This window comes from Bradyrhizobium sp. Unk1 (assembly GCF_059512345.1).
Genome location: NZ_JCAMOP010000004.1, coordinates 284,390 through 340,303, shown reverse-complemented (window position 1 = coordinate 340,303; position 55,914 = coordinate 284,390). Strand labels below are relative to the sequence as shown.

Genomic DNA, 55,914 nt, shown 5'->3' with positions numbered 1-55,914 from the left:
GGATCGCTGGTTGGCGGCGCGGGCGCCGTCGTTCGTCCTGGCAGCACCGAGGAAGTCTCGAGAGTGGTCCGGCTTTGCCATGAGCACGGCGTCGCGATCGTGCCGCAGGGTGGCAACACCGGCCTGATGGGCGGGGCCACGCCCTGGCCGGCGCACACCGGTATCGTGCTGTCGCTCGGCCGCATGAACCGCGTGCTGGACGTCGATGCCGTCGGCTACGCGATGACGGTCGAGGCCGGTTGCGTTCTCCAGACGCTTCAGGAGACGGCAAGCCGTCACGACAGGTTCCTGCCGCTCAGCCTTGGCGCCCAGGGCTCGTGCATGATCGGCGGCAATCTGTCGACGAACGCCGGCGGCGTGCAGGTGCTCCGCTATGGCAATGCCCGCAATCTCGTCTTGGGGCTCGAAGTCGTGCTGGCCAACGGAGACGTCTGGGACGGACTGCGTGCGCTCAAGAAGGACAACACGGGCTACGACCTCAAGCACCTCTTCATGGGCGCCGAGGGAACGCTGGGCATCATCACCAAGGCTGTCCTCAAACTATGGCCGGCACCGAAGGACATCTGCACAGCGTGGCTGGCGATCCGCGATCCGCGCGCGGCGCTGGAGATCCTGTCCGAAGCCCATGCTGCATCAGGGGACAATGTCGGCTCCTGCGAGCTGATGAGCCGCAGCGCCATCGACATGGTGCTGCGCCATATCCCCGGCACCCAGGATCCTCTCAAGGCGGACACGCCATGGTACCTCCTGCTCGAATGGTCGTCCTCGCGGGCCCGACAGGACGGGACCGAGGGCATGACCGAGAAGCTGGAGCAGTTTCTCGCCGATCAGCTCGAGGCCGGCCGCGTGCTCGACGCGGTGATCGCGCACACCGGAAATCAATCGCGCAACATGTGGCGCATCCGGGAAAGCGTCGCCGAGGCCTCCCGTGCCGAGGGGCCGGGACTGAGCTACGACGTGTCGGTGGCCATCTCCAGGATTCCCGGGTTCATCGACCAGGGGCTCAAGGCCGTGCTCGACATTCTTCCGACCATCCGCCCCTATCCTTTGGGGCACATCGGCGACGGCAATCTGCATTTCTCGTTCATGGGCCCCAAAGGCATGGATCAGCAGACGCTGACCCAATATTCGTCCGCCATCACGCGGGCCGTGAACGATCTCATCACGTCCATGGGCGGCTCGATCTCGGCGGAGCACGGCATCGGCATCGACAAGCTCGACGAGCTCAGTCACTACCGCTCGAAGACCGAGCTCGACATCATGCGCACCATCAAGCGCGCGCTCGATCCGCAAAACATCATGAATCCCGGCAAGGTGCTACGGCTGTGATGAGGTGACGCTTCGCCGCGTCGTCTTCGGCTGCGTCGATGTCAGAGCGGTAGCAGAACACGAACACTCGCCTTGGACACACGACCAAGTCCGTTTCGGCTTCCGCATCGCACTAACCCACGGCTTCATTCGCCGTTGTCATTCGACACGCCAGCGCTATTGTGCGCGGGCGGCGCAGCCGCGGCATTCATCCAATAATTCAGATTATGGGAGAATCGCATGAAATTCATTACAACCTGGAGTGTACCGCAAGGCACCTTCAATGCGGCCGTCAGCCGCTTTCTGGAAACCGGCGGAGCGCCACCCGAAGGCGTCAAGATGCTGGGCCGGTGGCATGGCATGAACGGACAGGGATTTGCGATCTCTGAATCGAGCGATCCAAAGGCGATGTATCGCTGGCACGCACAGTGGGCTGATCTGCTCCCATTGACCGTCACACCCTGTCTGGAGGATGGCGACGCGGGCGAAGTGATGGCCTCGCTGCCCAAGCGCTAATCGTCAAAAGCGCTAACCGTCAATCCTCATGCCATTGCCGCCGAAGACCGGCGGCAGTGGCATGCCCGGCAGGTTTAGAATGTCGATCTGTCCGGCGGAAGGCGTGGTCGCTCCCGTCTGGCGGCTTACAGCTACTGTGCTTGTGGGTATTTCGATAGGGTCGTCAGTGACGGCCGCGATTCCTTTAGCGCTCAGGTGGCGAGCGTGGAATCACCCATTGCTCGAGGCGATCGATCGATGCCTCCCGTTCATGCTGGCCCAACCAAATCGTAAAGAGAACCAGCGCGGCGGCGAGAGCCCCGATGCCGAAATACAGGTTCCTCATGCGCGTTTGAATGCGCTGAGCCGCGAATGGTTCCATCCATCACGACTTTCATCGCGTCGCTCCACGAGGAGCGAGGCGACGAAGGCAATCCAGACGGCCTCCGCGGGTAAAGTCTGGATTGCTTCGCGGAGCCTGTCATCGGGGGCCTCGCTTCGCGCGCACCCGGTTGCTGGCAGTGACCGCAGCCTACGGCCTGATCGAAAATTTCTCCGGCGGCCCGGCCTTTCGCAGCGGCTCGGCGAGCCTTGCGAACTCGCACAGCAGCGACCTTGTCTTCCTGGGATCGATGATCTCCTCGACCCAGAATTTTTCGGCGGAGCGGAACGGCGAGCGCAGCTTGTTGAGGCGATCCTCGATCTCCCTCAGCTTGCCCGCCTTGTCCTCGGCCGCATCGATGTCGGCGCGGTAGGCGGCTTCGATGCCGCCTTCGAGCGGCAGCGAGCCCCAATAGGCCGACGGCCAGGCGTAGCGGATCGAGAAGCGGTCGGCCGGCTGATGCACCACGCCGGCGACACCGAAGGCGTTGCGCAGGATCACGGTGCACCAGGGCACGGTGGTCTGGTTGACCGCGGCCATGGCACGGACGCCGTGGCGGATGGTGGCCGCCTTCTCGGCATCGAGGCCGATCATGAAGCCCGGGCAGTCCATGAGATAGACGATCGGCAGGTGGAAGGTTTCGGCGAAGTCGACCCAACGCACCACCTTCTGGCAGGCATCCGCGGTCCACGAGCCGCCATAGTGGAAACTGTCGCTGGCAAGCACCATCACCGCCCTGCCCTCGAGCCGGGCGAGACCGACAATGATCGGCTTGCCGAAATTCTTGGCGACCTCGAAGAACGAGCCCTTGTCGACGACCTGCTCGACGATCGGCCGCATCTTGTAGACCTGCTTGCGGTTGCGCGGCACCGCATTCATCAGGGCTTCTTCGGTACGCTCCGGATTGTCGGTGCACGGCAAGGTCGGCGGCAGCTCGTAGACCGATGACGGCAGATAAGAGAGGAAGCGCCGCGCGCAGGCGAACGCCTCTTCTTCCGTGTCGACGGCGTGATCGACCGCGCCGGCGCGGGTCTGGATGTCGGCGCCGCCGAGCTCCTCCTTCGAGAGGTCCTGCCCGAGCGCCTTCACCACCGGCGGCCCCGCGACGAACATCGCGGACTTCCTGGTCATGATGGAATAGTGGCTGGCGGCAAGGCGCGCCGCGCCAAGGCCAGCGACCGAGCCGAGACCGAGCGCGACGACCGGCACGCGCGACAAATTTTCCGTCGTGAAGCGATACCAGCGCGTGCCGCCGATGCCGCCCGGCAGATTGGCCGCGCCCTTGGTCTCGATGGTCTTGACCGAGCCGCCGCCGCCGGAGCCCTCGATGATTCGGACGATGGGCAGACGGAAATCATGCGCCATCTCCTCCGCCATCAACGGCTTGGCCGAGATCGACGCATCGGCCGAGCCGCCGCGGACGGTGAAGTCGTCGCCGACCACGACGACCGTGCGGCCTTCGACGCGCGCGCGGCCGAACACGCAGTTCGCCGGCGTCAATTTCTGCAACTCGCCGCGGGAATCGTACTCACCGATGCCGGAGACGGCACCGATCTCGTGAAAGCTGCCGCTGTCGATCAGTCTGTCGATACGCTCCCGAACAGTCAGTCGGCCCTGGTCATGCTGACGCTTGACCTTGTCAACGCCGCCCATCTCCCGCGCGAAGGCTTCGCGCCGGGCGAGCTCGTCGAGTTCCGGCTTCCAGTTCATTCACTCCCTCCGAATTGATCGGCTTGTTATTGTTATGTACGGCCATTGCGACCGGTTTGCGTGAGATACGGGCGTTGAAGACGTCGCCTTCCGCGCCCTCCATCAGGCTGCCGAGCGAACGGCCGAGCGCGAGCATCAGCGGCGCGACTTCGGCATGCAGACGCTGCTCGTCATACATCGACGACAGAAGGCCGATCGTGATGACGACGAAGGTCTGGTACTGCGGCGACCAGATCGGCACCGCGAGGCCGTTGATGTGCGGGCTCCACAGGCCGCAGGCCACGACGTATCCGCGCTCGAGCAACGACTGCCTGTTGGCCTCGATGCGGGGCCTCAGGATCTTTGCAGCTTCGGGCGCTTCCCGTTCCATGTCCGTGATGAAGGCATCGCCGACTTCAGGCGCCAGCGCCGCCGTGAAGGCCGCGCCCGCGGCCGTCGAGGCCATCGAGATGCGGCTGCCGGTGCCCTCGTGCAGGCCGAGCGCAGCCGCCGAGCGCGCGAACTGGAGATAGACCAGATGGAAGCGATCGGGGACAACGAAGCCGACCGTGCCCGGAAGCTGCTCGGCGACTTCCTGCAGCCGCTGCCGGATCATGCTGCGCAGCTGCGCGCCCTTCATCATCGAGGCGCTCATCGCCACCGCGCTCGGACCGATGCGATACTTCTGGTCTCGCGGCAGGTACACGAGCTGCCCCATCCGCGTCAGCGTGTGCGTGAGCCGCGACACCGTCGAGCGCGGCAGGCCGCAGCGATTTGAAATCTCGAGATTGCCGAGTCGGGCCTCGTGGCCCTCGAAGCATCGCAACACGTCGAACGCGCGCGACACCACCTGGATGACATCACCCTCGCCGGCATCGCCAGCGAGCGCACCTTGCCTGCTTAACCGCTCCGATCGTCGTCCCATGTTCCCTACCGTTCGTTCCGCTCTGCGGAATTAAATTCCACTTGCAGACGACGCTACCTCAGGCATTTTGCGACGACAACAAAAAGGCGATGGCATGCCAGAAATTAAGATCGTCACGGAGGTCGCGGGTCGCATCTGCTCAACTCCCGTGCAAGTTGGCGGAACCGTTGCGGATGGTGATGACGTTGTGATCGTCGAAGCCATGAAGATGGAGATACCTGTGCCCTCGCCTGCGAGCGGCACGATCAAATCGCTGCTCGTCAAGCTCGACGATGTCGTCGCGGAAGGACAGGCGATCGCGATCGTCGCAAACTGACTGCATTATCCGTTGCTTCCGCGACAATCTGTCTGCCTCATCGCCGCGTTCGCGGTACGGCGTTGCCATCGCCTGATCGCGATGACATGATCGTTTCAAACAAAAATCTGTTTCAAACAAAGAATGAAACTCTTCGCGGCAAACGCGGGGATCATTGGAGGGAAACATGCTTCGTGGGCTGACCATGCTCGCGCCCGCCTTGGTTGCGGGCATTTCTTTTGCGTCTACACGCTATGCAAGCGCCGAAGACAGCAAGCTGCCGGCGACATTGACGTTCACCGCCTATGACACCGGCACCGCCGGCTTCAACATCGCGGTCGGCGTCGGCAAGATGATGAAGGACAAATACGGCACCGATGTGCGCGTGCTGCCCGCAGGCAACGACGTCGCGCGGCTTGCACCATTGCGCGCCAAGCGCGCGGCGTCATCCGCGATGGGATCGGGCACCTATTTCGCGCAGGAAGGCGTGTTCGAATTCGGCTCGAAGGAGTGGGGCCCGCAGCCGCTCCAGATCATGCTGTCGAGCGTCGATTGCAATTGCGGTTCGCTTGGGGTCGCAGCCGATAGCGGCGTGAAAGATCTGAAAGACCTGAAAGGCAAGCGCGTCGGCTTCGTGGTCGGCTCGCCCGCGCTGAACCAGAACTCGCTCGCGGTGCTCGCCTTCGCGGGCCTGACGCAGAAGGACGTCAAGGTCGTCGAGTTCGCGAGCTACGGCGCGATGTGGAAAGGCCTGATCAACAACGACACCGACGCCGCCTTCGGCACCACCATCACCGGCCCCGCCAAGGAAGCCGAGACCTCGCCGCGTGGCCTGGTCTGGCCGCCACTGCCCGCCAAGGACAAGGAAGGCTGGGCGCGGATGCAGAAGGTCGGCTCGTTCTTCTTCCCGCAGACCGCAACCTGCGGCGCCGGCATCACGCCGGACAAGCCGATCGAGCTCGGCAACTACCCCTATCCGATCTTCGTCGCCTATGCCTCGCAACCGGCCGACCAGGTCTATGCGATGACCAAGGCGATGATCGCGAACTACGACGCCTACAAGGACTCTGCACCGGGCGCCGGCGGGCTCGCCTCCGACCGGCAGACCAAGAACTGGGTGGTGCCCGTGCATCCCGGCGCGGTGAAGGCCTTGAAAGAAGCCGGGCAATGGTCTGACGCGCAGGACGCCCACAACAACAAGCTGTTCAAGCGACAGGACGTGCTTGGTGCGGCGTGGGCGGATTACAGCAGGTCCAATCCGCCGTCGGACGAAAAGGCCTTCCTCGAAGGCTGGATGAAGGCGCGCGCCACGGCGCTGGCCAAGGCCGACATGCCGAACGGGTTTGACTGACCGTCAAGCTGCCTGCCGCAGAACTGTTTGAGGAGAGCGCCGATGTCAGAGACTGCGGCAGCGCCGGCGACGAAGGTTGAATTCGAGGACCCGCATCCCGGCGCCGCCGCCGACCTGCAGGAAGCCGAGGTCACGCGCGTCCGCACATTGAAGGGCGCGTGGCGCTGGGTGCTGATGGCGGCCACCGCGGCCACCATTCTGTTGTGTGTGAACCAGCAATTCTCGCTGCGGTTCTTCATCGACTACACACAGCTCAACACCGAATATTTCTACCTGCTGATCGCGCTGATGCTCCCGTTCACCTTCCTGATCTTTCCGGGATCGGAGAAGGCGCCGCTCGACCGCATCCCCTGGTATGACCTGCTGCTGTTCGCGGCGACCTTCGGCTCGGCGATCTGGCTGATGCTCAACATCCGCAAGGCCGCGCAATTCGGCTGGGAGTTCGATGGCGCGCCTGGCAGCGTCATCGCCGCCGGGCTCGTGATGTGGTTCGTGCTGATGGAGGCGCTGCGGCGCACCGGCGGCTGGAGCCTGCTGCTCAGCGTGCTGCCCTTCACGCTCTATCCGCTGTTTGCGGACTCTTCCTGGCTCGGACCGTTCCGCGGCACGCAATCGACGCTGCAGCAGACCACGTCTTATCACATGCTCTCCGGTGAGAGCCTGCTCGGCATTCCCATCCAGGCCTTTGCCGACACCGTGATCGGCTTCCTCGTCTTCGGCACCGCGCTGATGATGACGGGCGCGGGCAAATTCTTCATCAACATCGCCTTCGCGATGTGCGGCACCTTCCGCGGCGGCGCGGCAAAGGTCTGCGTGTTCGCCTCCGGCCTGCTCGGCACCGTCGGCGGCAGCATCGTTTCCAACGTGCTGACGGCGGGAACGATGACGATCCCCGCGATGAAGAAGACCGGCTTCACGCCGTCCTATTCCGGCGCGATCGAGGCCTGCGCCTCGACCGGCGCCGTGCTGGCGCCGCCGGTGCTGGGCGCCACCGCCTTCGTCATGGCGCAGTTCATGAACACCGGCTATGCCGACGTCGCGCTCGCCGCGACCATCCCCTCGATCCTCTATTATGTCGGCCTGTTCGCGCAGGTCGACGCCTATGCCGCCCGCCACAAGCTGAAAGGTCTGCCGCGCGCCGAGCTGCCGCGCTTCTGGGACGCTTTCAAAGAGGGCTGGTACTATCTCTTCGTGATCGTCGTGCTCGTGGTGATGCTGCTCTACTTCAAGCGCGAGAGCCACGCGCCGTTCTATGCCTCCGTGCTGCTCGTGATCCTGCATCAATGGTCCGGGCCGGCGCGCTGGAAGACCGGCAATACGCTCGTGCTCGCCGGTTCGATCGCGGCAACGGCTGCGATGTTCTGGTTCGGCGTGCTCAACGCGGCGCTGTGGGGCATGTGCCTGCTGGCGGCACTGAACGAGTTCTTCCCCGGCAAGAACTGGGGCGGCGCGCGCTGGCTGCATTTCCTCGAGCTCAACGGCAAGACCTTCGTCGAGCTGATCGCGATCCTCGCCGGCTGTGGCCTCTTGATCGGCGCCTTCTCGCTCACCGGCGTGATCTCGAGCCTCGCCAACGATCTGCTCAGCATTGCCGGGGGCGATGCCTTCCTGCTGCTGATCATGTGCGCCATCACCAGCCTGATCCTCGGGCTCGGGCTGACCACGACCTCCTGCTACATCTTCCTGGCCATCCTGGTGGCGCCGGCGCTGGAGAAGCTCGGGCTGAACAAGATGGCCGTGCACATGTTCATCTTCTACTGGGGCATGCTGTCCTCGATCACGCCGCCGGTGGCGATCGCCTCCTTCGCGGCGGCCGGCATCGCAGGCGCGCCCGCGATGAAGACGGGCTGGGAGAGCATGTGGGTCGGCAGCATCATCTATTTCATCCCGTTCTTCTTCGTGCTCAATCCGGCGCTACTGCTTCAGGGCAGCAATCCGTATCTGGAGGCATTCGGGCTGACCGGACTTGCCTGCTTCGGCATCGTCTTCATCTGCGGCGGCATCCAGGGCTACCAGGCTTATGTCGGCGACCTTCGCGGCGCCGGCCTGATGGAGTGGCCTTTGCGGGTGCTGCTGGTGATCGGCGGTTTTGTCGTGGCCACGCCTGGCGGCGGGATCATGCCGCTGTCGCAGATGCAGGTCACGCTGCTCGGCCTCGCGATCCTGGTGCCCACGGTCTTGATCGCCCTGCTGCTGGTTCGGCGGCAGGCCGTGGTGCCGGACGGGTTGCGCGTGCCCTGATTGCGTTGCAAAACAGGGGCGATGACACCGCTCTCGCTTGCCGCCTCCGCCTGGACCCGCTCGAAGCCGCCCTTGCTGCGGTTTCTGGGCAATTGTCTCAACGAATTCTCGGCCGAGACCGCAGGCGCCGTCGCCGACTACATCCCCGAGCTGAGCAAGGCCGACCCTGCCCATTTTGGCATCAGCCTCGCGACGCTGGACGGCCATGTCTACGAGGTCGGCGACTCCAGGGTGCCCTTCACCATCCAGTCGATGTCAAAGCCGTTCGTGTTCGCGCTGGCGCTGGACCTCCTGGGCGCCGGCCGCGTCGAGAGCGCGATCGGCGTCGAGCCCTCGGGCGATCCCTTCAACTCGATCCGGCTCAATTCCGACAACCATCCGTTCAACCCGATGGTCAATGCCGGCGCGATCGCCTGCACCGGGCTGATCTATGACAGCAAGGGCCCTGAAGCCTTCGAGCAGATTCGGCTCGCGCTCAGCCGCTTCGCGGGCCGCGATCTCGCGGTGGACGAGGCCGTTTACAGCTCGGAGAGCCAGACCGGCGACCGCAACCGCGCCATCGGCTACCTCCTCAAGACCAATGCGGTGATCTCGGACAATGTCGCGGGTGTGCTCGACGTCTATTTTAGGCAATGCGCGGTGCTGGTCACGGCGCGCGACATTGCGGTGATGGCGGCAACGCTCGCCAACCGCGGCGTCAATCCGGTGACGGGCGAGCAGGTGCTGAGCGCTTACGCGATCTCGCGCACGCTGTCGGTGATGACGTCGTCGGGCATGTACGACTACGCCGGCGAATGGATCTACCGGATCGGCATTCCCGCCAAGAGCGGCGTCGGCGGCGGCATTCTGGCGGCACTCCCCGCCCGCCTCGGCCTCGGCAGCTATTCGCCCAAGCTCGACAAGCACGGCAACAGCGTGCGCGGCATCAAGGTCTGCGAGGCGCTGTCCTCGCATTACGACCTGCACATGCTCAACCGCAGCGACGACGCCCGCAACGCCGTCATCGCCGACTACGACATCGGCAAGAGCCCGTCGCGGCGCGTGCGCCGGCCGCAAGAGCGCGAGATTCTGGCCGCGCACGAGCAGGAGGTGCGGGTCATCGAGCTGGTCGGCACGCTGTCGCTGTCGGCGGTCGATTATGTCTCACGCAGGCTCGCCGGACAGCCGCGGCCGCAAATCGTGATCTTCGATCTCCACCGCGTCACCTCCACCACCCGCGCCGGGGCGCGGCTCGTGGCCGAGGCGTTCGAGGAGCTGGCGGCGCTGAACGTGACCGTCGTGATTTCAGGCGTCCGACGCGCTTCCAAGGAGTGGGACAGCCTGCGGGAATGGACGGCGGAGCTGAAGAACGTCCGCGACTTCTATCTGCTCGACACCGCAATCGAATGGGCGGAAGACCAGATCGTCTACCGCTATGGCGGCTCGATCGATTTCCACGAGACCACCGAGCTTGCTGAACAGCCGCTGCTATCAGGCATGAGCGAGGAAGAGCTGACCGACCTCGCCTCGATCTGCGCGATCCGGACCTTTCCATCCGGGGCAAAGATCATCACGACGGGCGCCCCCGCCGAGTCCCTGTTCTTCCTGCGCAGCGGCGCCGTGCATGTCACCCTGCCCGACGGCGTGCGGCTGGCGACGCTGACCGCCGGCATGGCCTTCGGCGAGATGGGGCTGCTGGAGCCGACGCGCACGGCCGATGTGTTCGCGGATATGTCGGCAACCGCGTTCGAGGTGCCGCTGAAGGATTTCGAGCGCTTCCGCAAGCAGCACCCGCGCGCCAGCGAACGCGTCATGCGCAATCTGGCGCAGCTGCTCGCCGACCGCCTGATCGTCGCCAACGCCAAGGTGGATATCCTGACGTCGACGTAAAGGCTGGCCGAGGTTCATTCACAAGAGGCCGTCATGCCCGGGCTTGTCCCGCCTGCGCGGCCGAAGCCGCTTCGGCGCGGCGAAGGCCCGGGCATCCACGTTCTTTTGCTGCGTGGCAAGGCGTGGATAGCCGGGACAAGCCCGGCCATGACGCTGCGGAGACTGTCGGTGCCCCAGCGTACGCCTCTTGCTCAGCGGCTCGCGGCCTCGCTGATCCGCCGCTTGATCTTGGCGGCGCTGGCCTTGAGCAATTCGGATGGCTGCTGGCCGGTCGCCGCGCACAGGCAGGCCCAGTAATAGATGACATCGCCGAGCTCTTCGACGAGACCCGCCTTGTCGAGCCAGTCATCGCGGAGCAGCTTCTTGATGTGCTCGGCGACCTCGCCGGATTCGCCGGCGAGGCCGAGCCCGAGATAGGACAGCCGCTCGTTGGACGGATGCTCATCGACTTTCGCAATGCTCGCGGCCCAGACCGCGTATTCATCGATCGTCATTGGCAAACCTCGCCACAGTTTTTGGATCAGCCCACCACTTCCGTGACGGGCTGGAGGTCGATTTCAAAGGTCTCCAGAAATTTCGAGGTCATGATGTAGAAGCCGACCGAAAGCTGGAGCTCGACCAGCGCGGCCGGTGTCAGCTTCGATGCGATCGCCTTGAACGTCGCATCCGTCGGCTTCTTCAGCTTCACGATCTCGTCGGTGAAGGCGAGTGCGGCGCGCTGCACCTCATTGAAGCAGGCCGCGGCCTGCCAGTTCTCCAGCGCTTCGTTCTGCTCGTCGGTGACGCCGACATTCTTGCCGATGCGCTTGTGCGCGACGATCTCATACGGCGCCTCGCACAAAATCCCGGTGCGGGTGATCGCGAGCTCGCGCACGATGGGATCGAGCTCGCCCTTGTGGCGGATGGCGCCGCCGAGCCGGCAATATTGCTCAAAGTAGCTCGGCGAGTGCGCCATCATGCGGAAGATGTTGGCGTTGCGGTTCTTGTCGAGAATTTCGCGGGTGCGGTCGGACGCCTTGATCGGGTCGCTGTAGTTGATACGGGCCATGATTTACCTGAAGATTTCCCTGACGATTTCCTTGAAGATTACCTTGGGCCTTTGATGCTTTTTTGTCGTTAGCGGCGAGAGTTCCACGAAACTGTATTCTGGCGTGACCGCAACAGCAACATCATCGAGTCAAAATGCCGCCGCATTGCTGATCGACCTTGGCACAGTCGATATTCGCCGCGTGGGGACAAATCACGGTGAATACTCGCAAGGGGTGTTCCGAGTAAAAACAATTGACCGTCGGGTGCGCTAGCCGCGCAACGATGAGTCACGCCCAAGTCTAGGGAGAATAAGGCATGAAGGAAGCCACCAAGGGGGCGGCCTCGGAAGCGCTCGCGCATATGCTGGCGGTGACGGCGATGCTCGTCATCGCCAGCATCTTGTTCTACGGGCGTTAGCAAGAGTTGCGTAGAGTGTTTTCGTCATTCCGGGGTGGCTCTCGCACAGGCCAAGCCCAGAATCCCGTTCCAGGCTCGGTCCCTTGGACCGCCCCCGAATGACGGATCCTACTCTATTTCCTTTTGCTGAAAAACGGCACGAGCTTGCCGGCGAATGTCGGGAAGCTCGCGGTGACCTCATCACCGATAGCTAGATTCGGCTCGCCATGCGCCATCATGCGAAAGCCCTCGGCGCAATCGACCAGCAGGATGTTGTAGGGCACGTGCGCGCGGGTCTCGGGCGTGGCGGCGCGGCAGACCAGCGAGGTCGCATAGACCCTGCCCTTGCCGCTGGCGCGCGCATCGCGCGGATCGGGCGCGCCGCAGGCCGCGCAGAAGGCGCGATGGAAATACTGCACATGGCCGCATGCGCCGCAGGTCTGAAAGGTGATGGCCTGCTCACCCTTGGTCCAGTCCGCGATTCGTTCGCTCATCGCACGCGCTCCAGAAACATGCTCACGTGGGACGACAGCACGCCGCCGTCGCCGTGCAGCAGCGCGATCGAGGCATCGCGCACCTGGCGGCTAGCCGCCCGCCCCGTCATCTGCAAATGCGCCTCGACCAGATGCGCCATCGCACCGCCGACGCCGCAATGGCCATAGCTGAGAAGGCCGCCATGGGTGTTGAGCGGCATCGCGCCGTCGCGGCTGAAATGGCCGGCGCGCACGCGCGCAGCCGCCTCGCCGCGGCCGGCAAGGCCGAGGTCTTCCAGCAGCATGGCGAGCGTGATGGTAAAGCTGTCGTAGATCGCGGCGTAGCGCACGTCGGAGATCGCAAGGCCGGTGGCCTCCTTGGCGCGGGCGATGGAGATTTCAGCACCGAGCTCGCTGAGCGCGGGCGCGGCCGTCACATGCTGATGGGTATGCGCCTGGGCGCAGCCGCGGATGCGCACGGCGGTCTCGCCGGTCCGCTCACGGCTGATGACGAATGCCGCGCCGCCGTCTGACACCGGGCAGCAGTCCAGCAGCTTGAGCGGCATTGCCACCGGCTTCGAGGCCATGACATCGGCGACCGTGATGGGATCGTGGAATTGCGCGTCGGGGTGAGTGCAGGCATGCGCGCGCATCAGCACCGCGAATTCGGCGAGGTCTTCTTCCGTCACGCCGTATTCGTGCATGCAGCGCGTGGCGACCAGGCCGTAATAGGCGGGAATGGTCGGGCCGAGCGGCACCTCGTAATCGGGATGGCCGACCTGCGCCAAAGCCTGGATCGAGGCGTCGCGGCTCTGCCCGGTGAGCCGGTTCTCGCCGGCGACGACGAGGACGTTGCGCGCGACGCCCGCCTCGACGAGGTGATGGGCCAGCATCGTCATTGCGAGACCGGTGGCGCCGCCGACCTGCACGGCATGCGCGTAAGACGGGCGGATGCCGAAATGCTCGGCGAAGACGGTCGCCAACATGATGTGCGGCGAGACGGTGGAGTAGCCGCAGAGGATGCCGTCGATCTCGGCGCGCTTCAGCCCGGCATCGTCGAGCGCGGCTTGTGCGGCCCGGCTCATCAGGTCGAGCGAGGATGAGCCTTCGTGCTTGCCGAAAGGCGTGAGGCCGACGCCGGTGACGAAGCTCACGATGCCCCTCCCTGCTGCTGCGGCGAGCGCGTGACGCCATCGCGGACCAGCGCGGCGATCTCGTCCGGGGAGTAGCCGACCTCACGCAGAATCTCCGCGCCGTGCTCGTTGAGCCGCGGCGCAAGTCGCACCGGCTCCGCCTCGGTCTCTGACCAGGTCGCCGTCACCTTCATACTGCGGATCGGGCCTTCGGTCGGATGGTTCACGACCGGGAAGAAGCCGGTGGCTTCCAGATGCTCATCATGCAGGATCGACGCGAGGTCGTGCATCGGCATCACGGGCACGTCGGCCTTGGTCAGCAAATCGATCCACTCGGCCGTGGTGCGCGTCTCGAAGATGCGCGCGAGCTCGGCATAGACGACGTCGATATTGGCGGCACGGCCGGCGAATGTCGCGAATTTGGGGTCGGCGCGCAGATCGTCGCGGCTCGTTGCCTTGAAGAAGTTCTCCCACTGCTTGTCGTTGTAGACGATGACGCTGAGATAGCCGTCCGAGGTCTTGTAGGGCCGGCGGTCGCGCGAGAGATGGCGGGCATAGCCGCCCTTGTCGAGCGGCGGCTCGTAGGTGAGACCGCCCATGTGGTCGCCCATGACGAAGCCGGCCATGGTCTCGAACATCGGGATGTCGACGCGCTGGCCGCGGCCGGTGCGATCCCGATGCACCAGGCTGGCGCAGATCGCGCCGACCGCAGTGAGACCGACGATGCGGTCGACCAGCGCGTTGGGCACATAACGCGGCACGCCGTCGCCGGTCTGCGCCATCAAGGCGGGCAGCGCGGTCGCGCCCTGGATCAAATCGTCATAGGCGGGTTTTGCCGCATAAGGCCCGTCCTGGCCGAAGCCGAACACGCCGGCATAGACGAGGCGCGGGTTGATTTTCGAGACGACGTCGTAGCCGAGCTGAAGCCGCGCCATCGCCTGCGGGCGGACGTTGTAGACGAGAACGTCGGCGTCCTTCAGCAGCCGCAGCACGGCCTCGCGGCCGGCGGGCTTCTTCAGATCGAGACAGATCGAGCGTTTGCTGCGGTTGGTGTTGAGGAACACCGGGCCCATGCCGGCATGGCGCGTCGGGCCGATCAGGCGGGTGACGTCGCCGTCGAGCGATTCCACCTTGATCACGTCGGCACCGTAGTCGCCGAGCATCTGGGTCGCATAGGGACCCATCAGCACGGTGGTCATGTCCACGACCTTGATGCCCTTCAGCGGCCCCATCCGTTCGCTCCCGATTGCGCGAGCTCAACCTGGCCCTGCGATTTCGGTCCAGCTAAGGGCAGCGACGCCGCGCGCGCAAGGGCGGCCGGGGTATGGCCGCATGCGCAGGCCGATGCGGCGCTATTTCTTCTGGCGGGCTTCGCGGATCTTGATGAGACGGTCGAGCTCATCGTTCTGCTGGTTGATCCGGTCGGCGATCCGCGACTCGTTCTGCTCGCCGGAGGCGGCAGCGGCCTGCTCGATGAGCTGCCGGATATTGTCCTCGAGGATCGCGATGCGATCGTTGAGTGCGTCTATCGACAGCGAGTCTTCGTAGTCATTGCCCATGATGCGTTCCCTGCCAATCACTCAACAGCCGCAGGATGGGCAAAGCGTAGTGTGCCCACCTTGATCTAGCGCAACAAAAAGGTGGGCACGGCGCAAACGCGCCTTTGCCCACCCTACGAGACCTTACTTCAGCGGCTCCAGCACGGAGACGTAGTTGGCAACCGCCGCGCCGCCCATGTTGAAGATGCCGCCGAGCTTGGCGTTCTTGAGCTGCATGCCCTCGGGCGCCTGGCCGGCGAGCTGCATCGCGGTCATCACGTGCATCGAGACGCCGGTGGCGCCGATCGGATGGCCCTTGGCCTTCAACCCGCCGGACGGATTGACCGGCAGCTTGCCGTCCTTGAGGGTCCAGCCTTCCTTGATGGCGCGGGCGCCCTGCCCCTTCGGCGTCAGGCCCATCGCTTCGTATTCGATCAGCTCGGCGACCGTGAAGCAGTCATGGGTCTCGACGAAGGAGAGATCGGTGAGCGCAACGCCCGCCTTCTCCAGCGCGCGCTGCCAGGCGACCGTGCAGCCCTCGAACTGGAGGATGTCGCGCTTGGACATCGGCAGGAAGTCCTGGGCGTGCGCGGTGGCGCGGAAGCCGATCGACTTGCTCATGCCCTTGGCGGTCTCGGCATCGGCCAGCACCAGCGCCGCGGCGCCGTCGGAGACCAGCGAGCAGTCGGTACGCTTCAGGGGACCCGCGACGTAGGGGTTCTTCTCGCTCTCGGCCCGGCAGAACTCGAAGCCAAAGTCCTTGCGCATCTGGGCGAAGGGATTGGCGACGCCGTTCTTGTGGTTCTTGGCCGCGATCAGCGCCAGCGCATCGGACTGGTCGCCGTATTTCTGGAAATAGGAGCTGGCGATCTTGCCGAACACGCCGGCGAAGCCGCCGACGGTGTCGCCGTCTTCCGGCAGATAGGACGCCTTGAGCAGGTTCTTGCCGATCTCAGGCCCCGGGGTGCGGGTCATCTGCTCGACGCCGACGACGAGCACGATCCTGGCCGCGCCTGCGTCGATCGCTCGCAGGCCCTGATGGACCGCGGCGGAGCCGGTGGCGCAGGCGTTCTCGACGCGGGTCGTCGGCTTGAAGCGCAGCTTCGGGTCGGCCTGGAGCACCAGCGAGGCGGTAAAATCCTGCGGCGAGAAGCCGGCGTTGAAATGGCCGAGCACGATCTCGTCGACGTCGGAGGCGGAGATGCCGGCATCCGCAATCGCCTCATTGGCCACGCGGGTGACGAGGCTTTCGACGGTCTCGGTGTCGAACTTGCCGAACGGCGTATGCGCCCATCCGACGATGCTGGCGGTCATGGTCATCTCCCTGGGGACTCTTACTGAGCTAAATCTTAGCCCACCGACCGCAAGACTTCACGCTGCTTTCAGGGCCTTGAGGGTGCGCTGGCAGATGGCAGTTATGCCGGCCCAGTTTCCGGCCTTGATCTCCGCCGCCGGGCACAGCCAGGAACCGCCGACCGCGACCACATTGGGCTCGGCAAGCCAGGTCGCCGCATTGGCCTCGCCCACACCGCCGGTCGGGCAGAACCGCACGTTCGGGAACGGCCCGCCCAGCGCGCGCAGGCCCTTGATGCCGCCGGCCTGCTCGGCCGGGAAGAATTTTGCGACGTCGAGCCCGTAGGATAGCGCCAGCATCAGTTCTGACGCCGTGGCAATGCCCGGCGCGAACGGCAGGGAGCTGTCCGCGGCGACCTTCAGGAGATCGGGGGTCAGGCCCGGGCTGATGCCGAACGCGACGCCGAGCTTCTCGACACGGACGAAATCGGCCGGATTGAGAATCGTGCCGATGCCGACGACCGCCTCGGGGACTTCGGCCATCATCGCCCGCGCCGCCTCGATCGCAACCGGGGTGCGCATGGTCACCTCCAGCGTACGGACGCCGCCGGCCACCAGCGCTTTCGCCAGCGGCACGGCATCCTGGATGCGCTCGATGGTGAGGACGGGAATGACGGTCGCAGCCTTGAACAGCGCGACGAGGTGGTTCTGTTGGGCAGTCGTGGTCATCTTGGCTTTCGTTTCACTAGGTCGCTTTACTTGGTCGCTTGACGCGTGGTCCCCGGCCGGTGCCGCTTCTTCGGCGGCATGGCATAGCCCGGAATGATGGCGCCGGGATAGCAGATCACGAGGCTTGCGAGGCGATGCCCGGCCTGGGCCGCCTCGACCGGCTCGGAACCGGCAAGCCGGGCGGCGATATAGGCCGCGGCGAAGCTGTCGCCGGCCGCCGTGGTGTCGACGACGGGATTTGTCATCGGTTCGGCGCGGACCTCGCTGGTACCGCCGGGGAAGCGCAGCAGGCTGACCGGCTCGGCCAGCCGGAACACCAGCTCGGGGCTCGGGATGCGTGCCATCAGCTGGTCCTGGCTCTCGCCGGGATAGAGCGCGAGCAGATCCTCCGTCGAGGTCAGCACGATGTCGGCGGTTGCAAACGCCGCGGCGAAGACCTCGCGGGCGACGTCGCGGTCCGGCCATCCCCGCGCGCGGAAATTGGTGTCGAACACGAAGCGGGTGCCGAGCAGGCGCGCCCGCTTGATCGCCGCGAACAGGCGCTCGCGCCCGGGCGCATCGTAGATCGAGAGCGTGATCGCGGAGAGATAGACGATGTCGTAGCTCATCAGCGAGTTGAGCAGCTCGTCCGTCTCCGGCAGGCTCATCAATTGGCGCGCCGCCGCACTGTCGCGCCAGTGGAAGAACTGGCGCTCGCCCTTCGCATCCGTCTGGATCATGTAGAGGCCGGGCAGCTTGCCCGGCAGCCGCACGACGCGGCGGGTGCCGATGCTCTCCGCATTCCAGGCCGCGATCATCTCGTCGCTCAGGGCATCGTCGCCGAGCGCGGTGAGATAGTCGACCTTGACCTCGAGCCGCGCCAGATACACCGCCGTGTTGAGGGTGTCGCCGCCGAAGCCGCGCGAGTACAGGCCACCGCCCTGGCCATGCCCGCTGGACTGTCCACCCTGGGCCTGCCGGAGCTCGACCATGCATTCACCGATGCAAGCAACGCTCGCCATCGTCATATCCACGCTGTTCATCGGTTGGGTCAGGCGACGAAGTTGCCGCCGAGCTCGTCTTCGATGTGAATGCGGATGATGTCGTCGAAGCTCTTTTCTTCGGTGGTGAAGCCGAGCTCGCGCGCCCGCTTCGCCTCGAAATTACGCGGCCAGCCACCGACGATGCCGACGATGAACGGATCCGGCTCGTGCTTGATGCGCGCGGCGACCTTGTCGCCGGCCACCCGCTTGAGCGCAGCGATCTGTTCGCCGACCGTCGCCGAAAAGCCGGGCATGGTCAGATTGCGGCGCGGACCGACCTTGGCGAGGTCCATGGTGCCGGCATGGAGCAGGAAGCCGACGGCGGAACGCGGCGTGGCGTGCCAGTGGCGGACGTCCTCGGAGACCGGGAGGACCGCCTCCTTGCCGGCCAGCGGCTCGCGCAGGATGTTGGAGAAGAAGCCCGATGCCGCCTTGTTGGGCAGGCCGGGCCGGATGCAGATGGTCGGCAGACGAATGCCGATGCCGTCGAGGAAGCCGCGGCGCGAATAGTCGGCGAGCAGCAATTCGCCGATCGCCTTCTGAGTGCCGTAGCTGAGCAGCGGGGTGTGGAAGAACTCGTCGCCGATCGCATCCGGGAACGGGGCGCCGAATACCGCGATTGACGAGGTGAAGACCACGCGCGGCTTGTAGCCGCCGCCGACGAGCCTGACGGCATCGAGCAGCATGCGCGTGCCGTCGAGATTGATGCAGTAGCCCTTGTCGAAATCGAGCTCGGCTTCGCCGGAGACGATCGCGGCGAGATGGAAGATCACGTCGGGGCGGCCGGCGATCAGCTTTTCGGCTGCGCCCGGCACGGCGAAATCGCCTGACACGGTCTCGACGGGGAAACCGGCCTTTTCCGGCTTCTTGGGCTCGACCACGTCGTGCATGGTCAGCTTGGTGATGTCGCTCTTGCCGAGCCGGCCGTCGCGCAACAGCCGTTCACACAATTTACGGCCCACCATGCCGGCGGCGCCCAGAACCAGAATGTGCAAGAGCCTACTCCTTTTTATTGGCCGGAGCGCACCGCTCCTGAAAAGTCTTGGCGCGCTCTCAGGCAGGCCCCGCGATCATTCCTTCACGGCGCCGGTCATCGCCGACACATAGTACTCCACGAAGAAGGAATAAAGGATAACTACGGGGACCGAGCCGATCAGGGCCGCCGCCATCAGCGCGCCCCAATGGTAGACGTCGCCGCTGACGAGCTCGGTGATGGCGCCGACGGGAATCGTCTTGTTCTCCGACGAGGAGATGAAGGTCAGCGCGTAGATGAACTCATTCCAGGACAACGTGAAGGCGAAGATGCCGGCCGAGATCACCCCCGGGAGCGACAGCGGCAGTGTGATCTTGACCAGGATCTGGAGCCGCGTCGCCCCGTCGATCAGGGCGCATTCCTCCAGCTCGTAGGGAATGGTGCGGAAATAGCCCATCAGGAGCCACGTGCAGAACGGGATCAGGAAGGTCGGATAGGTCAGGATCAGCGCCAGATTGCCGTCGAACAGGCCGAGCTGGAACACGATCGCCGCCAGCGGAATGAACAGGATCGAGGGCGGCACGAGATAGCCGAGGAAGATCGCAAGGCCGACATAGCGCGAGCCCTTGTAGCGGAGGCGTTCGATCGCGTAGGCGGCGCAGACGCTGGCGAACAGCGAGATGAAGGTGGAGGACACCGAGACGATCACGGTGTTCCACATCCAGAGCGGATAGTCGGTTTCGACCAACAGCTTCTTGATGTGCTCGATGGTCGGATTCACGATCCAGAACGGATTGTACTTCTCGTAATCGTACATCTCCGCGTCCGGCTTGAACGTCGCGACCGCCATCCAATAGAACGGGAACAGCAGGAAGAAGATGATCAGGCCGAGCGGAAAGTAGACCCGCAAGAACTTCCGCGGGAAGCTCTCGAGATAATCCATTCCGACGCTTTGGTCGTCTGCGGTGCTCATGGTCAGTCCCTCCCGCCCTGCTGCCAGCGGGAGCGCTGAAGCCCGAAGAAGCTGAGCAGGATCGCCGCGACCAGGAACGGGATCATCGCGTTCGAGATCGCCGCGCCCTCCCCGAGATTGCCGCCGGTGATGGCGCGCTGGAACGACAGCGTCGCCATCAGATGCGTGGCATTGATCGGCCCGCCCCGCGTGATGGTGTAGATCAGCTGGAAGTCGGTGAACGTCATCAGCACCGAGAATGTCATCACGACCGCGATGATCGGCGACAGCATCGGCAGCGTGATGTGGCGGAAGCGCTGCATGTTGGTGGCGCCATCGAGATTGGCCGCCTCGTAGAGCGAGGGCGAAATCGTCTGCAATCCCGCCAGCAGCGTGATCGCCACAAAGGGCACGCCACGCCAGATATTGGCGGCGACGACCGACAAGCGCGCATTCCAGGGATCGCCGAGGAAATCGATGTAGCGCGTGATCAGGCCGGCCTTGATCAGCACCCAGGAGATGATCGAGAACTGGCTGTCATAGATCCACCAGAACGCGATCGCGGACAGCACCGTCGGCACCACGAAGGGCAGCAGCACGATGGCGCGGATCATCGACTTGAACGGCAGCCGCTCGTTGAGCAGCAGCGCGAGGTAAAGGCCGATGGCGAATTTCACGATGCTCGCGGTGAACGTATAGAAGATGGTGTTGAAGACCGAGAGCCAGAACACCGAATCCTTGGAGAGCGAGACGAAGTTCGCAAAGCCGATATAGCGCCCGGCCCCGCCGATCTTGGTGTCGGTCATGCCGAGCCAGAAGCCCAGCGCCAGCGGATAAGCCAGAAACAGGATGAGGATCGCGATCGCCGGCACCATGAACATCGCGCCGAGCCAATTCCGGCTCTCGAATGCTCTGGTCCACAGGCTGCTGCGCTTGACCTGCGCGACAGCGGACTCGGCCATGACTGCCATGTCGGATTCCCCTCGGAGGAAGAGTCACGGCGTCCGGCGAACCGGACGCCGCGCAGATTGGCGTTGATCAGACCTGGTAGTAGCGCTTGGCGCGCTCGGCGGCGCGCGCCGCAGCCTGCTTCGGCGTCGCCGAGCCGGAGGCTGCTTCCGCGAACATGTCGACGACGACGAAGTCGCCCATCACCGCGGCGGAGGCATAGCCGAGATCGCCGGCAAAGCCGTTGTCGCGGCAGCGCTTCAGGCAGTCGCGATACGGGGTGATCTTCGGATCCGACGTCCACACCGGGTTGTCGTTGTAGGCCGGCAGCGGCGGCGACACGTAGCCGTTGGAAGCGACCTCCCAGGCGTCGTAATTCTCCTTGTCCATCATGAACTTGATGAATTCCTTGACCGCCTTGGGATACTTCGAGTGCTTGTAGCCGTAGTAGACCAGCACGTTCTGCTGCTCGGTCGATACGCCCACGGGGCCGATCGGCATCGGCGCGTGGTTCATGTCCTTGGCGATCTCCTGCTGCTTCGGATCGGTGGAGTTCTTGCCGACGGTCCAGATCGAGATGCCGTTCAGCGTCAGGCTGAGTTCACCGTTCAGGAACGCCTTGTTGTTGTTCGAGTCATTCCACGACAGCACGCCCGGAATGAAGGTCTCGTAGAGCTGCTTGACGTATTCGAGCGCGGCGATCGTCTCCGGGGAGTCGATCACGACCTCGTTCTTGTCGTTGACGACCTTGCCGCCGAACGCCCAGAGCGCCCACTGGCACCAACCATTGGCATCGCCCGTGGCATGGCCGAGCGCGAAGCCGGCGGGCGTGTTGTTCTTCTTCAACGCCTGGCAGAGCTTGAGGAAGCCGGCGGTGTCCTTGGGGAATTCCTCGAAGCCCGCAGCCTTCACGTGGCTGATGCGGTAGTTCAGGCAGCCGCCGGTCGCGCCCTGCGGAATGGCGATCCAGCCGTTGCCCTTCTTGCCGTAACGTTCGGCAACCGGATACCAGCCGCCATACTGCGCGCCGAGATAGTCGGCGACATCAGTCATATCGATCAGCTTTTCCGGGAATTTGTGGGGATCGTCGAGCGTGCCGATGATGAGGTCGGGGCCGGCGCCGACATTGGCGGCCACCGCGGCCTTCGGGCGGATGTCTTCCCAGCTCTCGGCCTCGAGCTTGATCTTGACGCCGGTCTTCTCGGAGAACTTCTTGGTCTGCTCGGCGAACTTGTCGAACTCGGCCTGGATGAACTGCTTCCAGCGCAAGACGCGGATGGACGCGTTCGGCTCGGGCGTGTTGGTCCACTCCGCGGCGCGGACCGGCACGATGCCCGGGCCGGCCAGCAACGCTGCGCCGCCCAGGCCGGCCTTAAGCACACTTCGCCTGTCGAAATTGCTCATCGTTCTCTCCCTGAATTTTATATTTGTATTGGGTCGTTCTTGAACAGTCGTTGGGCAATCCTTTCGGCGCGGCTACATGCGTTTGCCCGTCGCCTCGTCGAACAGATGAACCAGGGACGGGTCAGGCTTCAGCTTGACCTTGTCGCCCGGATTGAACTGGTGACGCTCGCGGAAGACCGCGACGACCTGCTCGCCACCCACCTTCGCGAACACCTGCGTCTCCGAGCCGGTCGGCTCGACCACGATGATCTCGGCATCGGCGCCGTCGTCCGCGATGGTGAAATGCTCGGGTCGCACGCCATAGACGACAGGGCGACCGTCGGACGCCGCCGGCGCGCTCTTGAGCGGCAGCTTGACGCCGTTCGGCCCCTCGAAGGTCGCAACGCCGTTGACGCGCACATGGCCTTTCAGGAAGTTCATGGCCGGCGAGCCGATGAAGCCGGCGACGAACTGGTTGTCGGGCTTGTCGTAGAGCTCGAGCGGGGTCCCCATCTGCTCGACGATGCCGTCATGCATGACGACGATCTTGTCGGCCATGGTCATGGCCTCGATCTGATCGTGGGTGACGTAGACGGTCGTCGTCTTCAGCCGCTGGTGCAGCTCCTTGATCTCGGTGCGCATGGCGACGCGCAGCTTGGCGTCGAGGTTCGACAAGGGCTCGTCGAACAGGAACACCTGCGGATCGCGCACGATGGCGCGGCCCATCGCGACGCGCTGGCGCTGGCCGCCGGAGAGCTGGCGCGGATAGCGCTCGAGCAGCGGCGACAGTGCGAGAATTTCGGCGGCGCGCTTGACGCGCTTGTTGATCTCGTCGGAGCCCGCGTTCCGCAGCTTCAGCGAGAAGCCCATGTTCTCGCCGACAGTCATGTGCGGATAGAGCGCGTAGTTCTGGAACACCATCGCAATATCCCGCTCCTTGGGCTGGATATTGTTGACGACGCGGTCGCCGATCGAGATCGTGCCGGAGGTGATGTTCTCGAGGCCTGCAAGCATGCGCAGAAGCGTCGACTTGCCGCAGCCGGAGGGGCCAACCAGGACGACGAACTGGCCGTCCTCGATCGGAATCGAAACGCCGTGCAGGACTTCAAAATTGCCGAACGATTTCCGCACGTCGCGGATTTGCACAGACGACATCTAGCTCCCTCCTCGAAAGTCCACGACGGCTCACGCGCCGCGACCGTCTTGTTTTTCAGACTTCGCCGAACGAAGCCCGATCTTAGCGAGCGACATTGTCGGCAGTTTGTGCGGTTTTGGCAATTTGTCTTTGGTTAGTCGTTGCTGGTAGCGCTGTCAACGTTCCTTTGTTTGCCGGACCGACTGTGATAAGAGCAGCAAATGGGTCGAAAACGCACCAAGTCAGGTAAAATCCGGCTGGCGGAAGTTGCCGAGCTTGCCGGCGTCAGCCCGATCACGGCGTCCCGGTTCTTCCGCAATCCGGAGGCCCTGTCGGTCGCCAAGCGGACGCGGGTCGAGAGCGCGGCCAACGAGCTCGGCTATGTGCCGAACCTGGCGGCGCGGGCGCTGGCCTCGCAGCGCACCGAAGTGATCGGCGTCTTGATCCCGTCACTGACCAACAACGTGTTTTCCGACGTGCTGCGCGGCATCTATGACGCCTCCGAAGGCAGCCGGTACTCGATCCAGTTGTCGAACACACGCTACAGCATCCTCCAGGAGGAGAAGCTGCTGCGCCTGTTTCTCGCGCAGAAGCCGGCCGGATTGATCGTCACCGGCATCGACCAGACCGCGGAATCGCGCGCGATGCTGGAAGCCGCCGACTGCCCGATCGTGCAGATCATGGAGATCGGGCCCAATCCGGTCGACATGATGATCGGCTTTTCGCACTATGATGCGGCCCGCGCGGCGATTGCCCACCTGTTCGCGCAGGGCCATCGCAAGATCGGTTTCGTCGGCGCGCGCATGGATCCGCGGGTGCAGCGGCGGCTGGACGGATATGTCTCGGCCATGAAGGACGCCGCGCTGTTCGAGCAGCGCCTCGTCGTCACCACGGCGACACCGACCTCGGTGACGCTCGGCGGCACCCTGTTCACCGATCTGCTGGCGCGCGAGCCCGATATCGACGCGGTATTCTGCGCCAATGACGACCTCGCGCTCGGCGTGCTGTTCGAATGCCGGCGCCGGGAGATCGCAGTCCCCGAGCAGATCGCGATCGTCGGATTCAACGACCTCGAATTCATGGCCTCCGCCGTGCCTACCCTCACCAGCGTGCGCACCAACCGCTACGAGATGGGCAACACGGCCGCCACCATGCTGATCGAAGCGATCGACGGACGGCGCCCCGAGCAGCCGGTGCTCGATCTCGGCTTCAAGGTGATCGAGCGGCAAAGCTCGTCGTCGCGGCGGTCGGACGACAGGCCTGCCGCATCGGGCGCGGGCGCCGCGAACAAAATGATAGCGTTACCAAGTGGCCAAGACTAGTATCGCACTTGTGAGGGAATGACCCGCCAACGGGCCTTTGAACCATGGATCGCGCCGTTGGGCATCGCACCAGCCGAAGCTGAGCCCCCGACGCCAGTGCGTTTGCATTGCAGGAGAAACCAATGACAAAAAAGCCAACCAATGGGCATGCGCCCGCCAGCAACGGCGCTCGCCGCCACCTCCGCTCGCAGGAATGGTTCAACAATCCGCATAATCCGGGCATGACCGCGCTCTATATGGAGCGCTACCTGAATTACGGCCTCACCCGGGCCGAGCTTCAGTCCGGCAAGCCGATCATCGGCATCGCCCAGACCGGCAACGACCTGTCCCCCTGCAACCGCCATCATATCGAGCTGGCGCACCGCGTCCGCGAAGGCATCCGCGAGGCCGGCGGCATCGCGATGGAATTCCCGACCCATCCGATCCAGGAGACCGGCAAGCGCCCGACTGCGGCGCTCGACCGCAACCTCGCCTATCTCGGCCTCGTCGAGATCCTCTACGGCTATCCGCTCGACGGCGTGGTGCTGACCACCGGCTGCGACAAGACCACGCCTGCCTGCATGATGGCGGCGGCGACCGTGAACCTGCCCGCGATCGTGCTGTCGGGCGGCCCGATGCTGAACGGCTGGCATGCCGGCGAGCGCACCGGCTCCGGCACCATCGTCTGGAAGTCGCGCGAACGGCTCGCCGCCGGCGAGATCGACTATGAGGAATTCATGGAGATCGTGGCGTCCTCGGCGCCGTCGGTCGGCCATTGCAACACCATGGGCACCGCCTCGACCATGAACGGCCTTGCTGAAGCGCTCGGCTTCTCGCTGCCGGGCTGCGCGGCGATCCCCGCCCCCTATCGCGAGCGCGGCCAGATCGCCTACGAGACCGGCAAGCGCGCCGTCGAGATGGTCTGGGAAGACCTCAAGCCTTCGGACATCCTGACCCGCAAGGCGTTCGAGAACTGCATCGTGATCAACTCGGCGATCGGCGGCTCGACCAACGCGCCGATCCACATCAACGCGCTGGCGCGCCACATCGGCGTCGAGCTGTCGATCGACGACTGGCAGAAATTCGGCCACGACGTGCCGCTGCTGGTTAACATGCAGCCGGCCGGCTTCTACCTCGGCGAGGAATTCCACCGCGCCGGCGGCGTGCCGGCAGTGGTGCGCGAGCTGATGAAGCACAAGCGCATCCATGAGGACGCGGTCACGGTGAACGGCCGCGGCATCGGCGAGAACTGCGCCAATGCGCCCGCGCCCGACAATGACGTGATCCGGACCTACGACAAGCCGCTGGTGAAGGACGCCGGCTTCCTGGTGCTGAAGGGCAATCTGTTCGATTCCGCGATCATGAAGACCAGCGTGATCTCCAAGGAGTTCCGCGACCGCTATCTCAGCAACCCGAAGGACCCTGGCGCATTCGAGGGCCGCGCCATCGTGTTCGAGGGACCCGAGGATTATCACGAGCGGATCGACGATCCTTCACTCGACATCGACGAGCATTGCATGCTGTTCGTCCGCGGCACCGGCCCGATCGGCTACCCCGGTGGCGCCGAGGTCGTGAACATGCAGCCGCCGACGGCGCTGATCAAACGCGGCATTCTCGCCCTGCCCTGCATCGGCGACGGCCGCCAGTCCGGCACCTCGGGCTCGCCGTCGATCCTGAATGCCTCGCCGGAAGCTGCCGCCAATGGCGGGCTCGCGATCCTCAAGACCGGCGACAAGGTGCGCATCGACCTCAACAAGGGCAGCGCCAATATTCTCATTTCGGACGACGAGGTGAAGAAGCGCCACGCCGAGCTGATGGCCAATGGCGGCTTCAAGCATCCGGCGAACCAGACGCCGTGGCAGGAGATCTACCGCAACACCGTCGGCCAGCAATCGACCGGCGCCTGCATGGAGCTCGCCACACGCTACCAGAACGTCGCCGGCACATTTGGTGTGGCGCGGGACAATCACTAACAGCACACCGTCATTGCGAGGAGCGAAGCGACGAAGCAATCCAGACTGTCTCCGCGGCGAGATTCTGGATTGCTTCGCTTCGCTCGCAATGACGATCCGATAGACAATTCAAGAAGGAGAACAAGAAAATGGCAGACCGCCTCAAGGGAAAGCGCGCCGTCGTCACGGCTGCAGCAGCAGGCATCGGGCGCGCATGCGCCATCGCATTCGCGCGTGAGGGCGCAACCGTCATCGCGACCGATATCAACGAGGCCGGCATCGCGGGCCTGACCAAGGAAGGCATCGCCGAGGTCGCAAAGCTCGACGTCCGCAACACCGCCGACGTCAACGCCTTCGCCAAGCGCATCGGCAAGGTCGACATCCTGCTCAACGCGGCGGGCTTCGTGCATCACGGCACCATCCTGGAGTGCTCGGAAGAGGATTTTGACTTCTCGTTCGACCTCAACGTTAAGTCGATGCACCGGACCATCAGGGCGTTCCTGCCCGAGATGCTGGCTGGCGGCGGCGGCAGCATCGTCAACATCTCGTCCTGCGCGGCGCTGCGGCCGCCGGCCAACCGCTACGTCTACAGCGCGTCGAAGGCGGCGGTGTCGCTGCTGACGCGCGCGGTCGCGCTCGACTTCATCACCAAGGGCATCCGCTGCAACAGCATCTGTCCCGGCACCGTCGAGACGCCCTCGATGCTCGACCGCGCCGCCGCGCAGGGACCGCAGGGCAAGGAGATGTTCGTCTCCCGCCAGAAGATGGGCCGGCTCGGCACCGCCGACGAAATCGCATCCATGGCGGTCTATCTCGGCAGCGACGAAAGCGCATTCACCACCGGCGTCGACCTTGTCGTCGACGGCGGCTACATGCTCTGATCGCTCCTCATCCCCAGGAGGCGCGACAGCGCCCTCCCGAGGGATGGGCCACGGGCTTATGGTTCGAGACGCGCGCAACTGCGCGCTCCTCACCATGAGGGATAGATAGGGGAGTTCTCGATGAACAAGATCGATCTCAACGGCCGCATTGCCGTCGTCACCGGCGGCGCGCAGGGCTTTGGCCGTGCCATCACCCGGCGTTTCATCGACTCCGGCGCCAAGGTCGCGATCTGGGATTTCGACTCGGCTCTCGCCGAGAAGACCGCGAATGAAGTCGGCGGCGAGACAAAGGTCTTCAAGGTCGACGTCACCGACCCCGCCGCCGTCGAGCAGGCGCGCGATGCGACGCTTGCCGCCTTCGGCAAGATCGACATCCTCGTCAACAATGCCGGCATCGCCGGCGTCAACAAGCCGGTCTGGGAGACCGATCTCGAGGAGTGGCGCAAGGTCCTGCGCATCAATCTCGACGGCCCTTTCATCGTCTGCAAGGCGATCGTGCCGACGATGCTCAAGCAGAAATACGGGCGGATCGTGAACATCGCCTCGATCGCCGGCAAGGAAGGCAATCCCAACGCCTCGCATTATTCGGCCTCCAAGGCCGGACTGATCGCGCTGACGAAATCGCTCGGCAAGGAATTGGCGGCACATGACATCCTCGTGAATGCGGTGACGCCGGCCGCGGCGAAGACCGCGATCTTCGACCAGATGACGCAGCAGCATATCGACTTCATGCTGTCGAAAATCCCCAAGGCGCGCTTCGTGCTGGTGGAAGAGCTCGCCGCGATGGTGAGCTGGCTCGCATCCCAAGATTGTGCCTTCTCCACCGGCGCGGTGTTTGATATTTCCGGCGGACGGGCGACCTACTGAGGCAGCCATGATCCGGGAAGGTGGATGCCTGTGCGGCGCGGTGCGGTTCAAGGCGGAAGGTGAGCCGCTCAACGTCCGCATCTGCCATTGCCGCATGTGCCAGAAGGCGATGGGCTCGCCCTACTTTGCTCGCGCGCAATTCGACCAGCGCGCGCTAGATCGCGACGCGCGTCGGCGTGGTCCGCTCCAGCGCGAAGGCCCAGAGATAGAAGGTCAGCGCAGCACCAAAGGCGCCGAGATAGAAAGCCGCCAGCCATTGCGGCGCGCCGAAGCCGGCGACCGGCGCAAAACTGCCGCGGATATAAGAGAGCAGGACGAGGCAGGCCGCCCCAGCCGCCATGCTCATCGTGGTGAAGGCGATCGGGCCGGAGCGCCGGATCAGCGGCTTCGACCAGATACCGTAGAGCGCCATGCACAGCGCTGCCGCCATCATCAGGAGATCGCCGCGCCAGGCGCCCGATGGTGCCGAGGTCAGGTCGGAGAGCAGCGCGACGGCGACGCCAAATGTCGCTATCACGACACCAATCGATTTACGCCAGCTCAGGGCCTCGGCGCCGAGCGCGGCGCCGATCACGAGTGACAGCAACGGAAGCGTCGACAAGGCGAGCGCGCCGCGCGCGGCGGTCGTGAAGATCAGCGACGCGTTGAACAGGATCGGAAACAGCGCGAAGAACAGGATGCCGAGCCCGGTCGCGGCGGCCCAGTCCCCTCGCCCCGGCCAGCGGTCACCGCGGAACAGCGTGAGAGGCAACAGCAGCAGGAAGCCGATGCCGAACCGGAACGAGCCGATTGCCAGCGGATCGAGGCTGCCCACGAGATAGCGCGTGGCGCCGATCGAGGTGCCGCCGAGGCCGCTCGACAGCACCGCGGCCAGAACGCCGGAGATTTCGCCCACACTTCCTCCCTTGACGAGCCTCGAACGCAGCATACGAGGCGCGCCGAAACAGGGAATGGAGTTTCCGTCATGCTGGGATAAGTTTTCGTCATGACCACGCCTGTTCTCGATCCCGATCTGCTGAAGGCATTTCTCGCCGTCGCCGAGCATCGCTCGTTCACGCGCGCAGCCCAATTGCTCAACCGGACCCAGTCGGCGATCAGCGTCCAGATCAAGCGCCTGGAGGAGCGGATCGGCACCAAGTTGTTTGAGCGCACCAGGGCCGGCGTCGCGCTGACCGCGGCGGGCGAAGAACTCCTCGTTTATGCGAGACGGCTTCTCGACCTCAATGCAGAGGCGATCGATGTGCTCCGCGCGCGCAAGCACGACGCCGTGGTCCGCCTCGGCGTGATGGACGATTACGGCACGATCGTCATTCCGCCCTTGCTGGCGCGCTTTGCCCAAAACCATCCGGAGATCCGGGTCGAGATCGAGACCGGCTTGACCGCGACGATGCCGGCGCGGGTCGGCGAGGCCTATGACCTCGTCATCGCCATGCATCCGGAAGGACGCGGCGATGGCGAGTTGCTCCGGTGCGAGCAGGCGGTCTGGGCTGCGGGCGGATCGTACTCAGCCGAGGCGCACGACACGCTGCCCGTCGCGCTCTACCCGCCGGGCTGCCTGTTCCGGCAATGGGCCGCGGAGGCGCTGGATGCCGCAGGCCGGCCCTGGCGCCTCGCCTTTGTCAGCCGCACCCTTGCGGCGGTGGAGGCGATCGCGGCGCAGGGCGTTGCGATCACCGTCGTGAAGGCCGGCACCCTGCCCCCTCGCCTGCGCATCCTGTCGAACGGCCTGCCGCCGCTGCCGGCCGCGGATATCCGCCTGCACCGCGCGCGCAACCTGTCGCGTCCGGCGGCGCTGCTGGCGGATCATTTGCGACGTAGTTTTTCGGAACCGGCCACCCTATCTAGAGCTTGAGCGCTGCTGCACCGCCGGTTGGCTGGGACGGCTGCAAGGCCGCAGGCAAACCGGGATAGACGAGCCGTGAACATTTCCCTTTATGAGCTTTCCGTATGGGTGCTACCGCTGCTGCTCGCCATCACCTTCCACGAGGCCGCGCACGCTTTCGTCGCGTACCGTCTCGGTGACAACACGGCCTGGCAGCTCGGCCGCGTCAGCTTCAACCCTATCAAGCATATCGATCCGTTCGGCACCCTGATCCTGCCGGCGATGCTGCTGTTCGCGCACTCACCGTTCCTGTTCGGCTATGCCAAGCCGGTTCCCGTCAATTTCCGCAAGCTCAACCATCCCAGGCTCGACATGGTCTGGGTGGCCCTTGCCGGGCCCGCCACCAACATCCTGCTGGCGCTCGCGGCGGCTCTCGCCCTGCATGCCCTGCCCCTTGCACCGGCGGCCTCGGCCCAGTGGATCTTCGACAACCTCAAGAATGCGCTGGTGATCAACGCGGTGCTGGCGGTGTTCAACATGATGCCGATCCCGCCGCTCGACGGCGGGCGCGTCGCGGTCGGGCTGTTGCCTCGGGCCCTCGCCATGCCGCTGGCCCGGCTCGAGCCGTTCGGGATGCTGATCCTGATCGGCCTGTTGATCCTGCTGCCGCTCGCGGGCTCGCAGCTCGGTCTAAATCTTGATGTTATTTCAGGAATACTGCGAACGTTGACCGGTTATGTGATTCAGGCTGTTCTCTTCCTGACCGGCAACGCGTAGTTCAACAGAACACCCGAACACAAGCCGAAGGGCTCGAGGCCGACTTGGTCAAAGCTGCCGATATGCTGATCGCGCGACGCGCGGACACCCGCGCCCGCGCCGATTTTGCCACCTGGAAGATGATGGCCAAGCTCAACGGGGCCTCCGCGCTGCCTGCCGAGGCGCAAGAGTTCCTGGCCAGCTACAAGAACCTGCTGGCGCAGATGAGCGAGGGCGAGGCCACCGAGGCCACCATCGGCGCGATCTACAAGGCCTACTATGCCGAGATGGGCGGCGCGGGAACTCCGCCCGACGTCCGGACCCGTCCGCCCGAGCCGGCAGCGGACAATGTTACCGCTTTCCGCCGCCCGCCTCCGAAACCGACGAAGACGGCCTCCTTTACGGCGGCGTTTAGCGGAGCCCAGAAACGGCCGCTCCCGGTGGCGCTGATCTTCGCCTGCCTGGTCGTGGTCTATGTCGGGATCCGGCTCTACTGGCGCTGAGCCGATTTCTTCTTTTTCTTCTCGTCCGGCGGCGTGAAGATGATGTCGACGGTACGCTCGAACCGGTCTTCGGTCAGTCCGGCCGGAGGCTGCGGGATGGGATCGGACTTGCGGACAATCGAGATCGCGGCCGCATCGTAGGCCACATCCCCTGACGACTCCACGACGTCGACGGACAGCACATTGCCCCTGCGGTTGATCGCGAAGCTGACCTTCACCTTCTGATTATTGGGCTGCTTGCCCTCGGGGTTGACCTTGTGGGCCGTGAGGTGCGCGCTGATCTTGCGATTCCAGTCGCTCGTAATCCTGAGGATGTCCTTGCCGAGGCCAAGCACCGGCGCCAGGGCCTTCTCGGCCTCGCGCGCGTCCTCGTCGAGTGTCTGCCGCGCCGTTGCAACCGACTGCGGCGAAGCCTCGGCAGCGGGTGTCTCGACCGCCGCGATCTTGGGATCCTCGTCCTGCGGCTTCTTCGAGGTGTTTTCGGTGACGACCCGATCGGGATCGTCGACCTGTTGCGACTGGTCCTTCGGAAGCTCGGTTTCCTTGGTCTCGGCCTTTTGCTCGGGAAGCGCCTGCTGCTCCTGCATCGCTTCGCTGTCCGGTCCCGGCGGAAGGTCGGTCTCGGGCGCCTTGGGCGAGGCCATCTCGACGGCGAACTCCGCGCCGGACGCGCCCAGGCCATCGTCGTCGTCATCGGTCCGCAGATGGGCCAGGGCAAGCGCGGCACCGCCCAGATGGAGCGCGAGCGCCGCCACCGCCGCCAAAATCCAGAGCTTCCGGGATGGTCTGGCTTCGTCCGACATCGTGCGCCTCTAAGGCTGACCGGCGCCTGCCGCAGGCGCTCCGGGAGCGCCCTCCAGCGCGACCAGCTTCACCCGGGAATAGCCGCCTGAGCGCAAGAGCTCCATGACGCTCATCAATTCGCCATACGGCACCGAGCGATCGGCGCGCAGGAAGACATACTTGTCCTTGCTCATGTCGGACAGGCCGTCGAGGGTCCCGATCAACTCGGCGCGGTGGACCGGGTTTTCGCCGATCGCAAGCGTCAGGTCGGGCTTGATGCTGAGATAGGTCGGCTTGTCCGGCTTCTTCTGCGGGGTCGCGCTCGAGGTCGGCAGATCGATCGGCAGGTCGACCGTGGAAAGCGGAGCTGCGACCATGAAGATGATCAGCAGTACCAGGATGACGTCGATGAACGGCGTGACGTTGATGTCATGCGTCTCGCCGAAATCGTCGTCGTCATCATTGTCTGCGAGCGAAACGCCCATGGTTCACTCCGCCGCGCGCGAATGCGCGCTGCCGTGGCTGCGGTCGAGATCGCGCGAGAGCAGCCGCGCCGCCGCGCCCGAGGCACGGCTGACGAGCTCGAGATAGCTTTTCGTCACGCGCGAGAAGTGGTTGTAGATGATGACGGCGGGAATGGCGGCGACGAGGCCGATCGCGGTCGCGAGCAGCGCCTCGGCGATGCCGGGCGCGACCACGGCGAGGTTCGTGGTCTGCGACTTCGAGATGCCGATGAAGCTGTTCATGATGCCCCAGACCGTGCCGAACAGGCCGACGAAGGGCGACGTCGAGCCGATGGTCGCGAGCACGCCCATGCCGATGCGGATGCGCCGCGCTTCTGCGCGCACAATCTCCTGGAAGCTCGAGGCCGCACGCTCCTTGATGCCGGCATCGCTGGACAGGCCGGCCGACATCCGCGCCTCGCGCAGCGCTGCCGCCAGGAAGGACGGCAGAATGCCCTGCTTGGCACCGAGCGCCATCTGGGCTTCCGCCAGCGACCGCGCCTCCGAGATCTTCTTCAGTGCCGAACGAAGCTTGCCGGATGCGACCGACAGCTCGATCGACTTGGCGATCAGGACGGTCCAGGTCATCAGCGATGCAAAGGCGAGCCCGATCATCACCGCCTTCACGATGACGTCCGCCGACATGAACATCACCCAGGGGGACAGCTCCTTCATGGCCGGCGCGATAGCGGCCGCGTCGGGCTTCGCCGCGGGCGCCGCCGCCGTCGGAGCGGCAGCTGGAGCCGGGCTGGCCGCGGCCGGCTGAGCCGTCGCCTGTGCCGGTGCCGCCGGCTGGGTCTGTGTCTGTGTCTGGGCAGAAACAGGGGATACGAGCCAGGCGGCCGCCAGCATCAAGGCGGCGGCAAGGCTTGCTTGGAAGGACATGATCTTCATACTTCGGCCCAGTAGCGAATGAGGTTGTGATAGATACCCGTCAATTTGACCGTTTCGGGATCGTCACGCCCGAGCCGTTCCACCAGCGCCTGTATCGCGGTGTCGAGGTCAAAGATCATGCTCCGGGCTTGATCGTCCCGTATCATGCTCTGAAGCCAGAAGAAAGACGCAACCCGCGTCCCCCTCGTCACCGGCGTGACGAGATGGAGGCTGGTCGAGGGATAGAGCACGCAGTCCCCGGCTTGCAACTTCACTTCGTGCGAACCGTAGGTGTCCTCGATCACAAGTTCGCCACCGTCATACTCTTCCGGCTCGGCCAGGAACAGCGTGACCGACAGGTCTGTGCGGATGCGAAGGCCGGTCAGGCGGTCGCCGCGGATCGCGTTGTCGACATGCAGCCCGAAATGATGGCCGCTGTTCGCCGCATAGCGGTTGAACAGCGGCGGGAAGATATGGAGCGGGATCGCCGCTGCCAGGAACCGCGGGTTCGACGTCAACGCCGAGATGATGCGGTTGCCGAGCTTGCGCGCGACCTCGCTGTCAGGCGGCAACTGCTCATTGCGCTTGACCATTGCTGACTGCGCGCCCGCGGTGGAGCGTCCGTCTTCCCATTCGCTGGCGTCCATGATGCGGCGGAAATCCGCCACATCATCCTTGCTCAGGACGCCTTCTATGCATGTCAGCATGGCACCTCGTCGTTACTCCATCAGTAGCGCGCCGAGATCACCAGATAGGCGGCGCGTCCCGGTGCTTCCAGCACGAAGGGCGCGGCGCTCTGGTACAGCGCGTCATAGTAGCGTTTGTCGAAGATGTTGTTCACGAACAGCTTCAACTGCCAGTTCTTGTTGAGCTTGGCTTCGACGAAGGCATCGAACCGCCAGTAGCTCGGGATCGAGGTGCCCTGGTTCGCCGCGAGGAACGTACCGCCATAAATCTTCGAGCGGTAGACCGCCTGACCGCCCAGCTCCCACACATCCGTCAACTGATATTTGCTGAGCAAGCTGAAGGATTGGTGCGCGATGTTGGAGAGGGGCAGGCCCACGTTGGTGGTGTAGAGCGTCGTGTTGGCCGGCGGAATCAGCGACTTCGTCACTTCCGACTGCATCAGAACGAGACCGCCGAAAATGCTCCATTTGTCGGTGATCTTGCCGCCGACGCCGAGGTCGATACCGCGAATACGATAGGCCGCGCCGGCCGTGATACAGGATACGTTCCCCGCCGTAGCAGTATAGGGACATGCCGCAGTCGCAGTTGCAGCAGTGACATTGCGCGATTCTCGCGCATTTTCCTTTTCGGTCTGGAAGAGCGCAGCCGTCAGCAACAGGTGCCTGTCGAACAGCTCCCACTTCGTCCCAAGCTCGATCGCCTTGTTCTTCTCAGGACCGAAGATCTGAGGAGCGGCGCCGTTGAGCACGGGCGCAAGACCACCATACTGAACGCTGGTTCCGTCAAATTCCGCGCCAACCGGGTTCGACGAGGTTGCGTAGGCCGCGTAAACGCTTCCGTTCGGCAACGGCTTGAGGGTGAGGCCGAGATTGAAATTCGGCATCCCGTAGTCTTGCTGCTGCTGGCCAAAGGCGTTCAGCGTTCCCCCGTTGACCGAACCCCAGCCGTTCACCTTGACATTATAGTCATCATACCGAACGCCACCATTCAGGATCAGGACGTCGTTGTAGTTGGCCGTATCCAGCACGTAAACGCTCTTGGTATCGATCGCGATGTTGGTCGGCTTCTGCGTCAAACCTCCGGGAATCCCGAAGGGAAGGTTTGTGTATTGCGGACTGAACACGCTCACGCCTGTCAGCGAGTTGCCGGTAAAGCCGCCAGGTAGCGCCTCCGAAGCAAGGCCGGTATAGCTGTTGATAGACGACGTCTCGTGGTCGTATTCGAACCCGGCAAGCGCAGTGTGTTTGAAGCCTGCGATATCACTGAACTTGTAAGTCGCCTCGGTCTGATTGGCGATGACGTCCGTGACCTGGTAGCGGCTCTGCGGATTCGCACTGAGGGTGTAGGCCGTAAACGGAGCCCCTGCGGCGAGTGTCGGCGCTTCAGGCAGCGTTCCAATGTAGTTCTGCGTGGAGTGAGAATCCCTGAACCTGTTGGTGATCAAGAGATCTGGCGTGACGTAAACTTCGGCGTTGAGCGAACCAATGTCCTGGCCGGTCCGGTAGAAGTCTCGGTTGAGGAAGCCGTACCAATTCTTACGATTAACCCCGAAATCGGTGAACGGGCCGCCGGCGGTCGTTGCCGTGCTCGGCCGATAGTAAGGCACGCCGAAGTCCGGGAGTCCGGTCAGTTCGGTATGGATGTAGTTGGCAGTGATTTTGACCGCATCCAGAGGCTTCCATACCGTCGCGACGAATGCGCCGTCGCGATTGTCCGTCACATAGCCTCGCCCAGCGACATTGGCGTCCTGAAACAGTCCGCCCGCGCGCACCGACCAGGTCGGGTTGATCACCTGGTTGACGTCGAGCACCACGCGCTTGGTCATGTCGGTGCCAAACGTGGTGTCCATGTTGTAGAAGCTCTTCTCGGTCGTCGCCTGCTTGGTGACGATGTTGATCGCGCCGCCGGCCGTACCGCGACCAGCGAAGGACGAGCCCGGACCACGCAAAATCTCGACCTGTTCGGTAAAGAAATTCTCGCGCACGCTGACGCCCGAGTCGCGCACGCCGTCGATGAAGACGTCGTTGCGGGCATCGAAGCCGCGAATGAAGAAGCGGTCACCGAAGGCATTGCCGCCCTCACCCGTTCCGAGCGTCACGCCTGCCGTGCTCAGGATCGCCTGCTTCAGCGTCGTGGCGTTCTTGTCCTCGAGCACATCCTTTGTAAGCACGGTGATCGATTTTGGCGTGTTGAGGATTGGCTCAGGGAATTTACCTGACGCTTGCACTCGAGTGGCCATGTAAGGCGCGGCGGGATTTGCGTACGGATCACGATCGGCAGCACCAGGGCTCGGATTGGCGACAGGCGCTTGTGAGGCCTGCTGCCGCTGCGCCGCGCGCCGCAGGGCGTTGCGCGCACGAATCTGATCGGCGGTGGGCTTCGAAGCGGTCGGACGCGGACGCTGCTGAGGCGCATCGACGTTCACGGGGGGCAGATTGGTCTGCTGCGCCTGTGCGCCGGTCGAGACCGTCGCGACCGCGATCAGACTGGCGACCGTGGATACAGTCTTGCCGGTCGCGGTGTCGAAATTGTTGCCGAAGGATTTCCGATCCGCAACCGAACGCGACGATCGCGGTGTTTTCATCATGCCCATCACACGCCCCACAGTGCTTATGCTTCCATTGGTCGCGTTGCGGCAACGCGACGCATTGGTGCTATCGAGCGTGGTATTGGGGGTCAACGCGATCTCGGCCACACTCCGTTTGAATCCGACCATTTCAAAGCAATTCTAAACTCGGTTGAGTGCGCCGCAGTTTTAAATGGTTCTAAACTTGAACCATTCTAATCTGGACATTGATCGCTGCAATCTCGTCGTGCCGCATCAACCTTCGAGCTGATGCGCTTCGTCGATGCAGAGACGCGAACGATGGGGCGGTGCTATCGGTCGGAGAAAAGCTGGTCAATGCGATTGATCTGCCTGCACATTTGAATTCATCCAGATCGGACTCGGTGCAGATTTCAATCTGGAAGCATGGGCGCATGCGAGAGCTGCGCAGGCGCGAGCGGCGGCGCCGCTCTCAATCGCTGCTCGGCGGCTTCATCAGCGAGAACAATTCGTCGACGGTTTTCTGCGCGACGGCGCGCACGCGATCGGAGTTGTCCATGCCGGCGATGTTGACGCCGTTGACGACGGCTTTGATCTCGTCGCGAAAGTCGGTGAGGAATCGCAAGGGATCGCGCTGCTCGTTGGCGACGCGTGCGATCAGTCCCGTGATCAGAATCTGGCACGCGATCAGCTTGCCGTTCAGTTCGTCCATCCTGCGCTCCCGTTGTGGCGGGGCCGATATGACCGATACCGATTTTCCTGACAACCGAAACGCCCTGCACGCGAATTAGAACCGTTCTCACGGGTGTTGATTCCGGCTCACTTCGCAGGGCGGCCGGCGCTGTCTTGCGGCTCTGCGGGCCGCCGACACCGGTTCCGAGCATTGCCTAAAGTTTGCGCGCGGATCGTTCGCGCCGGGAAAAATGCAGGACTGCACACCGTAGTGTCACGGAGCTGCCTAGACCGTGCAAAGCTTTCCAATTGTTTAGGATTCCGAACGGATAGTGCTGTTTACACTGGAACTTGGCGTGTATTATACAAGCGCGCTGGAACCCTATGATTGCTCCACAATTCGTAGTTTTGGGCGTACGAACCAACGAGCCGACATGAAAAAAACACGGCCGATCCTCTGGATTCTGATCATCGCGGCCGTGGCCTCCGCAGGTTACTATGGCTGGCAGAAATTCGGCTCGCCCGAGGCCGGAAAAACCCAGACCGCTCAGAAGGGTCCGCCGCGCGCGCCCGCCATCCCCGTCAGCGTTTCGCCGGTCCAGAAGTCCGACTTTCCGGTTTATCTGACCGGTCTCGGCACGGTTCAGGGCTTCAATACGGTGCAGGTCCGAAGCCGGGTTGACGGCCAGATCGACAAGATCGCCTTCACCGAAGGCCAGATCGTCAAGCAGGACGAGCTTCTGGTCTCGATCGATCCCCGCCCCTATCAAGCCGCGCTCGACCAGGCCAAGGCCAAGAAGGCGCAGGACGAGGCCAATCTCGCCAACGCCAATCTCGAACTCCAGCGCGCCATGAAGCTCGGCGAATTCGCGACCGCGCAGCGGGTCGACACCCAGCGCTCGACGGTGGCCCAGCTCAACGCCCAGATCGCGGCCGACGAAGCTGCCATCGCCAACGCCCAGACCCAGCTCGACTACACCCAGATCAAGGCGCCGATCACCGGCGTGGCCGGGCTGCGCCTGGTCGACGTTGGCAACATCGTCAACGCCTCCACGCAGACGGGAATCGTGACGATCTCGCAGGTCGAGCCGATCTCGGTGATCTTCACCGCGCCGGAAGATCAGCTGCCCTATATCAGCGAAGGTCAGAAGGCCGGTGCGCTCAAGGTGATCGCGTTCACCACCGACGGCAAGAAGACGCTGGCCGAGGGCAAGCTCGCGGTCATCAACAATCAGGTCGATACGACCAGCGGGACTATTCGGCTCAAGGCGGTGTTCGACAACAAGGAACACACGCTGTGGCCGGGCCAGTCGGTTTCGACGCGCCTTCTGGTACGCACCCTGAAGGACGCGACCGTGGTTCCGGATGACGCGGTTCAGCATTCGACCAACGGCCTCTACGCCTATACCGTCAATCAGGACAACAAGGCGGAAGTGCACAAGATCAAGGTCAGCTACGCCATCGACGGCCGTTCGGTCGTCGACGAAGGCTTGAGCCCGGGTCAACAGGTGATCACCGGCGGTCAATTCAAGGTCCAGCCCGGAAGCCTCGTCTCGACGGCCGTAGCAAGCTCGGATCCGAGCCAGAACAAGGTACGACAGGAATGACCGAAGGCGGGATTTCGGCACCTTTCATCCGTTATCCCATCGGCACCTCGCTGCTGATGGCCGGCATCCTCTTCGTCGGTCTCGTCGCCTATCCCCTGCTGCCGGTCGCACCGCTGCCGCAGGTGGACTTCCCGACCATCCAGATCACGGCCAATTTGCCGGGCGGCAGCCCCGAGACGATGGCCTCGTCGGTGGCCCAGCCGCTCGAGCGGCAATTCGCCCAGATCCCCGGCATCGCCCAGATGACCTCGACGAGCTATCTGGGCACCGCCTCGATCACCATCCAGTTCGACCTCAACCGCAGCATCGACGGCGCCGCCAATGACGTGCAGGGCGCCATCAACGCCGCAAGCGGCCAATTGCCGAAGAACCTGCCCTCGCCGCCAACCTACCGCAAGGTCAACCCGGCCGACGCGCCGATCCTGCTGCTCTCGGCGACATCGGAGACGCTGCCGCTGACCACCGTCAGCGACGCCGTCGACGCCCAGCTCGCCCAGCAGATCAGCCAGCTCTCGGGCGTGGCGCAGGTCTTCATCGGCGGCCAGCAGAAGCCCTCCATCCGCATTCAGATCGACCCGGCGAAACTCGTCGCCAAGGGCCTGTCGCTGGAGGACGTGCGCAGCCAGATCGCGATCACCACGGTCGACAGCCCCAAGGGCAATATCGACGGGCCGAAGCGCGCCTACACGATCTACGCCAACGACCAGCTCACCCAGTCGAAGGACTGGAACGACGTCATCATCGCCTATCGCAATGGCGGTCCGCTTCGAATCCGCGACATCGGCCAGGCGGTGAGCGGCGCCGAGGACGCCAAGCAGGCAGCCTGGGCCAACGGCAAGCGTGGCGTGTTCCTGGTCGTGTTTAAGCAGCCGGGCGCCAACGTCATCGAGACCGTCGACCGGATCAAGGCGACCCTGCCTCGCCTCGTGGCAGCGATCCCGCCCGCGATCAAGATCGAGCTCATCAGCGACCGTACCACGACGATCCGCGCCGCGGTCGAGGATGTCCAGTTCACGCTGCTCCTGACCATCGCCCTCGTGGTCATGGTCATCTTCGTCTTCCTGCGCAGCTTCTGGGCGACGGTCATTCCCACCATCACGGTTCCGCTGGCGCTACTGGGCGCGTGCGCCCTGATGTGGGTGGTCGGTTATTCGCTGGATAATCTGTCGCTGATGGCGCTCACCATCGCGGTCGGCTTCGTCGTCGACGACGCCATCGTGATGCTCGAGAACATCACGCGCTACATCGAGGAAGGCGAATCGCCGATGGCGGCCGCCTTTAAGGGCTCCAAGGAAATCGGCTTCACCATCGTCTCGATCAGCATCTCGCTGGTCGCGGTGCTGATCCCGCTGCTGCTGATGGGCGGCATCATCGGACGCCTGTTCCGCGAGTTCGCCGTCGTGCTGGCGATGACCATCTTCGTCTCGATGTTCGTGTCGCTGACGCTGACGCCGATGATGGCCTCGCGCTTCCTGCGCGCCCATGGCGAGGTGACCCACGGCAAGTTCTACCAGTGGAGCGAACGCGCCTTCGACGGCATGCTGCGCGGCTACGAGTACGTTCTCGATCATGCCCTGGCCTGGCGCCGCACCACGCTCCTGATCTTCTTCGCCACGCTCGGCCTGTCGATCTATTTGTTCATCCTGATCCCGAAGGGCTTCTTCCCGCAGCAGGACGTCGGCCTGATCACGGCGACCTCGGAAGCGTCCCAGGACATCTCCTTCGCCGAGATGCAGCGCCGCCAGGTCGAGCTCGGCAAGATCGTGATGGAAGATCCCGACGTCGCCACGATCGCGATGAACATCGGCGGCAGCGGCCGCGCCGGCAACAACGGCAATTTGTTCATCACGCTGAAACCGCGTAACGAGCGCAACGCGTCGGCCCAGGAGATCATTGCCCGACTGCGTCCCAAGCTCGAGAAGGTGTCGGGCGCCCGCCTCTACATGCAGGCGGCCCAGGACGTCCGGCTCGGCGGCCGGCCGACGCGCACGCAGTTTGAATTCACGCTACAGGATGCCGATCTCACCGAGCTCAACGACTGGGCGCCGAAAATCCTCGCCAAGATGCAGACGCTGCCGCAATTGCGCGACGTCGCGACCGACCAGCAGACGCAGGGCACCACGGTCCAGCTCAAGATCAACCGCGACACCGCATCGCGCTACGGCATCCAGCCGCAGCTGATCGACGACACGCTGTATGACGCCTTCGGACAGCGGCAGGTCACGCAGTATTTCACCCAGCTCAACACCTACAAGGTGATCCTCGAGATCCTGCCGGAGATGCAGGGCAGTCTCGACAGCCTGAACAAGCTCTACCTGAAATCGCCGCTGACCGGCGAGCAGGTGCCGCTGTCGACCTTTGCGACCTGGTCCACCGATCCGGTCCGCCCGCTCTCGATCAGCCACCAGGGCCAGTTCCCGGCGATCACGATCAGCTTCAACCTCGCCCAAGGCGTCGCGCTCGGCCAGGCCACCGAGGCCGTGCAGAAGGCGATGGCCGATCTCGGCGCACCACCGACCCTGAATTCGAGCTTCCAGGGCACCGCGCAGGCGTTCCAGCAGTCGCTCGGCACCGTGCCGCTGCTGATCCTCGCAGCCCTCGTCGTGGTCTATCTGATCCTCGGCATCCTGTACGAGAGCTACATCCATCCGATCACGATTCTGTCGACCCTGCCCTCGGCCGGCGTCGGCGCGCTCCTGATCCTGATGGCGGCCGGCTTCGACTTCAGCTTGATCGCGCTGATCGGAATCATTCTCCTGATCGGCATCGTGAAGAAGAACGGCATCATGATGGTCGACTTCGCCATCGCGGCCGAGCGCGACGAGCACAAGACGCCGGCGGAATCGATCCGTCAGGCCGCGCTGCTGCGCTTCCGGCCGATCATGATGACGACGATGGCCGCCCTGCTCGGCGGCGTGCCGCTGATGCTCGGCCACGGCACCGGCGCCGAGATCCGCCAGCCGCTCGGCTACGCCATGGTCGGCGGCCTGATCGTCAGCCAGGCGCTGACGCTGTTCACCACCCCGGTGGTCTATCTCTATCTCGACGAGCTCAACAACTGGTTCTCGGGCTGGGGCCGTTCGGGTGACGGCGACGGCCACGAGGTCGCCGAGCACGGCACCGTTAAGCAAGCCGCCGAGTAAACTTGCGCCGCGGCTCCCGCGACGCTACAGCGAGGCCCTCGGTTCACGCCAACGCGGTTTCGCCATGTCCATGCAATCCAGACTTGTCGCCCTCGCCGCCGCCCTTCTGCTGTCGACAGCCGGCGCGTCTGCCCAGCAGAGCGCCAAAAAGAACGCCGCTTCCCCTGCACCGGCCGCACAGCCCGCGCCAGCTCCGACGCAGCCGCAGGCTGACGGTGCACAGCAAGCCGGATGGGTCGTGCGCTGCACCAGCGTCAGCCGCGACGCGCCGCTCGAATGCGCGATGGAGCAGAACGCGGTGCTGACCAAGACCGGCCAGACCATCGTCCTGATCAACATCCGCATCGCGCCGGACACCCGCACGCCGGTGGCGCTGCTGCAATTGCCGCTCGGCCTCAACCTGCCCGTCGGGGCCAAGCTCCAGGTCGACGAGGGCAAGACATTCGACCTCCAGATCCAGACCTGCGAGAACCGCGGCTGCTACGCCTCGACGCCGATCGCGGCGGACCTGCTCGCGGCCTTGCGGTCGGGCAAGCAGCTGAAAGTCTCCTTCCAGAACATGGCCAAGGAGGCGATCGCGATCCCGATGCCGCTGGGCGATTTCGCGGCGGCCTACGACAAGATCAAGTAAGGACCGTTCCCGTTTCCCGTTGGAGTGGACGCTCTCTCACCTCGTGATTGCGAGCGTAGCGAAGCAATCCAGCAATCTTTCCGCGGAGGCAGTCTGGATTGCTTCGCTGCGCTCGCAATGACGGCGCGGATGCAGCGCCGCCTCTTCCCTCTCACTGCCGCGCCATCTGCGCATTGCCGACGGCATCGCCGTCGAGCTTCTGGTCGTCGTGCATGGTGACGGTGACGCGCAGTAGCCTTCCAGCGAATTCGAACGGCGCCTCGTAATGTGACACGGGGCTGCCACGGTCGCGGCCGATGTCGAGACCGGACCACGAGATCAGCGTGTGGAAGCCGAGCTGGGTCTGGAGCGCCCCCGCCGGCTCGCCGTCGATCAGCAGCGTGTATTCGGTGACGCCGGTGCGCGAACCCTTGGCCGGCGCCTCCTTGCGGACGAGGCGTTCGACGTGCACCCCGAGCCGCCGCGCGCCTGACGACACTTTCCGGTCCGACCGCACGATCTGGTGGCTGCCGCCGATGTTGAGGTCGTGCACGAGGTGGCCATCTCTGATGTAGAGGCTGTAGCCCGACGTCGCGTCGCCATGCGAGATCAGCACGCCGTTTGCACCCGCCTCGTCGATCTCGACATGGGCCTCGATCGTGTAGCTGCGGCTGCGCACATCAGGTGCGACATCGGTCGGCACGTGGCCCATGCCGGCGTGAAAGACGAAATGGTGGCGCGCACCATGGAAGCGTGCGGCGTTCTCGGCGAAGCGCGGACCGAAGCGGTCGTCGAGCGGCAGCACCTTGTGCTTCTCGGCCTCCGCCCACCAGGTCGCGATCATTGCTGCCAGACGCTCCGGCTGCTTTGCGGCGAGATCGTCGGTCTCGGAGAAATCCTCGTCGAGATGAAACAGCTCCCATTTGTCGTTCTCGAATGGCGTCCCCGAGGGATGGAAGGCGACCGCCTTCCAGCCGCCCTGCCAGAGGCCGCGATGGCCGAACATCTCGAAATATTGCGGCGAGCTCTTTGAGGGCGCGGACGCATCCCTGATCGAGCGCGCAAAGCTCTCGCCTTCCAGCGGCATCTGCGGGCAGCCGGCGATCGTGCTGGGCGCCTCGATGCCGATCAGCTCGAGCAGCGTCGGCGTGAGGTCGCAGGCGTGGACGAAGTGGTGCCGCAGCTCGCCTTTGCCTGCGATCTTCTTCGGCCAGTTGATGACGAAGGGATCGCGGATGCCGCCGCCATGGGTGTTCTGCTTGTAGCGCCGCAGCGGCGTGTTCGACGCCATCGCCCAGCCATGCGGGAAATTGCTGTGGGTGTCGGGCCCGCCGATATCGTCGAGACGCGCGAGCTTCTCCGCGATCGGCTCCGGCTTGAAGTTGAACGGCCCCATCGCGTTGACGAAGCCGAGCGGCCCGCCTTCCTGGCTCGCGCCATTGTCGGACATCACGATGATCACGGTGTTGTCGCGAATGCCGGCCGTCTCCAGGAACGCGACAAGCCGTGCAAGATGGCGGTCGGAATGGTCGAGCATGCCGGCGAAGGCCGCCTGCAGGCGGGTGAAGACACGGCGCTCATCGGCTGTGTGCTCCTCCCACGGCTTCACGCCATCGTTGCGCGCCGGCATCCGGGTTGCCTCAGGCACCAGCCCCATCGCCTTCTGGCGTGCCAGACGCCGTTCGCGCTCGACGTCCCAGCCGTGCGCGAATTCGGCATCATAGCTCCTGATGATATCGCCCGGCGCCTGATGCGGCGCATGACAGGCGCCAAGTGCGACCCAGGTGAGCCAGGGAACGTCAGGACGGTCGGCGACATGGTCGCCGATGAATCGGATCGACTGGTCAATCAGGTCCTCGGTCAGGTGATAGCCGTCGGCGTAGGTGCCGGGAGGATCAATATGCGTGTTGTCGGAGACGAGCTCCGGCGCGTACTGGTCGGTCTCGGCATCGAGGAAGCCGTAGAAGCGATCAAAGCCGCGTCCCAGGGGCCAGCCGTCGAACGGACCGGTGGCGCCGCTTTCGGTCAGCGGCGTGACGTGCCATTTGCCGACCATGTAGTTGCGGTAGCCATGGATGCGCAGCATCTCGGCCAGCGTCCCCGCCTCGCGCGCGATCTTGCCGCGGTAGCCGGGATAGCCGGAATCGAAATTGGCAAGGCAGCCGACGCCGACCGAGTGATGATTGCGTCCTGTCAGCAGCGCGGCGCGCGTCGTCGAGCACATCGCCGTGGTGTGGAATCCTGAGTAACGCAGCCCTTCGGCCGCGAGCCGGTCGATGGTCGGCGTTTTGATTGCCGAACCGTAGCAGCCGAAATCGGAGAAGCCGACGTCGTCGAACAGCACGACCAGGATGTTCGGCGCGCCCTCGGGCGGCTTCGGCGCATCCGGCCACCAGGGTTTTGACTCCGCGACCGTCTTGCCGACGGTGCCGCGGAACGGCGTGCCGCTGCCTGCGCTCATCTGTTCCTCCCTGCTCGCTGCGGGAACGGCACGGTTGACCCGCGGCCCACCCACGTCTAGATTATAATCCGAATTATGATTATGATTTTTGCCGGATGCAAGCGCGGATGCGGCCAAGCTCGGACGACCCCGATTTCGACCTGCCCGGCGTTGCCCCGTCGCGCCAGAAGCGCAGCCGCGAGACGACGCTGGCGCTGCTGCGCGCCGGCGCCGACATGCTGCGGACGCGCAGCCTTGCCGAGCTGTCGATCGAGACGCTCTGCACCGAGGTCGGCGCCACCGTCGGCGCCTTCTACAGCCGCTTCGAGAGCAAGGAGGCCTATTTCAACGCACTGATGGCGCTGGCTGCGCGCGACGGCGAGCAGCGGCTCGGCGAAATCAGGCGACCGTCACCGGATACGGACCTCGACAAGCTCTGCCACGTCATCGTCAGCGGCATCATCACCTGGATGCGCAACCACGAGGGCGTGCTGCACGCCGCGCTTCAGCACGACGACACCCGCCCGGACAAATGGACGCCGTTCAAGGCCCTCGCGAAGGCAACGACCGAGCGCGCCACCCCTCTCCTGCTCCCGGCCATGGGCAAGGGACGCAAGGCCGCAAAGACCCGGACCATCGCCTTCGGCTTTCAGGTCGTTCTGGGCACGCTGGTGAACGCGATCCTCAACGATCCCGGGCCGCTGTCGCTTAGATCAAAAGAGATGGAGACGCGGCTCGCCGGTTGCCTGTTGCTGTTGCTCCAGGCGGAGATCAATCAGTCGACGCCGAGATAGGCCTTCTGCACCTGCGGGTCCTGTGCGAGCGCCGCGGCCGTGCCGGATAGCACGCTCTTGCCGACCTGGAGCACGGTGGCGAAGTCCGAGACTTCCAGCGCGAGCTCGATCGATTGCTCGGCGAGCAGGATGGTCAGGCCCTCGCGATGCAGGCGGCCGAAGGTCTCGTACATGGATTCAACCACCGCCGGCGCGAGGCCGAGCGACGGTTCGTCCAGCATCAGCAGCTTCGGATCGCTCATCAGCGCGCGGCCGACCGCGAGCATCTGCCGCTCGCCGCCGGACATGGTGCCGGCGCGCTGGTTGCGGCGCTCCTTCAGGCGCGGGAAGATCTCGTAGACGCGCTCAAGCAAATTGGCCTGGCGTGACTTGTCGTGCAGCGGCGTCGCGCCGAGCATGAGGTTGTTCTCGACGCTCTGCTGCACGAACAGCCGCCAGCCTTCCGGCGACAGCGCAAGCCCCTTGCGCACGATCGCAAAGGCCTTCTGGCCGGCGATGTCCTCGCCGCGAAAGCTGATCGATCCGGAATGCACGGGAATGAGACCCGCGATTGCATTCAGCGTCGTGGTCTTGCCGCCGCCATTGGAGCCGAGCAGCGCGACGACGCTGCCCTCCGGCACCTCCAGCGAGACGTCGGAGACACCGATGAGGTCGCCGTAGCGCACCTCGAGGTGCTCGATCCGAAGAAGCGCGCCGCTCATAGGTCCCGCCCGCCCATCAGCTCGACCGGCGTATGGCCGGCCGCGGCCTTCGCCGCGCGTTTGCCGAGATAGGCTTCGATCACCGCCGGGTTCGAGGTGACCTCGCGCGGCGAGCCGCGGGCGATCTCCTTGCCCTGGTGAAACACCATCACGCGGCTCGCAAGCGACATGATCACTTCCATGATGTGCTCGACGATGACGAGCGTGATGCCGGAGCGGTGGATGTCGCGCACGAGATCGATGGCGAGCCTCACTTCGTGGGCGTTGAGCCCGGCCATGGCCTCGTCGAGCAGCAGCACCTTTGGCTCGGTCGCAAGTGCGCGGGCGATCTCCAGCCGCTTGCGGCCGGGCGTGCCGAGCGAGCGCGCCGGCGCATCCGCAAGCCTGCTCATGCCGACGCGCTCCAGCACCGCGCGCGCCCGGGTCTCGGCCTCGTGGCGATGCGAGGTGCGCAGGAAGGCGCCGATCATGACATTCTCTAGCACCGTCATGCCTTCAAAGGTCTGCGGCACCTGGAAGGTGCGCGCAAGCCCGAGCCCGGCGCGCTGCTCCGGCGCGAAGTCGGTGATGTCGGTCCCCTCGAACAGCACGCGGCCCGACGTGGTCTTGAGGTCGCCGGTGAGGCAATTGAAGAAGGTGGATTTGCCGGCGCCGTTGGGGCCGATCAGGCCGAGAATATCGCCCTGCTCCAGCGTCACGGACGCATCGTCCACCGCCTTGAAGCTGCCGAACGCCTTTGTGATCCCGCGCGCCTCAAGGAGCATGGCCGGCTCCCTTGTCTGCGCCGGGCTTGCGTCGTCCCGTGAACAGGCTGAGCAGGCCGCCGGGCTGGAAGCGCGCGATCAGCACGATGATCGCGCCATACACCACGAAGGTGAGGCCCGCCCCCTTGCCGCCAAGCCAGCTGTTGGAGATCTCCTCCAGCGGCACGAGGATTGCGGCACCGACCAGCGGCCCGAACAGCAACCCTGCCCCGCCCAGCGCCGCCATGATCAGGATCTTGACCGAGATCAGGATGCCGAGCCCGGACTCGGGATCGACGAAGCCGAACATCATCGCATAGAGCGCGCCAGCAACGCTCGTCAGCGCCGCGCTCAGCATGTAGGCATAGAGCTTGGTGCGGCTCGCCGGCGCGCCGAGCGAGCGCGCGGCCCGTTCGGAATCCTTGATCGCGCGCAGGTAAAATCCCATCCGGCTGTTGGTCATCCACCAGGTGATCAGGAGCGTGATCACGAGGACGACCAGAAAGAGATAGTAATACGGCAGCGACGACAGGAACGAGAGATCGAAGACGTTGCGCGGGACCGTCGGGCCGGAAAGACCGACGGCAGCGCCAAGCCATTCGGTATTGGTCACGATCAGCCGTACCGTCTCAGCCACTGCGATCGTTGCCATGCTGAAATAATGGCCGGACAAGCGCAGCGTCGGCACACCGATGATCGCAGCGAGTCCCACCGCCAGCACGATGCCGCCGGGGATTCCGAGCAGCGGCGACAGGCCGAATTTTGCGTAGGAGCCCATCGCGGCATAGGCGCCGCAGCCGAAGAACACGACATGGCCGACCGAGACCTGGCCGGCATAGCCGCCGACTATGTTCCAGGCCGACGCGGCGATGGCATAGAGCAGCACCAGCGCGCCCAAGCGCTGCTGGAACGGCGAGGACAGCAGCAGCGGATAGGCGATCGCAATGGCTGCGACGACCGAGAGCCAGATCAGACGCCGCATCACATCTTCCCCATCAGGCCTTGCGGCCGGAACCAGAGGAAGGACAGGAACAGGACATAGACGACGATGTCCTTGTAGACCGCGCCGATCAGATAGCCCGATAGCGACTCGATCACGCCGATCAACAGGCCAGCGACGAGCGCGCCGGGCACGCTGCCGAAACCGCCGAGGGACACCGTGACGAAGGCGACGATGCCGAGCGTCTCGCCGACCGTCGGCACGATGTAGAAGAAGTTCGCGATCAGCGCGCCGGCGAGGCCGGTGGCGCCGGCCGCGATGGCCCAGGCGATCGCCTGCATGGTATCGGGCCTGATGCCCATGAGCTGAGCCGCGGTCTGATCCTCCGCCACCGCCAGCATTTTTGAACCAAGCGATGTGCGCGTCAGGAGCAGGTGGAGACCGAATGTCACCAGCAGCGCGACGACACCGGCAAGCAGCCGCGAGGCTTCGAGGCGCAGGCCCGCAAACGCATAGGTGCCGCCGACGATATTCGACGGCATCGACAGGAAGTTGGCGCCGAACCACCAGAACACGGAATAGCGCAGCAGCAGCGCGAGCCCGAACGTGCCGAGGATCTGCGCCAGCATCGGCCCCTTCATGATGTCGCGGATCAGGGCGAAATAGACGACGACCCCGACGGTCGCGAGCACCAGTGTCGCCAGCGGCGCGCCGAGGATGGGCCCTCCCCCCATCAGCGTGTAGACGACATAGGCGACGTACATGCCGAGCATGACGAAGTCGCCATGCGCGAAATTGACGATGTTCATCATGCCCCACACCAGCGTGAGGCCAGAGGAAAACAGGGCGTAGACGGCACCGAGCAGAAGCCCGCCGGCAATCACCTGCACGAGAACAAAGGACATGAGCTGCGTTGCTCTGATCAGATCATTTTGGGAAAGGCGGGACGCGCGGTCCCGCCGTCAATCTCACCAGCCCTTGTAGGGCAGCATCGGCGCCTTCTCGGCATTGGCCTTCGGCCACACCGAGACATAGTTCTCGCCATCCTGAAGCTGGATGATGGCGCCGGACGCGAGGACATTCTGGCCCTTGTCGTCGAACTTCACGCCCTTGTAGCCGATCATGAGCTGCTCGGGCTTCAGGTCCGTCGCCTTCAGCGCGGCCTGGATCTTTGCAGGCTCGGTCGAACCGGCGCGGTCGATGGCATCGGCCAGCACGAAGAAGCCCTGCATCTGCCGGGCGACCGTGTCGTCCATCTCCTCGCCGCTCTTCTTCTTGTACATGTCGGCGATGATGGCGGACGCCGAGCCCGGCGGTCCCACGACCCAGGACGAGCGGTTGAAGGCGCCTTGCGAGATCTTGCCGACCGCCTTGGTGAAGGACGGATCGGAGTAGCCGGCATCGTCGGCCAGCAGCACGGGCGGCTTGTAGTCGAGCGACTGCATGGTCTTGGCGAACAAGATCGCGTCCGACGTGTAGCTGATCATGATGACGACGTCGGGCTTCTTGTCCTTGAGCTGCAGCACCTGGCCCTGCAAGTCGGTCGCATTGACGGGATAGGCGATATCGAGCGCGATCGGCCGGCCCTTTTCCTTGAAGGCGCCGGCGATCGTATTGGCGACCGAGGTGCCGTATTCGGTATTGTCATGGACCACCGCGACGCTGTCGGTCTTGGCACCCTGCGCCTTGATGTCGGCGAGGAAGTCGACATAGATCTTGGCGAAATCGGTCGCGATCGGCGTGGTGCGGAAGAACCATTTGAAGCCGCGCTCGGTGAGATTGGCGGCGACCGATTCCGAGTTCAGGAAGGGAACGCCGTATTTCTCGGCGATCGCGCTCGAAGTCAGCGTGACGCCGGACTGGTAGGAGCCGAACACGGCCGCCACCTTCTCTTCCGTGATCAGGCGCAGCGCCTGGTTCTGGCCCGTCGCCGGGTTACCCTGGTTGTCGGCGAATACAGCTTCGATCTTGGCGCCGCCGAGGCCGGCAAGGCCGGCGTTCTTCGCCAGCGGCAGATTGCCAAGCTCAGGATGGGCGTTGTTTATGATGTCCATGGCGACTTCGAGCGCCGCCTTGGCGTGCGCACCGATCGAGGCCGTGCCGCCGGACATCGGCATGATGACGCCGATCTTGATGACCTTGTCCTGGGCCTGTGCGCCGGAGCCCAGCGCAAGAAACATCGCGGCTGCGCAAAACAGCCTGGTGACGTGCTTGAAATTCATCAAATCAGACCTCCCAAAGGGTTTCCCCGACCAAGCTATTTTAGAAGCTGCAGGCTAAGCGCCCGCTTCCGTTTGTTTATGCCTGGTGGATCTAGGATGGCATGCCAGCCGGACACCGGCAAGGTGAAACGGACTTGCGCAATGCTGCATGGGAGGCAGCGAACGCGCCGGCGCGGGCGGCGTTCAAATCCGGCGTCGTCCGGCGCGAACGCGGTAACCCGAACGGCGGATGTCATTGCGATCTGCAGGGGTGGGTTAACACTGCGACTGCGCCAAGCGCGGTCCGCTGGCGTAACCCGGCCCCCGTGTGTTTCCGCGAACGCAGAGGCGGTGGGTGACGCTGTCGCCAACCCACCCTGCGAAGCGCCGTCAGCCGACGACGTCGCTCGCCCGCAGCAGCGTCGTGAAGCCGCCATAGATCATGCGCTTGCCGTCGAAGGGCATGTCGGCGCCCTTGAGCCGCTCATCGGCCATCACCTTCTTGTTGACGGCATCGCGGGTCTCCCGATCACGGTAGACGATCCAGGAGAACACCACGACCTCGTCCTCCTTCGCGATCACCGCGCGCGGAAACGAGGTCAATTCGCCATGGGGCACGTCGTCGCCGATGCACTCGACGTAATCGAGCGCGCCGTGTTCCATCCATATGGTGCAGGCGTTTCGCGCCAGCGCCTTGTAGGCCTCGATCTTGTCCTTCGGCACGGCCAGCACGAAACCATCGACATAGGGCATCACGGATCTCCATGGGTTGCCTGCTCCAAGGACGAAGCGGCACGGGACGATCCGACACGTCATGCCTCCCGCAAGGTGAGGCAAACTGTCGCGAGGATTTCGTGCGGTACTTCACATTTGAAGCTCGCGGCGCCGTGACATCATCCCGGACGTTTGCGCTCGCACATCGGCGCCCGAGCACGCGATCCTCGACCGCCAGTTCAGCCAGCTCTACTCACAGCTTCCGTACGACTGCTATTTCGTCGCCATGCTCGACTGCTGCCCTTCCGGCGGCATGACACGTGACGGCGGTCCACGCATCCGCGGCCTGACGCCGCCCGACGATATCCGCCACCGGGCGCTGCGGTGGGAGGCAAGCGAAGGCATGTGGGCGCCACGCGAGCTCCCTCCCCTCAACGAGAGTCTGAGCAAGAGCAAGAACGGCGCCGACTATCTCGGCGACAACGGCGCCACGCAGCGGCTCGGGCGCAGCATGGCGCTCCGCACCCAGCCCGACAAGGAATACAACAAGACGCGGGCCGAGCTCGGGCATCACGGTCCTTATCTGCCGATCCTCCTCGAGGCCTGCCAGGAGCAGGAGCCGTCCTATGAATATCGTGACGGCGTCACGGCCAAACTCCGTCGCCTCAAATATAACCAGACGCCCAATCTGGTCGGCGCCAAGAAGCGCGTCAGCGCGAAAATTCCATGGGGCGCGGCAGATGCAGGTCGCGGCCAGCGGCGGGCGCCGAAAAAGCGTGCCGCCAAGACAGGCCGGAAGAAGCGCCGCTAATCATTTCGCCTTGCATCGCCGCACAGTGCATCGCGGGCGCCATGAGTCCGGCCAACGCGCCGAGACCGGCCCGGCCCGGCCCGGCCAAAGGCGCGGACTGCCGACGGCACGGGCCCGATTCAAGCAGGTTGAGATCTCGATTAATCGCCCGGAACTGGCTGGGGAACCTGGATTCGAACCAAGACAAACAGAGTCAGAGTCTGTTGTGCTACCGTTACACCATTCCCCACCGAAGTGCTTGATATCACAAGACTATCTTCGGACGTTTTGCAAGCCGCAGAAAGAGTTTTGCAAATCAGCGGCCGCGCTGGCGCTCATATAGCCGCGCCGGCGTTCGCGGTCTAGCCCCTCTGTGAGCATCGCAGCTTGTTCTCTCTGCGTTCGCACCATGGAAACGTGGCCACGTCCGCCCTCACGCGCCGCCGCTCCGGCAATCAGCACCAGGAGACCCATGATGCGCGCACTCAACGCCGGCAGGCCGCAGCCGGCGATCGCCCGCACGAAGCGCGGGAGGTTTACAGGCTGATCCGCTGACCTAATCGCCCAAGACCACGGATCGCTTGCCATAGAATTCACCGACGCAATCATTCGGCAGCTGGCCCGGATTTTTGGTCAGCTCGGCATCCATCAGCATGGACGGCTGGACCGATCTCTTGGGGACGACAACATCCAGGTCCTTGGTCGTCCGAAGAAATTGATGCCTCTGGACACTCTCGCTCCAGAAGGTCGCGAATTGCGACTCCTCGGCGCGGACGTATCCCAGCGCGACGGTATCGAGGAGCAAAAAAGAAAGGAGCCCGCAAGCCACCAGGGCCGTCATGCGAACATGGGCATGATGGCCCAGGGAGGGAAGGAAGCGGGCAGCCAGGGCGACGACGCAGCCCCCTCCGGCAAGAAGAAAAACCACCACCTCGTTCCGCCCTCGCGTCGCGAGATCCTCGGCCGTCGCAAAATAGGCGATGACATAAGCGGTGTAGAGACCAGCGAGCACCGCCGCCATGAGCCCAACGATCAAGACCAGCAGCCGCGCCGCCGGCCTCGGTTGCGAAGGCACCACGAACACCGAAAACAACGCCACGAAACCGAGCCAGGCCCACGTCGCAGATTCGGTGTAGTGCCGAACGAGCTCGAGCCACAGATAGTACAACCCCATCGAGAAAGAAGCGGCGATCTTCCCCCCCTCCGGATATGCCGCCATCCGGACCGCATTCCCGGGTGACAAAAGCAGGATCGCAAGTCCGATGAAGGTCGCCGTCAGCATCGCTGCATGGCCCGCCAGTTGCGGGCGAGGATGGTAGAACGCGCGATAAAGGGCGGAACCGGCGACGAGGGCCGCGATCCAAAACGGCGTGAACTCGTTGGCAAGAGCACCCAGGAAGCCGATTGCGGAAAGAACGACGACTTGGCCCGTCGAGAGCACGGTTTCGTTCGCTGCGGACCGCACCAGCTCGACGAGGATGATGATCACGAAGAGGGCGGGAACCATGTAGGACGCACTGCCCGAGATCCAGTAAAGCATCTCCCGCAGACTGATCGCCAGAACGAACGACGCCGCGCTGAGCATTGCCCCCGCCGAAAATCTCTCTGGCCACGACAGGCCGGTCCACAATCGACCAGCCCAAAAAACGCTGACTGCAAAGAAGATGGCCATCCCGCAAATGAGTATGACCGGATAGACGACCACATAATCGGCGCCTGTCACCTTGCTGACAACCGCGGGGGCCGCGATTGCTACAAGCGAGGTCAGTCGGCCCATCTGGTGCAAATAATAGGATTTGACCATTCCGACGAGACCCATGCTGTTGACGCGGTTCGTCACGCAATAATCGTCAGATTCGGGCATCGCATAGAGCGCGATGGACGCGAGCCAGAGCAGGATAAAGAGAGCGACAGAAGCGGCTACGATAGGCATCACGTCCGGCATGCGGCTTCCGAGGCGCACTGGAAATCCCCCAAATCAACAGAGCAAAGCGGCAGCAACGTGAGAGCGAACAGCCCCGAACGCAACCCTCGTTATGCAACGCGGCACAGAAGATCACAGGTTCCGCGGGCAAACAATCGAAAGGCTAGTTCGAGCCGCAGACGCGGACCACGATCTCAGCCTTGCCGTTCGCGATCATCACCTGGCCGTATTCGTCCTGCGGCGGGCTCTCCTCGTAGCGGAGCGGGATCGTGGTGATCGCTTCCTGCGGTTCGCCGCCCGGCTGCTGCGTGTTCACGTCGAGGATCAGGATCTTCGGATTGATCCCCTGCGGCGAGCGCCTGGTCAGCCGGGCCTGCCAGCCATCGGTCGGTACCCTCACGTCGCCAACCATGACCAGCTTGGGCGGCGCCCCCGGCGCCCGGTCGATCCAGGCCTTGAAGGTGTTTCTCAGCAGGACAGTCATAACACGTCTCTCCTTGGCCAAGCTGCGAATTGTCCGCCCCTCGTCCCGACGAGTGGCGCCGACCCTTCGCCTGTAAAATCGTCGCAGCCGGACGGACAGATACCGGGGCCCCCCCGATCACCGCCTCCCCCTCCAACCGGGCTTTCAAGTCCCGGCTGCCGCCTTGGCGCGGATCGCGCTAGCGAGGGCCGGAGCCTCACCGCCAAGCGCCTTCACGGCCGGCAAGTTTTCCGGCCCGCCGACGGCTTTGGAGGCTTCCGCGACCTTGTTGATGTCGGGGACGCTCTTCTTCACGAACGCGTCGATGAAGTCAGCGCCAGCGTACCCGGCCGCCATGACGCTCAGGAGAAATTGCCGGCCGATTTCCTTCGGCTCGACCATCAGCCCCGCGGAAATCCCCGCCACGCAGCCGATCACTATCGACACCAGAAACGCCGACCCGTCGAACACGTCCTTGAAGCCCGCGCTCAGGCCTCGCGCCTGATCGTGCACCTTCTTCGCCCCGCCGATGGCGCGAACGCATTGGCCGGCCATCCCCAGCAGGCCACAGAGCAGCAAATAGTAGATCCATTCGGCGCTCGTCGTGTGTGTCATGCTCCTCTCCCGCGGTTGTCTCTTGCGACTGAGAACGGGCCGATCGGTTTACGGCCGACCGTGCTTTGGCGGCGGAGGAAGCATAGGCTTGCAAGGCGAAGCTGATCGTGAAAGGCGCGTGAATTCGGCGGTCGAGAGGCGTCTCAACGGGTCAAGCGGATCGGTGCTTCCCCCTCGAGCGCCGATGCAGCCGGTCTCCCTGCCCGCGAAGGGCGATTCACGTTCAAATCACGTTGCCAAACTAGGATCACCGTCGACTTTGGGACGTCTACGATCGGCCGGCACGGTCCACCGCTACAGAGCCGGCCGGGACCGCTCCGTTCGCCGCCAATTTCGACGACCTGAAGGAAGCCGATCTGACCTTTTTTCGAACGGCCGGCAATGCCGCCGGCGGAAAGCCAAGGGAGACCGCAATGAAATTCGAGATGTTCGACGTCGAAAACTATGACAAGTGGGGCGAGCTCGTGAAAAAATGGGCTCGCGATCGGTCGTCGCGCCCGACCACCGTCGCCGAATTCCAGGACC

Annotated in this window: 52 protein-coding genes, 1 tRNA gene and 1 pseudogene (2 of these 54 only partly in view); 20 read left to right on the top strand and 34 right to left on the bottom strand. The window is 64.2% G+C overall.

From position 1 onward, the window contains the following. Nucleotides 1-1,329: the 3' portion of an FAD-binding oxidoreductase gene (locus tag AC5ZFO_RS07455; protein WP_282518094.1), read on the top strand. 147 nt of this gene lie to the left of the window's left edge; 1,329 of the gene's 1,476 nt are visible here — the last part of the coding sequence; its start codon lies off the left edge, out of view; it ends in the stop codon at nt 1,327-1,329. A 219-nt stretch (nt 1,330-1,548) separates the two neighbouring features. After that, entirely contained in the window at nt 1,549-1,824 is a 276-nt protein-coding gene (locus AC5ZFO_RS07450; RefSeq protein WP_282518095.1) for a DUF3303 domain-containing protein, read from the top strand. Nucleotides 1,825-2,335: 511 nt separating this feature from the next. On the opposite strand, the gene AC5ZFO_RS07445 is transcribed toward AC5ZFO_RS07450, so the two are convergent. Together AC5ZFO_RS07445 and AC5ZFO_RS07440 are read right to left on the bottom strand one after the other, a co-directional pair. Next, nucleotides 2,336-3,895, bottom strand: coding sequence for an acyl-CoA carboxylase subunit beta (locus AC5ZFO_RS07445; protein WP_282518097.1), 1,560 nt, complete (start codon nt 3,893-3,895; stop codon nt 2,336-2,338). Then, a complete protein-coding gene (locus AC5ZFO_RS07440) occupies nt 3,825-4,799 on the bottom strand; it encodes an IclR family transcriptional regulator (RefSeq protein ID WP_282518098.1) in 975 nt (324 codons plus the stop codon). Before AC5ZFO_RS07440 ends, AC5ZFO_RS07445 begins: the two co-directional genes overlap by 71 nt. A gap of 94 nt (nt 4,800-4,893) precedes the next feature. Here AC5ZFO_RS07440 and AC5ZFO_RS07435 point away from each other — a divergent pair, with 94 nt between their 5' ends. The 4 genes from AC5ZFO_RS07435 (at nt 4,894) to glsA (ending at nt 10,555) form a co-directional block, all read left to right on the top strand. Continuing rightward, nucleotides 4,894-5,115: an acyl-CoA carboxylase biotin carboxyl carrier protein subunit gene (locus tag AC5ZFO_RS07435; RefSeq protein ID WP_282518099.1), complete on the top strand. Its 222-nt coding sequence runs from the start codon at nt 4,894-4,896 to the stop codon at nt 5,113-5,115. 166 nt (nt 5,116-5,281) lie between these two features. Then, complete coding sequence (locus AC5ZFO_RS07430; RefSeq protein ID WP_282518100.1) at nt 5,282-6,445, top strand: TAXI family TRAP transporter solute-binding subunit; 1,164 nt, start codon at nt 5,282-5,284, stop codon at nt 6,443-6,445. A 42-nt stretch (nt 6,446-6,487) separates the two neighbouring features. After that, a complete protein-coding gene (locus AC5ZFO_RS07425; protein WP_282518101.1) occupies nt 6,488-8,686 on the top strand; it encodes a TRAP transporter permease in 2,199 nt (732 codons plus the stop codon). A 21-nt stretch (nt 8,687-8,707) separates the two neighbouring features. After that, entirely contained in the window at nt 8,708-10,555 is a 1,848-nt protein-coding gene (gene glsA, locus AC5ZFO_RS07420) for a glutaminase A (RefSeq protein WP_282518102.1), read from the top strand. A gap of 191 nt (nt 10,556-10,746) precedes the next feature. Here the strand turns inward: glsA and AC5ZFO_RS07415 are convergent, their stop codons facing one another. The 14 genes from AC5ZFO_RS07415 to AC5ZFO_RS07350 all read right to left on the bottom strand — a co-directional run bounded on the left by AC5ZFO_RS07415 (nt 10,747) and on the right by AC5ZFO_RS07350 (nt 23,579). Further along, nucleotides 10,747-11,049 (bottom strand): nucleoside triphosphate pyrophosphohydrolase family protein, encoded by a 303-nt coding sequence (locus AC5ZFO_RS07415; protein WP_282518103.1) that lies wholly within the window; start codon nt 11,047-11,049, stop codon nt 10,747-10,749. Nucleotides 11,050-11,075: 26 nt separating this feature from the next. Next, the gene (locus AC5ZFO_RS07410; RefSeq protein WP_282518104.1) at nt 11,076-11,603 is read right to left on the bottom strand and encodes a carboxymuconolactone decarboxylase family protein; all 528 of its coding nucleotides are present in this window, start codon (nt 11,601-11,603) and stop codon (nt 11,076-11,078) included. Between the two features lie 511 nt (nt 11,604-12,114). After that, complete coding sequence (locus tag AC5ZFO_RS07405; RefSeq protein WP_282518105.1) at nt 12,115-12,474, bottom strand: Zn-ribbon domain-containing OB-fold protein; 360 nt, start codon at nt 12,472-12,474, stop codon at nt 12,115-12,117. Continuing rightward, the gene (locus AC5ZFO_RS07400) at nt 12,471-13,607 is read right to left on the bottom strand and encodes a thiolase family protein (protein ID WP_282518106.1); all 1,137 of its coding nucleotides are present in this window, start codon (nt 13,605-13,607) and stop codon (nt 12,471-12,473) included. Before AC5ZFO_RS07400 ends, AC5ZFO_RS07405 begins: the two co-directional genes overlap by 4 nt. After that, entirely contained in the window at nt 13,604-14,818 is a 1,215-nt protein-coding gene (locus tag AC5ZFO_RS07395) for a CaiB/BaiF CoA transferase family protein (protein WP_282518107.1), read from the bottom strand. Before AC5ZFO_RS07395 ends, AC5ZFO_RS07400 begins: the two co-directional genes overlap by 4 nt. A 120-nt stretch (nt 14,819-14,938) precedes the next feature. After that, a complete protein-coding gene (locus AC5ZFO_RS07390; RefSeq protein WP_282518108.1) occupies nt 14,939-15,145 on the bottom strand; it encodes a hypothetical protein in 207 nt (68 codons plus the stop codon). 123 nt (nt 15,146-15,268) lie between these two features. Beyond that, nucleotides 15,269-16,438 (bottom strand): acetyl-CoA acetyltransferase, encoded by a 1,170-nt coding sequence (locus tag AC5ZFO_RS07385; protein WP_028169791.1) that lies wholly within the window; start codon nt 16,436-16,438, stop codon nt 15,269-15,271. Nucleotides 16,439-16,495: 57 nt separating this feature from the next. Continuing rightward, nucleotides 16,496-17,146 carry a bifunctional 4-hydroxy-2-oxoglutarate aldolase/2-dehydro-3-deoxy-phosphogluconate aldolase gene (gene eda / locus AC5ZFO_RS07380; RefSeq protein WP_282518109.1) on the bottom strand — a complete coding sequence of 217 codons (651 nt, stop codon included), beginning with the start codon at nt 17,144-17,146 and terminating at the stop codon, nt 16,496-16,498. A 26-nt stretch (nt 17,147-17,172) separates the two neighbouring features. Continuing rightward, complete coding sequence (locus AC5ZFO_RS07375) at nt 17,173-18,147, bottom strand: sugar kinase (RefSeq protein WP_282518110.1); 975 nt, start codon at nt 18,145-18,147, stop codon at nt 17,173-17,175. Nucleotides 18,148-18,176: 29 nt separating this feature from the next. Beyond that, nucleotides 18,177-19,163 carry a D-erythronate dehydrogenase gene (gene denD, locus AC5ZFO_RS07370; protein ID WP_282518111.1) on the bottom strand — a complete coding sequence of 329 codons (987 nt, stop codon included), beginning with the start codon at nt 19,161-19,163 and terminating at the stop codon, nt 18,177-18,179. A gap of 75 nt (nt 19,164-19,238) precedes the next feature. After that, nucleotides 19,239-20,114, bottom strand: a complete 876-nt coding sequence (locus AC5ZFO_RS07365) for a carbohydrate ABC transporter permease (RefSeq protein ID WP_014495982.1) — start codon at nt 20,112-20,114, stop codon at nt 19,239-19,241. A 2-nt stretch (nt 20,115-20,116) separates the two neighbouring features. Further along, complete coding sequence (locus AC5ZFO_RS07360) at nt 20,117-21,064, bottom strand: carbohydrate ABC transporter permease (RefSeq protein WP_282518112.1); 948 nt, start codon at nt 21,062-21,064, stop codon at nt 20,117-20,119. 67 nt (nt 21,065-21,131) lie between these two features. Continuing rightward, nucleotides 21,132-22,445: an ABC transporter substrate-binding protein gene (locus tag AC5ZFO_RS07355; RefSeq protein WP_282518113.1), complete on the bottom strand. Its 1,314-nt coding sequence runs from the start codon at nt 22,443-22,445 to the stop codon at nt 21,132-21,134. Between the two features lie 72 nt (nt 22,446-22,517). After that, complete coding sequence (locus AC5ZFO_RS07350; protein WP_282518114.1) at nt 22,518-23,579, bottom strand: ABC transporter ATP-binding protein; 1,062 nt, start codon at nt 23,577-23,579, stop codon at nt 22,518-22,520. A 201-nt stretch (nt 23,580-23,780) separates the two neighbouring features. On the opposite strand from AC5ZFO_RS07350, the gene gntR reads away from it, so the two are divergent. The 5 genes and pseudogenes from gntR to AC5ZFO_RS07325 form a co-directional block, all read left to right on the top strand. Next, nucleotides 23,781-24,881, top strand: a complete 1,101-nt coding sequence (gntR, locus tag AC5ZFO_RS07345) for an HTH-type transcriptional regulator GntR (RefSeq protein ID WP_282518115.1) — start codon at nt 23,781-23,783, stop codon at nt 24,879-24,881. A 122-nt stretch (nt 24,882-25,003) separates the two neighbouring features. Beyond that, nucleotides 25,004-26,833: an IlvD/Edd family dehydratase gene (locus tag AC5ZFO_RS07340; protein ID WP_282518116.1), complete on the top strand. Its 1,830-nt coding sequence runs from the start codon at nt 25,004-25,006 to the stop codon at nt 26,831-26,833. Nucleotides 26,834-26,961: 128 nt separating this feature from the next. Then, complete coding sequence (locus AC5ZFO_RS07335; protein WP_135214354.1) at nt 26,962-27,693, top strand: SDR family oxidoreductase; 732 nt, start codon at nt 26,962-26,964, stop codon at nt 27,691-27,693. Nucleotides 27,694-27,813: 120 nt separating this feature from the next. Further along, a complete protein-coding gene (locus tag AC5ZFO_RS07330; protein ID WP_014495989.1) occupies nt 27,814-28,560 on the top strand; it encodes an SDR family NAD(P)-dependent oxidoreductase in 747 nt (248 codons plus the stop codon). Between the two features lie 7 nt (nt 28,561-28,567). Then, nucleotides 28,568-28,717 (top strand): annotated as a pseudogene (locus AC5ZFO_RS07325) (GFA family protein); the annotation flags it as partial. Here AC5ZFO_RS07325 and AC5ZFO_RS07320 read toward each other — a convergent pair. Beyond that, on the bottom strand, nt 28,715-29,488 hold the full coding sequence (locus AC5ZFO_RS07320; protein WP_496121858.1) for a DMT family transporter: 774 nt from the start codon (nt 29,486-29,488) through the stop codon (nt 28,715-28,717). The pseudogene AC5ZFO_RS07325 and the gene AC5ZFO_RS07320 overlap by 3 nt on opposite strands. A gap of 57 nt (nt 29,489-29,545) precedes the next feature. Between AC5ZFO_RS07320 and AC5ZFO_RS07315 the strand changes: the two genes are divergently transcribed. The 3 genes from AC5ZFO_RS07315 to AC5ZFO_RS07305 all read left to right on the top strand — a co-directional run bounded on the left by AC5ZFO_RS07315 (nt 29,546) and on the right by AC5ZFO_RS07305 (nt 31,641). Continuing rightward, complete coding sequence (locus AC5ZFO_RS07315) at nt 29,546-30,412, top strand: LysR family transcriptional regulator (protein WP_282518119.1); 867 nt, start codon at nt 29,546-29,548, stop codon at nt 30,410-30,412. 66 nt (nt 30,413-30,478) lie between these two features. After that, complete coding sequence (locus tag AC5ZFO_RS07310) at nt 30,479-31,159, top strand: site-2 protease family protein (protein ID WP_282518120.1); 681 nt, start codon at nt 30,479-30,481, stop codon at nt 31,157-31,159. Between the two features lie 62 nt (nt 31,160-31,221). Then, entirely contained in the window at nt 31,222-31,641 is a 420-nt protein-coding gene (locus AC5ZFO_RS07305) for a hypothetical protein (protein WP_282518939.1), read from the top strand. Here AC5ZFO_RS07305 and AC5ZFO_RS07300 read toward each other — a convergent pair. The 6 genes from AC5ZFO_RS07300 to AC5ZFO_RS07275 form a co-directional block, all read right to left on the bottom strand. Then, the gene (locus AC5ZFO_RS07300; protein ID WP_282518121.1) at nt 31,629-32,444 is read right to left on the bottom strand and encodes an energy transducer TonB family protein; all 816 of its coding nucleotides are present in this window, start codon (nt 32,442-32,444) and stop codon (nt 31,629-31,631) included. The genes AC5ZFO_RS07305 and AC5ZFO_RS07300 overlap by 13 nt on opposite strands. 9 nt (nt 32,445-32,453) lie before the next feature. After that, complete coding sequence (exbD, locus tag AC5ZFO_RS07295) at nt 32,454-32,909, bottom strand: TonB system transport protein ExbD (protein ID WP_014495997.1); 456 nt, start codon at nt 32,907-32,909, stop codon at nt 32,454-32,456. A gap of 3 nt (nt 32,910-32,912) precedes the next feature. Continuing rightward, the gene (gene exbB, locus AC5ZFO_RS07290; RefSeq protein ID WP_282518122.1) at nt 32,913-33,821 is read right to left on the bottom strand and encodes a tonB-system energizer ExbB; all 909 of its coding nucleotides are present in this window, start codon (nt 33,819-33,821) and stop codon (nt 32,913-32,915) included. Continuing rightward, nucleotides 33,818-34,507: a Fe2+-dependent dioxygenase gene (locus AC5ZFO_RS07285; protein WP_282518123.1), complete on the bottom strand. Its 690-nt coding sequence runs from the start codon at nt 34,505-34,507 to the stop codon at nt 33,818-33,820. Before AC5ZFO_RS07285 ends, exbB begins: the two co-directional genes overlap by 4 nt. A gap of 20 nt (nt 34,508-34,527) precedes the next feature. Continuing rightward, nucleotides 34,528-37,080 carry a TonB-dependent receptor gene (locus AC5ZFO_RS07280; protein ID WP_496121857.1) on the bottom strand — a complete coding sequence of 851 codons (2,553 nt, stop codon included), beginning with the start codon at nt 37,078-37,080 and terminating at the stop codon, nt 34,528-34,530. 424 nt (nt 37,081-37,504) lie between these two features. After that, entirely contained in the window at nt 37,505-37,744 is a 240-nt protein-coding gene (locus tag AC5ZFO_RS07275; RefSeq protein WP_028146580.1) for a hypothetical protein, read from the bottom strand. A 394-nt stretch (nt 37,745-38,138) separates the two neighbouring features. Between AC5ZFO_RS07275 and AC5ZFO_RS07270 the strand changes: the two genes are divergently transcribed. From AC5ZFO_RS07270 to AC5ZFO_RS07260, 3 genes are all read left to right on the top strand, one after another. Beyond that, nucleotides 38,139-39,311 carry an efflux RND transporter periplasmic adaptor subunit gene (locus AC5ZFO_RS07270; protein WP_282518125.1) on the top strand — a complete coding sequence of 391 codons (1,173 nt, stop codon included), beginning with the start codon at nt 38,139-38,141 and terminating at the stop codon, nt 39,309-39,311. Beyond that, the gene (locus AC5ZFO_RS07265; protein ID WP_282518126.1) at nt 39,308-42,454 is read left to right on the top strand and encodes a multidrug efflux RND transporter permease subunit; all 3,147 of its coding nucleotides are present in this window, start codon (nt 39,308-39,310) and stop codon (nt 42,452-42,454) included. Before AC5ZFO_RS07270 ends, AC5ZFO_RS07265 begins: the two co-directional genes overlap by 4 nt. 64 nt (nt 42,455-42,518) lie before the next feature. Then, nucleotides 42,519-43,085, top strand: coding sequence for an invasion associated locus B family protein (locus AC5ZFO_RS07260; protein ID WP_282518127.1), 567 nt, complete (start codon nt 42,519-42,521; stop codon nt 43,083-43,085). A 151-nt stretch (nt 43,086-43,236) separates the two neighbouring features. On the opposite strand, the gene AC5ZFO_RS07255 is transcribed toward AC5ZFO_RS07260, so the two are convergent. Then, complete coding sequence (locus AC5ZFO_RS07255) at nt 43,237-45,525, bottom strand: arylsulfatase (RefSeq protein ID WP_282518128.1); 2,289 nt, start codon at nt 45,523-45,525, stop codon at nt 43,237-43,239. A 107-nt stretch (nt 45,526-45,632) separates the two neighbouring features. On the opposite strand from AC5ZFO_RS07255, the gene AC5ZFO_RS07250 reads away from it, so the two are divergent. After that, entirely contained in the window at nt 45,633-46,298 is a 666-nt protein-coding gene (locus AC5ZFO_RS07250; RefSeq protein WP_282518129.1) for a TetR/AcrR family transcriptional regulator, read from the top strand. Here AC5ZFO_RS07250 and AC5ZFO_RS07245 read toward each other — a convergent pair. The 6 genes from AC5ZFO_RS07245 to AC5ZFO_RS07220 form a co-directional block, all read right to left on the bottom strand. Next, nucleotides 46,280-46,999, bottom strand: coding sequence for an ABC transporter ATP-binding protein (locus tag AC5ZFO_RS07245; RefSeq protein ID WP_014496007.1), 720 nt, complete (start codon nt 46,997-46,999; stop codon nt 46,280-46,282). The two genes, AC5ZFO_RS07250 and AC5ZFO_RS07245, sit on opposite strands and share 19 nt — an antisense overlap. After that, nucleotides 46,996-47,763 (bottom strand): ABC transporter ATP-binding protein, encoded by a 768-nt coding sequence (locus tag AC5ZFO_RS07240; protein WP_071914964.1) that lies wholly within the window; start codon nt 47,761-47,763, stop codon nt 46,996-46,998. The genes AC5ZFO_RS07245 and AC5ZFO_RS07240 overlap by 4 nt, the downstream gene beginning before the upstream one ends. Continuing rightward, nucleotides 47,753-48,724: a branched-chain amino acid ABC transporter permease gene (locus AC5ZFO_RS07235; protein WP_496121856.1), complete on the bottom strand. Its 972-nt coding sequence runs from the start codon at nt 48,722-48,724 to the stop codon at nt 47,753-47,755. Before AC5ZFO_RS07235 ends, AC5ZFO_RS07240 begins: the two co-directional genes overlap by 11 nt. After that, nucleotides 48,724-49,587, bottom strand: coding sequence for a branched-chain amino acid ABC transporter permease (locus AC5ZFO_RS07230; protein WP_282518131.1), 864 nt, complete (start codon nt 49,585-49,587; stop codon nt 48,724-48,726). The genes AC5ZFO_RS07235 and AC5ZFO_RS07230 overlap by 1 nt, the downstream gene beginning before the upstream one ends. A gap of 63 nt (nt 49,588-49,650) precedes the next feature. Continuing rightward, nucleotides 49,651-50,904, bottom strand: coding sequence for an ABC transporter substrate-binding protein (locus AC5ZFO_RS07225; protein WP_282518132.1), 1,254 nt, complete (start codon nt 50,902-50,904; stop codon nt 49,651-49,653). A 369-nt stretch (nt 50,905-51,273) separates the two neighbouring features. Next, the gene (locus tag AC5ZFO_RS07220) at nt 51,274-51,636 is read right to left on the bottom strand and encodes a DUF1428 domain-containing protein (protein WP_282518133.1); all 363 of its coding nucleotides are present in this window, start codon (nt 51,634-51,636) and stop codon (nt 51,274-51,276) included. 247 nt (nt 51,637-51,883) lie between these two features. Between AC5ZFO_RS07220 and AC5ZFO_RS07215 the strand changes: the two genes are divergently transcribed. Further along, nucleotides 51,884-52,408: a hypothetical protein gene (locus AC5ZFO_RS07215; protein WP_282518134.1), complete on the top strand. Its 525-nt coding sequence runs from the start codon at nt 51,884-51,886 to the stop codon at nt 52,406-52,408. 155 nt (nt 52,409-52,563) lie between these two features. Here the strand turns inward: AC5ZFO_RS07215 and AC5ZFO_RS07210 are convergent. The 4 genes from AC5ZFO_RS07210 to AC5ZFO_RS07195 form a co-directional block, all read right to left on the bottom strand. After that, a tRNA-Gln gene (locus AC5ZFO_RS07210) sits at nt 52,564-52,637 on the bottom strand. 306 nt (nt 52,638-52,943) lie between these two features. Continuing rightward, on the bottom strand, nt 52,944-54,332 hold the full coding sequence (locus tag AC5ZFO_RS07205; protein ID WP_282518135.1) for a DUF6056 family protein: 1,389 nt from the start codon (nt 54,330-54,332) through the stop codon (nt 52,944-52,946). Nucleotides 54,333-54,474: 142 nt separating this feature from the next. Beyond that, nucleotides 54,475-54,795: a hypothetical protein gene (locus tag AC5ZFO_RS07200; protein WP_282518136.1), complete on the bottom strand. Its 321-nt coding sequence runs from the start codon at nt 54,793-54,795 to the stop codon at nt 54,475-54,477. A 144-nt stretch (nt 54,796-54,939) separates the two neighbouring features. After that, nucleotides 54,940-55,389 (bottom strand): hypothetical protein, encoded by a 450-nt coding sequence (locus AC5ZFO_RS07195; protein WP_282518137.1) that lies wholly within the window; start codon nt 55,387-55,389, stop codon nt 54,940-54,942. Nucleotides 55,390-55,802: 413 nt separating this feature from the next. Between AC5ZFO_RS07195 and AC5ZFO_RS07190 the strand changes: the two genes are divergently transcribed. Beyond that, nucleotides 55,803-55,914, top strand: the 5' end (the start) of a protein-coding gene (locus AC5ZFO_RS07190) for a hypothetical protein (protein WP_282518138.1). 281 nt of this gene lie beyond the right edge of the window; the window shows 112 of its 393 coding nt (coding positions 1-112); it begins with the start codon at nt 55,803-55,805; its stop codon lies beyond the right edge, outside the window.

Excerpts from the sequence above, each read along its gene's own strand:
- AC5ZFO_RS07450 (WP_282518095.1), top strand. The coding sequence starts at position 1,549 with ATGAAATTCATTACAACCTGGAGTGTACCGCAAGGCACCTTCAATGCG.
- AC5ZFO_RS07445 (WP_282518097.1), bottom strand. The coding sequence starts at position 3,895 with ATGAACTGGAAGCCGGAACTCGACGAGCTCGCCCGGCGCGAAGCCTTC.
- AC5ZFO_RS07440 (WP_282518098.1), bottom strand. The coding sequence starts at position 4,799 with ATGGGACGACGATCGGAGCGGTTAAGCAGGCAAGGTGCGCTCGCTGGC.
- AC5ZFO_RS07435 (WP_282518099.1), top strand. The coding sequence starts at position 4,894 with ATGCCAGAAATTAAGATCGTCACGGAGGTCGCGGGTCGCATCTGCTCA.
- AC5ZFO_RS07430 (WP_282518100.1), top strand. The coding sequence starts at position 5,282 with ATGCTTCGTGGGCTGACCATGCTCGCGCCCGCCTTGGTTGCGGGCATT.
- AC5ZFO_RS07425 (WP_282518101.1), top strand. The coding sequence starts at position 6,488 with ATGTCAGAGACTGCGGCAGCGCCGGCGACGAAGGTTGAATTCGAGGAC.
- glsA (WP_282518102.1), top strand. The coding sequence starts at position 8,708 with ATGACACCGCTCTCGCTTGCCGCCTCCGCCTGGACCCGCTCGAAGCCG.
- AC5ZFO_RS07415 (WP_282518103.1), bottom strand. The coding sequence starts at position 11,049 with ATGACGATCGATGAATACGCGGTCTGGGCCGCGAGCATTGCGAAAGTC.
- AC5ZFO_RS07410 (WP_282518104.1), bottom strand. The coding sequence starts at position 11,603 with ATGGCCCGTATCAACTACAGCGACCCGATCAAGGCGTCCGACCGCACC.
- AC5ZFO_RS07405 (WP_282518105.1), bottom strand. The coding sequence starts at position 12,474 with ATGAGCGAACGAATCGCGGACTGGACCAAGGGTGAGCAGGCCATCACC.
- AC5ZFO_RS07395 (WP_282518107.1), bottom strand. The coding sequence starts at position 14,818 with ATGGGGCCGCTGAAGGGCATCAAGGTCGTGGACATGACCACCGTGCTG.
- AC5ZFO_RS07390 (WP_282518108.1), bottom strand. The coding sequence starts at position 15,145 with ATGGGCAATGACTACGAAGACTCGCTGTCGATAGACGCACTCAACGAT.
- AC5ZFO_RS07385 (WP_028169791.1), bottom strand. The coding sequence starts at position 16,438 with ATGACCGCCAGCATCGTCGGATGGGCGCATACGCCGTTCGGCAAGTTC.
- eda (WP_282518109.1), bottom strand. The coding sequence starts at position 17,146 with ATGACCACGACTGCCCAACAGAACCACCTCGTCGCGCTGTTCAAGGCT.
- AC5ZFO_RS07375 (WP_282518110.1), bottom strand. The coding sequence starts at position 18,147 with ATGGCGAGCGTTGCTTGCATCGGTGAATGCATGGTCGAGCTCCGGCAG.
- AC5ZFO_RS07365 (WP_014495982.1), bottom strand. The coding sequence starts at position 20,114 with ATGAGCACCGCAGACGACCAAAGCGTCGGAATGGATTATCTCGAGAGC.
- AC5ZFO_RS07360 (WP_282518112.1), bottom strand. The coding sequence starts at position 21,064 with ATGGCAGTCATGGCCGAGTCCGCTGTCGCGCAGGTCAAGCGCAGCAGC.
- AC5ZFO_RS07355 (WP_282518113.1), bottom strand. The coding sequence starts at position 22,445 with ATGAGCAATTTCGACAGGCGAAGTGTGCTTAAGGCCGGCCTGGGCGGC.
- AC5ZFO_RS07350 (WP_282518114.1), bottom strand. The coding sequence starts at position 23,579 with ATGTCGTCTGTGCAAATCCGCGACGTGCGGAAATCGTTCGGCAATTTT.
- gntR (WP_282518115.1), top strand. The coding sequence starts at position 23,781 with ATGGGTCGAAAACGCACCAAGTCAGGTAAAATCCGGCTGGCGGAAGTT.
- AC5ZFO_RS07340 (WP_282518116.1), top strand. The coding sequence starts at position 25,004 with ATGACAAAAAAGCCAACCAATGGGCATGCGCCCGCCAGCAACGGCGCT.
- AC5ZFO_RS07335 (WP_135214354.1), top strand. The coding sequence starts at position 26,962 with ATGGCAGACCGCCTCAAGGGAAAGCGCGCCGTCGTCACGGCTGCAGCA.
- AC5ZFO_RS07330 (WP_014495989.1), top strand. The coding sequence starts at position 27,814 with ATGAACAAGATCGATCTCAACGGCCGCATTGCCGTCGTCACCGGCGGC.
- AC5ZFO_RS07320 (WP_496121858.1), bottom strand. The coding sequence starts at position 29,488 with ATGCTGCGTTCGAGGCTCGTCAAGGGAGGAAGTGTGGGCGAAATCTCC.
- AC5ZFO_RS07315 (WP_282518119.1), top strand. The coding sequence starts at position 29,546 with ATGACCACGCCTGTTCTCGATCCCGATCTGCTGAAGGCATTTCTCGCC.
- AC5ZFO_RS07305 (WP_282518939.1), top strand. The coding sequence starts at position 31,222 with ATGCTGATCGCGCGACGCGCGGACACCCGCGCCCGCGCCGATTTTGCC.
- AC5ZFO_RS07300 (WP_282518121.1), bottom strand. The coding sequence starts at position 32,444 with ATGTCGGACGAAGCCAGACCATCCCGGAAGCTCTGGATTTTGGCGGCG.
- exbD (WP_014495997.1), bottom strand. The coding sequence starts at position 32,909 with ATGGGCGTTTCGCTCGCAGACAATGATGACGACGACGATTTCGGCGAG.
- exbB (WP_282518122.1), bottom strand. The coding sequence starts at position 33,821 with ATGAAGATCATGTCCTTCCAAGCAAGCCTTGCCGCCGCCTTGATGCTG.
- AC5ZFO_RS07285 (WP_282518123.1), bottom strand. The coding sequence starts at position 34,507 with ATGCTGACATGCATAGAAGGCGTCCTGAGCAAGGATGATGTGGCGGAT.
- AC5ZFO_RS07280 (WP_496121857.1), bottom strand. The coding sequence starts at position 37,080 with ATGGGCATGATGAAAACACCGCGATCGTCGCGTTCGGTTGCGGATCGG.
- AC5ZFO_RS07275 (WP_028146580.1), bottom strand. The coding sequence starts at position 37,744 with ATGGACGAACTGAACGGCAAGCTGATCGCGTGCCAGATTCTGATCACG.
- AC5ZFO_RS07270 (WP_282518125.1), top strand. The coding sequence starts at position 38,139 with ATGAAAAAAACACGGCCGATCCTCTGGATTCTGATCATCGCGGCCGTG.
- AC5ZFO_RS07265 (WP_282518126.1), top strand. The coding sequence starts at position 39,308 with ATGACCGAAGGCGGGATTTCGGCACCTTTCATCCGTTATCCCATCGGC.
- AC5ZFO_RS07260 (WP_282518127.1), top strand. The coding sequence starts at position 42,519 with ATGTCCATGCAATCCAGACTTGTCGCCCTCGCCGCCGCCCTTCTGCTG.
- AC5ZFO_RS07255 (WP_282518128.1), bottom strand. The coding sequence starts at position 45,525 with ATGAGCGCAGGCAGCGGCACGCCGTTCCGCGGCACCGTCGGCAAGACG.
- AC5ZFO_RS07250 (WP_282518129.1), top strand. The coding sequence starts at position 45,633 with ATGCGGCCAAGCTCGGACGACCCCGATTTCGACCTGCCCGGCGTTGCC.
- AC5ZFO_RS07245 (WP_014496007.1), bottom strand. The coding sequence starts at position 46,999 with ATGAGCGGCGCGCTTCTTCGGATCGAGCACCTCGAGGTGCGCTACGGC.
- AC5ZFO_RS07240 (WP_071914964.1), bottom strand. The coding sequence starts at position 47,763 with ATGCTCCTTGAGGCGCGCGGGATCACAAAGGCGTTCGGCAGCTTCAAG.
- AC5ZFO_RS07235 (WP_496121856.1), bottom strand. The coding sequence starts at position 48,724 with ATGCGGCGTCTGATCTGGCTCTCGGTCGTCGCAGCCATTGCGATCGCC.
- AC5ZFO_RS07230 (WP_282518131.1), bottom strand. The coding sequence starts at position 49,587 with ATGTCCTTTGTTCTCGTGCAGGTGATTGCCGGCGGGCTTCTGCTCGGT.
- AC5ZFO_RS07225 (WP_282518132.1), bottom strand. The coding sequence starts at position 50,904 with ATGAATTTCAAGCACGTCACCAGGCTGTTTTGCGCAGCCGCGATGTTT.
- AC5ZFO_RS07220 (WP_282518133.1), bottom strand. The coding sequence starts at position 51,636 with ATGCCCTATGTCGATGGTTTCGTGCTGGCCGTGCCGAAGGACAAGATC.
- AC5ZFO_RS07215 (WP_282518134.1), top strand. The coding sequence starts at position 51,884 with ATGCTCGACTGCTGCCCTTCCGGCGGCATGACACGTGACGGCGGTCCA.
- AC5ZFO_RS07205 (WP_282518135.1), bottom strand. The coding sequence starts at position 54,332 with ATGCCGGACGTGATGCCTATCGTAGCCGCTTCTGTCGCTCTCTTTATC.
- AC5ZFO_RS07200 (WP_282518136.1), bottom strand. The coding sequence starts at position 54,795 with ATGACTGTCCTGCTGAGAAACACCTTCAAGGCCTGGATCGACCGGGCG.
- AC5ZFO_RS07195 (WP_282518137.1), bottom strand. The coding sequence starts at position 55,389 with ATGACACACACGACGAGCGCCGAATGGATCTACTATTTGCTGCTCTGT.